Raw genomic sequence first — 51,650 nt, 5'->3', positions numbered from 1 at the left:
GACTTTTGCAAGAGGTCTAATGTATATCAAAGCTCGTTGCGAATACGATCACGTATTTCCATCAACAAAATCCCAAGTCGATTTTTTCCACTGCCATCACCACCATCACCCCAGTAGTTATCATTTTTGGTGTGTTCAATTAATGTAGCATTTCCTGTTTCTAAAAGTTTGGCTCTTAAATCAGGATGTTGCGTAAATTTAGCATAAAGAGCGTCGCTCATAATATCTTCTTTTACAGCATTCCAATCAGAACGCAAAGGATTATTACGATCGCGTCCAATTTTAGCCGCATCTCCTGGGGTTTCTGCTAAACGGACTTCTTCTTCTTTTGCGGTTCCTACAAATTTCTGAGCTTGAAAATAATGCTCTGATGTTGGCCAAATTTTGCCTTTTAGATAAATTGCATGGCGAGAAAAGTTAGAAAAAAAGCCATACGGTCGATCTGTATGATAAAACTTGATTGGTTCACCCATTATTATTTATCCTGATTACTTAATACTCTATTAGTTTGCCCAAAATCGCTAAAATATTATACAAGTAGTATGGATTATCGATATGACTTTAGCAGTTGTTCCTGAATTTCCACCTTTGAAAGTTAATGCTGATGGTGTGTTTATCATTGCTCAAACCCGTGTAACTTTAGATACTTTGGTAACTGTATTCAAACAAGGTTTAACAGCAGAAGAAATCGCTTACCGTTATCCATCTCTTAAATTAGCTGATATATACGCGACGATTGCTTACTATCTTAATCATCAACAAGAAGTTGAATTTTATCTTGAGCAAAGGCAACAACAAGCACAAGAAATTCGGAAGGTCAATGAAGCTAAATTTTCGGCTCAAGAATTACGGGATAGACTTAAGGCACGTCAAGCATTGAAATAGATATGCTTAAATTGTTAGCCGATGAAAATTTTGATAATACTATTGTTAGAGGGTTGCTACGTCGTCAACCTAATCTTGATATTGTTCGGGTTCAAGATATAGGCTTATCAGGTGAAGATGATCCAATAATATTAGAATGGGCAGCCCAAGAAAATAGAATTTTGCGGACTCATGATGTAGCAACAATTACACGTTATGCTTATGAGCGATTAGCAGATGATAAGTCTATGCCTGGAGTAATTGAAATAGGCTTAAATGAATCTATTGGACGTGTTCTGGAAGATATTTTGTTAGTGGTAGAATGCTGTTTAGAGTATGAGCTAGAAGGGCAAATTTTTTATCTTCCTCTTTAAAAATTAACTTTTGCCCTCTAATAAATCATTCAAACGCGCTCTAGCGACCTCAAAATCGGGTTGAATGTCTAAGGCTTTTTGATAGGAGGCTTTTGCATCTTCTTTACGTTCTAATATCTCTAAGACACAACCTCGGTTATACCAACCAGGGTAATAATTTGGGTCTAACTCTAAGGTTTTGTCCCAACATTTTAAGGCTTCTGACCAACGTTCTAAATTATAAAAGACACTTCCTCGTATATTCCAGATTTGAGGATCTTCTGGAGCTAAAGCGATCGCATAATCAAAACTGACTAAAGCTTCTTCTAAACGTCCTAACATTCCTAATGCACTACCACGATTATGCCATGTTTGGGCGGAATCGGGTTCTAAAGCCAACGATTGATCCCAACAGCCGATCGCACCTTCCCAGTCAGATACTTCTGCAAGTTTCATACCGCGCTCAAACCACTCATCTGCGGTTTGAGGAAGCGGATCATGATTATTGGGTTGAAGTTGGGATGATTCAAATTGATTAACCAAAGTTCTAATAATCGTATCAGGATCAGTCGTTTCAATCCCCAACTGCTCACCCATCATCCGCGCTAATTCGGGATCATCTTGTAAGCGGGCTAATAATTCGTCTAGGGTTAGGGTTTCTGGTACGACTTCACCTGATGTATCGATTTTTTCAGGGATGGGAAAGTCAGCAATTACCGTTTGCTCGGCTCCATCTGGCCCATCGTATTCCCATACGAGGTTTTCTGCGGTTTTAGCATAGAGTTCACGCCCGATTTTAGAAGAAATTACGCCAATTTGTTCAATTTCGGGGAAAGATTGGGCTAACTCGCCTAAACGCATCATACGGGCGGCTAAGATTTGATTCGGTGCTGAGGAAGATAGTACTTTTTTACCATAGCCTTCCAGCCATGTTACCCAATCTCTGGGGCGACTGCGATGATCGAGGGTATGAAAGAATTTTAAAACTCGTCCTTCGTGCCAACCATGAGCAATACCTTCGAGTAATTCCATGTACAAAAACTCGTAATCTGTGGAGCTTAAGGGGGGTAACTCTTGGGCTAGTTTTCTTTTGCTAGATGTTTTGTCTAGACCAAATAAGCGTTTTAGCCATTGCCATAACCGACTAAGTAGTCCCTGCATTCTATTGTTATCTCTTTTTTTCTCACTACAATAGTTTAGCGAATCAAGTGTCTTCTTGTTCGAGAAGCTTTTTGATGCCGTCTCTAGAAGCTGTCCTTTTTCTGTAATAATTTAAAACAGTAGTTGTAAACCTTTTTAACAACAACATGACTAAATCTCTCAGAAATGTCATCGGTACACTGCCTTGCGAAGGCATTGCCTGCGATGACCGCCTTCCGCGGTAATAATTCTGAAATTGATTTCTCAAGGTTTACAAAAGTTAACAATTATATCGATCAATTATGGCACAAGCTTCTGGTTCATCGGATGTACCTGATTTAGGTCGTCGTCAATTTATGAATTTGCTCACCTTCGGCACCATTTCAGGTGTTGCAGCTGGAGCATTATATCCTGTTGTTAAATACTTCATTCCTCCGTCTTCGGGTGGTACAGGTGGTGGACTAACCGCTAAAGACGCACTCGGCAACGATATTAAAGTCAGTGAATTTTTAGCGAATCACAATGCTGGCGATCGCACATTAGCCCAAGGTTTAAAAGGCGACCCGACTTATTTGGTTGTTGAAAACGATAAAACCATTGCTAATTATGGGATCAACGCCGTTTGTACTCACTTAGGTTGTGTTGTTCCTTGGAATGCCAGCGAAGATAAATTCATGTGTCCTTGTCATGGATCTCAATACAACGCACAAGGAAAAGTGGTACGCGGCCCCGCACCTTTGTCTCTAGCGTTAGTTCATGCTGACGTGACAGAAGATGATAAAGTTGTCTTTACTAATTGGACAGAAACCGATTTTCGCACCAACGAAGACCCCTGGTGGGCTTAATAATTGTTACATAACGTTGTGAAGTCAATTCATTAAACATTAGAGATGAGAACACCTATTCTGGGCGCAATTCGCAAAAGATTACTGCTGGTCATTGCCACAATTGCTTTTTTAGTTATCAGCGATTTTACCTTTCCTCAATCGGCCTCTGCTTATCCATTTTGGGCGCAACAAACAGCCCCACTAACCCCAAGAGAAGCAACTGGACGTATTGTCTGTGCTAACTGTCACCTCGCACAAAAACCTGCAGAGGTCGAAATTCCTCAAGCCGTTTTACCTGATACCGTATTTGAAGCGGTTGTTAAAATCCCCTATGACCTTAGTAGTCAACAGGTTTTAGGAGATGGTTCTAAAGGTGGATTAAATGTCGGTGCTGTTTTAATGCTACCCGAAGGCTTTAAAATCGCCCCTCCAGACCGTATTCCTGAAGAATTACAAGAAAAATTAGGCGGTCTTTATTTCCAACCCTATCGAGAAGATATGGAAAACGTTGTGATTGTTGGCCCCTTACCTGGTGAGCAATATCAAGAAATTGTTTTCCCCGTTTTATCTCCAGACCCCGCCCAAAATAAAAATATTCACTTTGGTAAATATTCAGTTCATTTAGGGGCAAACCGAGGACGTGGCCAAGTTTATCCGACTGGAGAACCGAGCAATAATACTGTTTATAAAGCTTCTGCTGCGGGTACTGTCTCTGAAATTACCAAGCAAGAAGACGGTAGCTATGAAGTTACTCTCAATACCAAAGATGGTCAAGTGGTTGATAAGATTCCCGTTGGGCCAGAATTAATTATTTCCGAAGGTCAAACCGTTGAAGCGGGCGACCCTCTCACCAGTAACCCGAACGTCGGTGGTTTTGGTCAAAAAGATACTGAAGTTGTCTTACAAAGCCCACAGCGTATCACTTGGTTAATGGTCTTCCTTGCGGGAATTATGCTATCTCAAATTTTCCTTGTCATTAAGAAAAAGCAAGTAGAAAGAGTTCAAGCAGCTGAAATGAATTTCTAAAATCAATTTCATATATCGTTCTTTTAGACAGGCCTACCGCCTGTCTTTATTTATAGATTTTTGTATATTAGAGAAGTACGGTAGGCAATGCTTACCCGATTCACTGATGACTGTTAACTGATAACTGTTAACTGAATATGACTTTACCGCCTCGCCCCACATCGCCCCGTTTTTTGCGGATGTTTAATCTAGTTTTTCGTCCTGTCCAATATTTAGACCAGTACGGTCAGCAGTTTGGTGACATTTTTGCTGTGGGCAGTGAAGAGTATCCCTTTATTTATGTCAATCATCCGAAAGGAATACAAGAGATTTTCACAGCCGATAAAGATTGTTTTGATTCTGGTACTGGAAACGGAGTTCTAAAATTTTTGCTAGGTGCTAATTCAATCACATTACTAGATGGTGAAGCCCATCAACGACACCGTAAATTACTCATTCCACCGTTTTATGCAGAACGTCTCCGCGCTTATCATCAAATCATTGATAATATTGCTCACCAAGTCACTGCTAAATGGCAGGAAGGACAAATTATTCGCGTCCGAACCGATATACAAGAAATGACATTACAAGTGATTTTACAAGTCGTTTTCGGCTTAGAGCAAGGTCAACGCTATGATCAACTTAAGAAATTACTGACTATATTACTGGAAACTTTAAGCACTCCTTTAACTTCAGCATTGTTGTTTTTTCCTCAATTACGCCAAGACTGGGGTAATTTTAGCCCTTGGGGTCGGTTTTTGCGCTATAAACAACAGGTAGATGAACTATTAAGACGAGAGATTCAAGAACGTCGTCAAGAAAATAATTTAGATAAAGAAGATATCCTGACGCTACTTCTAGCGACAAAAGATGAAGATGGCAAACCGATGACAGATGAAGAAATACACGATGAGTTGATGACGATGTTGGTTGCAGGTCATGAAACAACTGCATCGGCTCTAACTTGGGCGTTATACTGGGTTTATTCGTTGCCTACGGTTAAAGATAAATTACGTTTTGAATTATCGAGTTTAGGTGAAAATGCCTCGCTTTCAGATATTGCCAAACTTCCCTATTTAGGTGCAGTGTGTTCGGAAACCCTGCGAATTTATCCTGTTGCAATGATTGGTTTTCCTCGTATTCTGAAAAAACCGTTTGATTTGATGGGATATCATTTTAATGAAAGAACTGTTTTGAGTCCTTGTGTTTATTTGGTTCATCAACGAGAAGATTTATATCCAGAACCGAAGACCTTTAAACCTGAACGTTTCCTACAACGTCAATACTCACCCTATGAATACTTTCCCTTTGGTGGAGGAAGCCGTCGCTGTATTGGGATGAGTTTGGCAATGTTAGAGATGAAATTAATTTTAGCTGCGATCGTCTCTCGTTTTGAACTCACTTTAACCACGTCTCGTCCGCTTCAACCTGTACGTCGCGGTTTAACTCTAGCACCTCCAGCAAACTTTAAGCTAAAAGTAAAAACCAAATTTAAGGATTAAAATCACGGCACAAACTTCAAAAATCGTTCAAAATATAAAAGAATTTAGATTTTAAATTAACTAGACTTAACATGGATAGTTATGAGTTAGCTAAATATATCGAAGAAACCAATAGTATCTCTAAACCTTGGATGTTGGTTCAATTACGCATGAGAAAATTACAAGAACGTCGTTCTACCCTTTCGGATGCAGAATATATGGCAGCATTAGCCGAACTTCATCAAGACCTCATGAATTTGGGTGAATGGTGGAAAGGAATAGAAGACGAAGTTTTTTAATTAAGCTTTATTTTAATCATTCCTCACTAATGAAACTCTCTGATTTTTTGTTTCTCACAGTCTGCTTTTTTTGTCTTCTTTATTTCTTAGAATTTATCCGTTTTTTGCCTAAAAATAAGGGTTGGCTTTTAGTTAGCGGTTTTATTTTATTACTAACTTTAGGGCTAAGATTAGTTAATACTTTAGCAGCAGGAGTAATCGGATTAGTTTTAGTTATATTCTTTTTAATTATTCCTAAAATTGGCTTTTCTGTTTATCAGAAATTAATGGTTCAACAACAATACAGAACTGCTAAAATTTTGATGACTGGATTAAGTTTACTACATCCTTTTGATAGTTGGTTACAGCAGCCTAAATTAATTTATAGTTTAGCACTAGCTAAAGAAGGAAAGTTAGAGAAATCTTTGAATTTGCTGAAAAGTTTTCCTGACGATAATCATCATTCACAAATTTTATCTTTTTATATTCAAGGTGATTGGGAAAATGGTTTAAATTGGATTGAGCGTTATCTACCTTACAATATTTTATTTTCTGAGCCAGATTTATTATTATATTATTTACGAGCATTAGGCGAAACGGGAAAATTAAATAAACTCCTGAAGATTTATCAGAAAACTGAAGGCTTTTTAAAGCGAAATGGCAGCCCACTACAAGTCTATCAAGCTCGAATGTATGCGCTGGCATTTTGTGGACAAGTTTTACAAGTTAGACAATTATTACAAGTTCCTTTAAGAAAGTTGCCATTATCTGTACAACAATTTTGGCTAGGGACAGCACAAATGATCGCAGGGAAAAAAGCTTATAGTTATAGTAATTTAGCAGAACTTTTGACTCAAAAAGATTTTATTTTAAAGAAAGCGATCGACTGGCGATTGGATCATCCTTATATTGAATCAGAGAAAATTTTAAATAAAGAATCATATCAAATAATCAATCAAATTAAACTAGAAGTCGATCAAGAATTTTATCCAAGAATTTTTAATTTTAGTAAGACTCGAAAAGCTTATGCAACTTATCTACTTATTGGCGTTAACTTAGCCTTTTTTGGAATGCAAATTAAAACAGGAGGAAGTGAGAATTTAGAAAGACTCTATCAATTAGGTGCATTAGTTCCCGAAGCAGTATTAGCAGGACAATGGTGGCGCGTGATAACTGCTAATTTTCTCCATTTTGGCTTGCTACATCTATTAACGAATATGTCGGGTTTATATATTTTAGGTCGTTTAGTAGAATCTGCGCTCGGTTTTTACCGTTTTCTTTTGATTTATCTGTTTAGCGGGATTGGTTCGATGATTCTTTATACTATTTTATCGTTGAAAACTCAACAAAATGGTTATATTTTGATGGGTGCTTCTGCGGCTATTATGGGCTTATTAGGAGCTTTATTCATTATTTTTATTAAAGAATGGTTTTATACTAAATCGAAATTTACGGCTAAACGAATTCAATTAATTATAGTGACGATTGGACTACAGTTTACTTTTGATTATTTTGTGCCCCATATTAGTATGCTCAGTCATGCTACGGGTTTATTATTAGGTTTAGTGATTAGTTTGTTTTTAGTTGGTAAAGTAGTTAAATAAATTTTAGATTAAAGATTGCCAGAGAATAAATTCTTTGTCTCAAAGCACAAGTCGATTAAAACCGACTAATCATAAAAATTTTAGTTCATTAAAATGGACTTATGCTATGAGCCGTGAAATGAATTTCACGGTGGTGTAGGATAACTAAATTAACTTTTATTTTCCCTAATCACTGGCGATATTAATGCTCTTTATATTCTAATAAATCATGAATAATCCAGTACAAAATCAATACAATCAATTAGCTAAATTTTATGATTCACGTTGGAAAGACTATCTACACAATACGCTAACCTTTCTCAAAGATTGGTCAAACATATCACCAGAAGAAACTGTACTAGATATTGCTTGTGGTACTGGCGAATTTGAGAAATTAATTTTAAATGAGTCTCCAACACAACATATCGTCGGTATCGATTTTTCAGAGAAGATGCTAGAAATTGCTAAAGATAAATGTAAGAACTATTCACAAGTTTCGTTTCAGGTGAAGAGTGCAGACAACTTACCTTTTGCTGATTCTAGCTTTGATGTAATTATTTGTGCGAGTTCATTTCATTACTTTGACCATCCATCGGCTGTATTAGAAGAGATGAGACGTGTTCTTAAACCTAATGGAAAAGTAATTATTTTAGATTGGTGTAAAGATTTTTTATTTTGTCAAATATTAGATATTTTTCTCAAGATTTTTGACCCAGCACATCAACAATGTTATACACAGAAAGAATTCCATGACTTTCTGAAAAATGCTAATTTTGTGATTTCTCGCTCGTCTACAATGCGTTTCGGTCTATCTTGGGGATTAATGGTCGCTACCTGTAATAAAAACTAAAGCTTTTTCTCAATGATGAGGATGTTGTATATTTACAAACTATGAAGCCTTTTAGCCTCTAAGTCCCCGTTTTTGTAACAGTTCTTGACAAACTTAATAGAGAATGGCTACCTGAGTGATAGGATGCCCTAAAACACTTATTTCAATAATAAGAATCCTATGCCAGAAGAGCTTACCGGACAACTGCCGAAATTTGGTGGTAGCACAGGCGGCTTACTCACTAAAGCCGATGTTGAAGAAAAGTATGCTATCACTTGGACAAGCCCCAAAGAGCAAGTCTTTGAAATGCCTACAGGTGGCGCGGCTATTATGAATGAAGGCGACAACATTCTTTATTTAGCCCGCAAAGAATACTGTATTGCGATGGGAAGCCAATTACGGACGAGATTTAAACCCAAAATGGAAAATTACAAAATTTACCGTATTTTCCCTAATGGTGAAGTTGAATACATTCATCCTGCTGACGGCGTTTTCCCTGAAAAAGTTAATGAAGGTCGTCCTTACGTTGGTAAAAAAGATAGACCTATTGGTAAAAACCCTGAACCAGCAACCCTCAAGTTTTCTGGTAAGTACCCTCCAGATGTATAACTAAAAAAATCGAGGTGATTTCAGTTATCGGTGAACAGTCAACATTAGACATCAAAAGCTGATAATGTTTATTGATGGCTGATTGCTGATAACTGTTATTCTTCAGTGAATTTATGATGTTTCCATCCTTCGAGCAGTTTCAAGAACTGAGCTTACAAGGTAACTTTATTCCCGTTTATCAAGAATGGATCGCTGACTTAGAAACCCCTGTCTCTGCTTGGTACAAAGTTTGTGCAGGACAACCTTATAGCTTTTTACTAGAGTCAGTAGAAGGGGGAGAAAATATTGGACGCTACAGCTTTTTAGGATGTGACCCCGTTTGGGTATTACAAGCGAAAGGAAATCAGACGACGCGCACACATCGCGATGGAACAGTAGAAGTTTTTCAAGGAAATCCATTTGAGATTTTAACGCGCTGTTTAGAACCCATTCATCCAGTACAACTCCCGCAACTTCCTCCAGGTATCGGCGGTTTATTCGGTTTTTGGGGTTATGAGTTGATTCAGTGGATAGAACCCCGCGTCCCTGTTTACCAAGCGGATGAAAATGATTTACCTGATGGGGTGTGGATGCAGGTTGATAATTTAATTATTTTTGACCAAGTACAGCGCAAAATCTGGGCGATCGCTTATGCTGATTTGAGAGGAGATCAGACTAATTTAGAACAAGTGTATCAAGAAACTTGCGATCGGATTACTAAACTGGTTTTAAAATTATCCTTGCCACTTCCCAATACAGCCAAAGCCTTAGAATTCAATTCATCGCCTTCTAACCCATTACATTACGAAAGCAACACCCCTCATCAACAATTCTGTGACAATGTACTCAAAGCCAAAGACTACATTAAAGCGGGTGATATTTTTCAAGTTGTTCTGTCACAACGTTTAAGCGCGTCTTATGCAGGGAACCCGTTTGAACTCTATCGGTCGTTGCGCCTGATTAATCCTTCTCCCTACATGGCTTATTATAACTTTGGCGATTGGCAGATTATCGGGTCAAGTCCTGAAGTGATGGTGAAAGCAGAACGCGAAACGAATGCCATGAAAGCGACTTTAAGACCTATTGCGGGAACCCGTCGCCGAGGAAAAACACCCGCAGAAGATAACGCTTTAGCCGAAGATTTATTACAAGACCCCAAAGAAATCGCCGAACACGTCATGCTAGTAGACTTGGGACGCAATGACTTAGGACGGGTTTGTATTAAAGGAAGCGTGAAGGTTGATGAATTAATGGTCATTGAACGCTATTCTCACGTCATGCACATTGTGAGTAATGTAATCGGAGAATTAGACCCAAATCAAACCGCTTGGGACTTACTGAAGGCGTGTTTTCCTGCGGGGACTGTTAGTGGTGCGCCCAAAATTCGAGCAATGGAAATTATTAAAGAACTCGAACCCGCAAGAAGGGGGCCTTATTCGGGTGTATACGGCTATTATGACTTTGAAGGACAGTTAAATAGTGCAATTACCATTCGGACAATGATTGTTCGTCCTATGGGCAATAATCATCATCTGGTCTCTGTACAAGCGGGTGCAGGTTTAGTCGCCGACTCTGACCCCGAAAAAGAATATGAGGAAACTTTAAATAAAGCGCGGGGTCTATTAGAAGCAATCCGTCGTTTAAGTTAAAGTGCGATCGTGATACAGTAAAGACGCGTTCTTGATGCGTTTGTGTAATTTAATTTTTAGAAAGATTTACTATGAGCTTTTTAGATTCTAGAGGTAGATTGTTCGGTAGGTTGAATATTTTGGACTTAGCAGCCGCTTTAGTCATTCTAGGAGTAATTACAGGAATTTTTATTTTCCCTGGCACATCTGGAAAAGGTTCAATTGCTCAAGTTCCCTCAGAACCGATAGAAGTCGATGTTATTGTTAAAGGATTAAGTGTACTAAATCCTGATGGCTTAATTCAACAATTTAAAACTGATAAAAAAACTAATATTGTAATTCGGAATCAACCAGCAGGTGAATTAGAAGTGGTTAGAGTTAGAGAACTCCCTCGTAATATTCTTGTTCCTCAGCCTGATGGTAGCGTAAAAGTACAACCCGACCCACGTCCTGAGTCTGCTTATTCCCAAGATATGATTTTGACACTGGCTGCCAAAGCTGAAATTAGTGAGACAGGTGCGGTTGTCGGAGGTCAAAAAGTTAAAATCGGAACTTTATTTGAGTTAGAAGGCGATAATTATAATTTTAATTCCAGTGTCATTGATGTTAGAAGAATGGCGAAGAAGTAAGGTTATTTATTAAAAATGTAGAGATGTAGTGTATTGCCTCTCTACATTTTTATTAAATTCCCTAACAGCCTAAACATTTTTAAAGCCTACAATTAAAGCCAAAAGTCAAGGTAAGAGTAACTTAAGATAAAAGCATTAATAAAATTAAATCTGATTTAAGTTCATTGGTTAAAATTGAATTATCCAACGACTGAAAAATGGGTAGCTCATAATGCTTCTTCAATACGATCGCAACCGCAAATTACCCACAGCAAAAGACTTACCTCATACTAACGATACCCCTGTGGATAACGAATTACAGAATGATCTTCCTAATTTACTCAGAGCCATGCTTGCCTCAATTTGGGCTGATAGAAGGGATTGGTTTTTTGGGGTCGATATGGGAATCTATTATGATCCAGATAAACCTGCAATCATTCCCGATGGTTTTTTGAGTATCGGTGTGCCTCGGTGGATTGAATCAGACTTGCGCTTATCCTACGTTTTGTGGGAAGAACAAAAACTACCGATTTTAGTCCTAGAAGTGGTTTCTCAAACGAGACGAGGGGAATACACCACTAAAAAAGACTTTTATGAACAGATGGGGATACTTTACTATGTCATTCATAACCCTTTGCGAAAAAGAAAACAAAAATTAGAAGTCTATAAATTAAACAACGGAAAATATGAATTACTAGAAGGTGAGGCAGTTTGGTTTCCTGAAATTGGTATCGGAATTATGCGAGAAAAAGCAACCTATCTGGGAATAGAGTATGATTGGGTATATTGGATGGACGAACACGGAAAGCGTTATTTAACTCTCGAAGAACAAGTAAAAGAAGCTCAACAACAGGCTCAAGAGGCTCAACAACAAGCTCAAGAGGCTCAACGACGAGCCGAATTACTAGAAGAAAGATTACGAGAATTAGGCATTGAGCCAAATGAATTAAGGTAAACTTGAAACTGTTCACGTAACAGACGATCGCTAATTTCGGTCTCCCACTGTTGTAATTGTGTTTTAAATTCAGGCTGATGTAAATCACCTCGCCATAAAATTAAAGCATCTTCCCCCGTTTGCTGATAATAACCTTTACGTCGTCCTGCCACTTGAAAACCAAATTTTTGATAGAGGGAGATAGCAACATTATTCGAGACGCGAACTTCTAGGGTTGCTCGTTCTAACTGACGAACGACTGCATCTTTGAGTAAAGCATAGAGTAAGAATTGACCTAAACCCCGTCCTTGATAGTCGGGATGAATGGCAATTAGTGTAATATGTGCTTCCTCTAAAATCGCCCAAAAGCAGCCACAACCAATAATTTTGTCTAAATTGGGGTTAAGAGGAATAGACAAGGTTAGAAGACTACTATTAGGGCTTTCTAGCTCTCTTTTATAGCCGTCTAGCGTCCAAAGACCACCTAAGCAAACTTGATCAAGTTCAACAATTTGGGGTAGATGTTCAAGGGTGGCGACTTGAAGATGTAAGGGAAAAAGAGACATCGACGCAACATCCTATTAAATAAGAGTCCTCACCCACTCTAACAGCAGATGAGGATAGATGACTTGGCTTTTAGCAATGAAAAAGCTTGGTCTTAAATATTGCGAGGTTCTTCGCCAAAAATTTGCGCTCTTAACGCTTCAATCTCAGTTAGTAACTCCTGACGGTTAGAGGCTTTCCAGAGATAGCGATAAATAAACCAAGCTGAGTAAATTAACCCAATTAATTGCATCAGAGGTGAGATGAGCGGAAGATCATTGATCGCATCAAGAACCGCCAGAATGACCTTAACGGTAATAATACTACCGACAATCAAACCGAGAGTAGTGAGAAATTTTTTGTTACTAGGATGAGCAAACCATTCACCGATGTAGTCGGGAACTTTAGCTAGATAGTTTCGCACTGACTCCCAAACTGGGGCAATGTACTCTTGGATGATCTGGTCTGTAGTACTGGGTTTAGTCAGTGATCCAGGCGCATCGGGTCTTATTGAGGGTTTGGTTTCCGTGGGTTTAAATGATTCCATATTTATTTGACCGATCCTTAATGTTAGGTTTGACTCTTTTGTATAGAGCAGACAGTCGTCTAAAATGTCAGACTGTACCTATCTTTGCTCATATTATCAGACAGTTTTGATAGCTTACTCAATCTTTCTCAACAACTATTAAGAATTAACTGATATGACAACTCATGTTCAGTTATTGTTGCTGCAAGCTTATATTCTATGATATTCTTTATCCTTTCAGAGAATAGATCTAACTTACGAAGTAATCCTAAGTGGATTAAGTGTCTTTTTTAGGATATTACTAAGATACACTTTCTTTAAAATGACTAAAGTTTCTCCATTGGGGCGATGGTTGGATCGAGGATTTTTTGACCACCACCTGAAAACTTAACGGCGATGCTTGCCCGCTTACCACCTGCTAAAATGTGGGTCACTTCTCCTTCGCCGAAAATAGTATGGTAAATGCGATCGCCTACTTCCCAAGATACATTATTTGTTTGATAACTTCTCGGAGTGGTAGTTACTGGACGACTTTGAGGGGGTTTAGTCTTAACGTTACTGGTGACTAAATCTTGAGGGAATTCTTGTAAAAATTGTGAGGGAATTTTGCTTTCACGATTTCCCCAAACAAACCTTTCTTTGGTATGAGTTAAAAAAAGTTGTTCTTGAGCGCGTGTCACACCTACATAACATAAGCGGCGTTCTTCTTCGATGGATAGAGGATCGTCTAAACTTCTCATATGAGGTAGAGTTCCTTGTTCTAAACCCACTAAAAAAACAACAGGGAATTCTAACCCTTTAGCAGAATGGAGTGTCATTAAAGAAACTTTTTCTTGTCCTTCACTTAAGTCATCTAAGTCTGATGAGAGAGAAGCAGTCGCTAAATAATCTTGTAAGCTGTTATTTTCACTATCTTCACTAAACTTGACCACAGCATTGTACAACTCAAAAACGTTTTCTAAACGGTTATTCGCTTCTTCGGTTCCTTTTTCTTTTAAATCAGCAATGTAGCCAGATTGTTCCATGACTTGTAGTAAAATCTCTGCTACGGGAAGGCTTTCCACTTGGGCTTGAAAAGTTTGTAATAATTGAACCAATTGATTAATTGATTTAGCCGCCCGTCCAGCAATTGTGTTGACTGAAGTTTCATCACTTAAGATTTCCCACAAAGGTATCCCTAATTCTTGGGAAGCAGTGACTAAGCTTTCTATGGTGGTTTTTCCAATGCCACGACGCGGTGTATTAATAATTCTTAATAAACTTACAGTATCAGATGGATTAGCAATCACCTTTAAATAAGCTATAGCATCTTTGACTTCTAGACGATCATAAAATTTAAAACCACCAACGATCGTATAAGGTATATTCCTTTGTACTAACGCATCTTCAAACGGTCGGGAGTGAGCATTAATTCGATACAAGATGGCAAAACTACCCCAATTTAATTCAGGATTTTCTCTCTTTAGTTGTTTTATTTTATTAATAACAAATTCGGCTTCAATTTCTTCATTATCGGCTCGATAACAAAATATCGTATCACCTAAGCCTCTAGTTGCTTTCAGAATTTTCTCAATTCTTTGAGTATTATTTTCAATTAATTTATTAGCAATTTGTAGAATATTTTCTCTAGAGCGATAATTTTCTTCTAGTTTAATCATGGTACGGGTATCATCATCGGATAGTCCATCGCCAAAATCAGATTGAAAATTCAATAAAATTGTAAAGTCAGCCATTCTAAAACTATAAATGGATTGATCCGCATCTCCCACTACAAAAATAGAACGATCTTTCCACTTCCATTCTTTTTTATTGGTTTCGCCATTAGTAGAAAGCAGACGAATTAAATCATACTGAATCCGATTTGTATCTTGATATTCATCGACTAAGATATGTCTAAATTGATGATACCAGTAGCCTAAAATTGATTCATTTTGCTCAAACAAGCGAACAGGGACTAAAATCAAATCATCAAAATCTAAAGCATTATTAGCCGCTAATTGATTTTGATATTCTTGATAAACTTCTGTAATTACTTTACCTCGATAATCAGGATTTTCTAAAGCATATTGATCAGGTGAAAAACCTAAATTTTTTGCATTACTGATTTGATAGCGTACCGAACGAGCATCAAATTTTTTATCATCTAGTTTTAACTGTTTGGTTACAATATTTTTAATCAAACTTTGGACATCCGATTCATCCATGATCGAGAAATTTCGCTGCCATGTTCGTCCCTTTTCATCTCGGTATTTATTGATGTCATAACGTAAAATTCGAGAACACAGACTATGAAACGTTCCGATCCAAAGCTTTTTAGTGATGTTTTTATAAATTTGTGATGTTAACTGTTTTTGTTGATATTCGGTTAATAATTCTAAGCGTTGTCCGTATTTTTCTAAAGCCGACTCTTGAGCGAAAGTTTTTTCAATCCGTTCTTTCATTTCACGAGCCGCTTTATTTGTAAAAGTAACGGCTAAAATATTTTCTGGATCAACTTGATAATAGCGAATTAAATGAGCAATTCGATAGGTTAATGCTCTTGTTTTCCCTGAACCCGCACCAGCAACGACTAATAATGGCCCACAAAAATGTTCGACAGCCCGACGTTGAGAGGGGTTTAATTGATCTAAATAACTCGTATTAGTGGCCATAAGTCTTTCAATATGCTGCGTCTTTCTCTTTCTAATCTTAACGAGATCAAGGAAACAAAGAAGGGTTTGATGGCCAAACCCTTTATAGTCATCAGTTATAAGTCATCAGTGAATGAATTATCCTTTACTGTTTACTGTCTTAGTTATGGATAGAAACTGATTTGAGGTAATCCTAATGCTTCATCCCAACCCATCATTAGATTTAAACATTGTACCGCTTGTCCTGCCTGTCCCTTAACTAAGTTATCAATTGCAGACATAACAATAATGCGATCGGTTCTCGGATCAACTTCGATACCGATGTAACATAAATTCGTTCCAGCAGCCCATTTAGTTTGCGGATAAACCCCGTTTGGCAGAATTTTGACGAAACTAGAAGAACGATAAAACGCCCCGTAAATGGTGATTAAATCCTCTCTGACGAGTCCTGGGTCGCGTAGCGTCGCGTAGACTGTCGCTAAAATTCCCCTGACCATTGGAATCAAATGAGGGGTAAATTGGACTCTAACTTCGTGTCCCGCTAAATCACTACAAACTTGCTCAATTTCAGGTGTATGACGGTGTTTGGCGACTCCATAGGCTCCTAATGAGTTATCCGCTTCAGCTAGTAACATATTAACTTTCGCCTGACGACCTCCCCCCGATGTCCCTGACTTAGCATCAATAATCGCTGTTTCTGGAACAATTAAGCCTTGTTTGAGTAAAGGAGATAAAGCTAGTATACTCGCAGTCGGATAGCAACCGGGGCAACCAATTAAAGATGAGGCTTTAATTTCTTCACGATAAAGTTCGGGAAGACCATAAACTGCTTTTTTGGCGATTGTTTGGTCGGTTCGCTCTTTTTTATACCAAGTTGTATAGGTTTCTAAATCTTTAAAACGATAATCTGCTGATAAATCTAAAACTTTACACCCTTTTTCAACTAAAATCGGTGCTAGATCACAGGCGATGCCATTGGGTAAACCTAAAAAAACGACTTCACACCGCGAGGCGATGACATCTACATCAATTGGTTCAACATTTAAGCTAACTTTATGAATTAAATGGGGATAAAGATCAGTGTAGGGTTTTCCCGCGCTACTATCACCACCTAAATATACGATTTCGACTTCTGGATGTTCCATCAGTAGACGAATTAACTGGACTCCACCATATCCAGAAGCTCCGACAATGCCTATTGGTACTCGTTTTGGGTTGCCCATATCTCTTTTGTATTTCGTGTGATATGTGAGATTTTACTAAAAACTCTCACTTTGGCTGCATTCTATTACTAAATCTGAATTTTGGATCAAAATTTTTTACTAAGATTTGCTAGGGTTGTTGGGTAAACTGTCTTTGTTCATCATTAATCAACCTTGACTATTCTGCAACAAGCTTTATTAACTCAAGTCGCTAGTTTTTTTCCCGATGCGGTTTTTTATAAACAAACAACTCAACGGATAGTTGCTTTAACGATCGATGATATCCCAACACCGAATGAACCTAATGATCAATCGACTCATCTAATTTTAAATGCGATCGCTACTCATAATCAATCGATTAGCAATCCGACTCAAAAAGCCAAAGCTACTTTTTTTGTGATCAGTAATCATCTTTGTCATGAAACTCAGCTTTTACAAACAATCTTAGCCCAAGGTCATGAAATTGGTAATCATGGTTTAGAAGATCTTCTTGTTGCAGCACAATATCCCGAACAGTTTCAGCAACATCTCGAACAAGCACATGACTGTATTTCTCGCTTATGTGGTAAACCGCTACGTTGGTATCGTCCAGGGCGAGCTTTTTATAATCAAAAAATGCTAGAAATCTTAAAACAAACCCCAGACTATGAGCCTCGTTTTGCATTGGGTTCAATGATTCCCCTTGATACCAATTCTTGGTCAGAACATCCTCAGTTTACTGCATGGTATATGTCACAGTTTATTTTTCCAGGCTCAATTCTAGTATTACACGGTGGTACCGCGACTCGTTCTGAAAATACAGCGATCGCTCTTAAAAGTATTCTAAAAACCATCACTGAACAAAACTATCGAGTCGTAACGCTAAGTGAATTATGGGATAGTCCTTCTTAAGAACTCCCCTAAAAGCTACCTAAATGGTGTATTCTGTAGTTCAAAATTATCTTAAATTTGCAGTGAAAAAAATTTCTATTTTAGGTTCTACTGGGTCAATAGGCACCCAAACCCTTGATATTGTCTCCCAATACCCTGAGCAATTTCAGGTAATTGGGTTAGCTACAGGAAATAATGTAGATTTACTGGCAAAACAGATTCGGACTTTTCGCCCCCAAATTGTAGCAATTTGCAATGAGTCTCATCTACCTACTCTAAAATCACTCATTGCAGACCTTGATTATACTCCAATTCTTCTAACAGGAGATGAGGGTATGATCGAAGTGGCTAGATATGGTGATGCTCAAAGTGTGGTCACGGGAATTGTTGGCTGTGCGGGGTTACTGCCTACCATCGCAGCCATTGAAGCAGGTAAAGATATTGCTTTGGCCAATAAAGAAACCTTAATTGCAGGTGGGCCTGTTGTACTACCTTTAGTCGAAAAGCATCAGGTGAAATTATTGCCTGCAGACTCGGAACATTCAGCGATTTTTCAATGCTTACAAGGAGTTCCCAAAGGTGGTTTAAAACGCATTATTTTAACGGCTTCGGGGGGGTCATTTCGGGATCTACCCATCGAAAAATTAGCCTCTGTTACTGTTTCAGATGCCCTTAAACACCCCAATTGGTCAATGGGACGCAAAATTACCATCGATTCGGCAACCCTGATGAATAAGGGTTTAGAGGTCATTGAGGCTCATTATCTGTTTGGCATGGATTATGATGCGATCGATATTGTTATTCATCCCCAAAGTATTATTCACTCCTTAATTGAGCTACAAGATACATCCGTACTAGCTCAATTAGGCTGGCCTGATATGCGTTTACCCTTGTTGTATGCTTTGTCTTGGCCTGAACGAATTTATACCGATTGGGAGAGGTTAGATTTAGTTAAAGCAGGTAATTTGACGTTTAAAGAACCCGATCATCAAAAATATCCTTGTATGCAGTTAGCCTATGCAGCAGGAAGAGAAGGGGGTGCGATGCCTGCGGTCTTAAATGCTGCAAATGAACAAGCAGTTGCTCTGTTTTTAGAGGAACAATTAGCTTTTTAGATATTCCAAAGTTAATTGAGAAAGTGTGCGATCGTTTTATCTCACAAAATACGACAACACCAACACTAGAGGACATTTTAAATGCTGACGGGTGGGCTAGAAAAGAAGTTCTCAGAGCTAGTGAACAGTTAAATCAAGATCCTAAAATTGTGGCAATTCGATAAACTACAAAAAATAGACTAAGACCAGATCAGAGGAGTGAGTTTTGTTAGGAACAATTAAACATCAAGCTAGTCGAGTTCGGCGACGATTACCCATTAATGAGCATTGGTGGACTAAATATGATCTACTCAGAGTATTAGTCAGACGAGATTTAGATGCTCGTTACAAAGGCTCAATTATTGGAAATTTGTGGCCATTACTGAATCAATTATCCCAATTATTCCTTTATATTTATGTTTTTTCAGTTGTTCTTAGGGTTAAATCAAATGTGACTGGAATTGCTGCCAATAGTCATTTATCCTTCGGTTTGTGGTTATTTGCGGGATTCTTACCTTGGTTAGCATTTTCTGGGGGACTCAACCAAGCTACGACTTCAATTATTAATCAAACCAATTTGGTTAAAAAAGTAGTTTTTCCTCTCGCTTTATTACCCCTTGTTCCAATTTTATCAATCTTTATTGAAACCTCATTTGGTTTAGCGGCTTTAATTATTGCTGTTGCTTTTATTTTTCATCAATTACCTTTAACTTTAGCTCTTTTGCCTTTAATTTGGATACCTCAATTATTATTAACGGCAGGACTAGGTTATTTATTTGCTGGTTTGACCGTTTTTTTAAGAGATATTCCACAAACTTTAGCCGTGATTTTAAATTTTTGGTTTTATTTAACACCGATTATTTATCCAATTACTGCTATTCCAGAGAGCTTTCGCTGGTTTATTAATTGGTTTAATCCCATGACCCCCTTATCTGAAATTTATCGAGAATTAATTTTAGTTGGTTCAATCCAACATTGGCGAGAATGGGGAGTGCTTTGGCTAATTTCTATTATTATTTTTATCCTTGGACTTACCATCTATCGAAAATTACGTCCAGCTTTTGCTGATGTTCTATAAATTTAGGTGTAGTTAGGTGGGGTTGACCCACCTTAATCATTTAAGCTGATGGAGGATTTTTGAAAGCTTTTTCGATTGTTCCGATATATGATGTATTTTTCATCCCTACACTATCAATAAGAATGACTTCTAAAATATCAGTTGCTAAATTAACATTGTCATCTAGATGAATGCAACAATTCCAACCCGAATAAGAATAATCTGGATTATTGTAAAATTTAGCTACATCAGGACGATAAGCGAAAGGTAAACATCTTTGTTTAAGTTGACCATTGATCAAAAATTGAATATCTTGAATTGAGGCATGGTCATTATAAGTCGCCGCCCATCCTGCTAAATAAAGTGTATTCTCATTATGTAAATGGCAACGATCAATGTTACTAAATGGTCTTTTATAAAGATTTAATTCCATAGATTCTAAGCTATCATCACGAGTGACAAGATATAAATCTTGATGGTTATTAATACCTTTGCGCAAACAATAACATTTACCTTGCCCATCACTGGCTTCACTAACAGCTTGTTCAACAAAATCTTGAGTAACCCAAGTAGAACCGTATTCATCAGTATCAAGAGAACGGCTTTCACTCATTCCTAAAAAACAGATTCCCTTTTCTGATGGAGAAACGTTAGCAGGTACCAAACTCATATCGTGAGTAGTAAACATCAAAATTCCACGAGGAGTCAAAAGACTGTATAGTTTCCTAAGCCATCGTATAAAGGTGGTTTCAGGAAGATGGGTAAACAGAGAAATCACCAAAATACAATCGAACTGTTGGGAACAAACATAATCTTCAGGACGACTAACTGAGATAATACCTTGAACGCCAAATTGTTCTTCTTGGAACTTAACACCTTCGACATAAATATCAGAAACCCAGATTTTAGAGACGGGCATTTCTTGAAGTAGAAAACGTGTATATCTTCCGTAGCCGCAAGCAAAATCTAAAAAACTATTGATATTTTCAAAGCCATTAAATTTCCACTGAATAACTTGTTTAATGACATCCATAATAGTTGAGCCAATTCGGAAATAATCAAAAAGTGCTTTTTCTTGATTTCCTTGATTTAGCTCTAAACTATAAAGATACATTTCATCATCAGGGTGGATCGATAAATTAAACTGGTCTGGATTTTTTAGATAATCTTTTACTAATCTTTTAACCAAATCCTGCACTGATGTCATTTGGCTTGAGCTTAAGACCAAGGGGACGCTATTAGTAGGAACATTCATTTTTAATGAGTTAATGAATAGGAGCTAATTGACAATTAAACATATCACGACGTGTTGTTAATAGCAAGCGATTTTTTAGCCTTAGCAATCACTGAAAATAGTTTCCTAATCTAAAAGTACAATTGATAACTAGAAAATTAGAGTCTTTATTAGATGAAGTCAGTCAGATGGCTCATTCTGTGACTTGACTTTTGTCATCATTGCTTGTAACTTAGCTGAGTAAGAGAAGTATCTATTTTTTAAGTTAGCGTAGAGTAAAGTATAGTGAGGAGCGTCTAACCCCCTATGAGTCACGAGGACGTTATATGCCTAGAAGGGATATCGAAGTGTTATAAACAGTACGTTTATCCAATTGATCGACTAAAAGAACTTATTATCCCCGCGCATTCGAGAGCTAAAGAATTTTGGGCATTGAAAAATATTGATTTAAGTATCACTCAAGGAGAAACGTTAGGCATTGTCGGACGCAACGGCTCAGGAAAAAGTACATTATTACAGATTATTGTGGGAACTTTAACGCCCACATCAGGTCAAGTTAAAGTTAACGGGAGAATTTCGGCTCTTTTAGAATTAGGTAGTGGCTTTAACCTAGAATTTACGGGTCGTCAAAATGTATTTTTTAATGGTAGGCTATTAGGCTTAGAGCAAGAAGAAATCGAGAAAAGATTTGATGAAATTGTTGCTTTTGCTGATATTGGTCATTTTATTGATCAGCCAGTCAAAACTTATTCGAGTGGGATGTTTATTCGACTTGCTTTTGCTGTGGCAATTAATGTTAATCCAGATATTCTAATTGTAGATGAAGCTTTAGCGGTGGGTGACGAAGCCTTTCAAAGAAAATGTTTTTCTAGAATTCGAGCTTTTAGAGATCAGGGAAAAACGATTTTATTTGTTTCTCATACAGCATCTTCAGTGATTGAATTATGCAATCGTTCTATTTTAATTGATCATGGAGAAATTATTCTTTCTGGTTCTCCTAAACTAATTATTTCAAAATACCATAAACTGCTTTATTGTCCTAACGATCAAGTTGAAGCATATAGAAAAGAAATAAAAGAATTAAATCGTCAAAATAATCATAATAACTCTCAAACTAATTTAGTTTTAGGTGATGATTCTGATAGTCCATCTTTGCAGTTATTAAATCATCATAAAAACAATACACTTGTTAAAAAATTGCAGCCTTTTTATGATCCTTATTTAAAGCCTGAAAGTACGGTTACTTACATTTCTAGAGGGGCTGAAATTCGAGATCCTTATTTAACAACTTTAGAAGGAGAAAAAGTCAATAATTTAGTTCGTGGTGAGGAATATATCTATCACTACACTGTTGATTTCTCCGAAGATGCTTATCAAGTCAGATTTGGTATGTTAATCAAAACGGTTAGTGGTTTTTTCTTAGGAGGTGCAGCCTCGCATCCTATCAATAAAATGATCGAATTTATTTCAGCAAATACAACGGCTAAAATAGAATTTAAGTTTTCTTGTCTGCTACTTCCAGGTGTTTACTTCCTCAATAATGGAGTTTTAGGTCAGATTGATTCCGAAGAATGCTATTTACATCGATGTGTAGATATTTTAATGTTTCGAGTTCAGCCAGAAGAGGAACTTACAGCGACTCAAACGGTCGATTTTCTAATTGAACCGAATGTCTCTTTATATTTAGAGCAATGTAAGATCATCGCCTAGGAAAGATAGTGACATCTTTTAAAAATTAGATATTGATTTTTGTTGACTTAAAAAAGTGAATAAATGGAGTAGTTTTCCTTTTTTAAGTTATGATATTATTTGTTGTAATTTGGTTGGAAAATTTTATGGATGATCAACAGCTTCAAAAATTTATAGCTTCTCTTGCACTAGAAGGACTTGTCACTCAAATTTCAGATGCTGATCAAATGCTAGCTCGTGACCATGCCGAAAATATTCCTAGCGAACAGAACTACTTTCACTATTTTAGAGTAACCAAATCTGCCTTAGAAAATATTGAAAGGGCTAAAGATTTATTAGCTCAAGATATTAAATATATTTTGGATATGCCCTCGGGTCATGGAAGAGTTTTACGGGGATTGCGATGGTTATTTCCAACTCAAACCATCTATGCTTGTGATACTAATATAGATGGTGTTGATTTTTGTGCTGAAAACTTTAATGCAGTCAAGGTTTATTCATCGAGTGATCTAGACCAAGTGAAATTTCCTAAACAATTTGATTTAATTTGGTGTGGTTCTTTGATTACTCATTTTAATCAAAAAATGGCTTATGACTTATTGAAGTTATTTATTAATAATCTGGCAACTCAAGGAATTCTTGTTATTTCATCTCACGGTGATACTGTAATTAGGCGGATGATCAATGGTGAAACCTACGGACTAAAGCAAAATCATTTATATGATCTGATAAATGATTATTATCGTCAAGGATATGGCTATTGTGATTATGCTGATAACTCTGGTTATGGGTTGTCTTTAATTGATAAAAGTTGGTTTGAAAAAATGAGTCAGCAAATGAATTTCCAAGTCTTGGAATATCGGGATGCAGCTTGGGATAATCACCAAGACATAATATTGATTAAAAAAGTTTAGTTAAAATAAGAGAACATTTATAGGCACAAAAGTCATTCAAATTGACAGCTTAAATGAGTCGAATCAATCTATTGGAGAAGCTTGTATGTTCAATTCATCTTCAAACCCTCCCACTTTAATTATTACAGGGATGCACCGTTCGGGAACCTCTTTAACAGCTTCTTTATTACAAAGTGCGGGACTCAATATCGGTAAGGATTTAATGAGTGCTTCTCCAGGCAATGCTAAGGGTTATTTTGAGAACATTAATTTTGTTGATTTTCACGAACGGGTTTTAGTCTCCCAAGGTTTTGCTAAAGAAGGATGGACTTTAAATAAAGATATTGCTGTTCCAGAAAATTATTTAGAAGAAGTTAAACAACTGATTCAAAATAATCAAGCTGACTCGGCTTGGGGATGGAAAGATCCGCGTACTACTCTTTTTCTATCTTTTTGGTCAAAATTGCTGCCTGATGCTAAATATATTTTCATCTTTCGCTCTCCTTGGGAAGTTGTTGACTCCTTATTCCGACGTGGAAATTCTGGTGATGAAGTTTTTACTCATAATCCAAATTTAGCTCTTGAACTCTGGCAAAGTTATAATCAAATCGTTTTAGATTTTTATCAAAATTCTCCAGAGAAATGTATTTTACTTCACTTGAGTACAATTACTGATGATCCTAATAAACTAATTCAATTAATTAAGCAAAAATTTAATATTTCATTAGGTTATTGTGCTTATCTTTTTGAACAACAATATTTAAATCGCTCAGTAGAATTTAATCGATTATCATTATTAAAACGTTATTTTCCAGAAGCAATTAAGCTTTACTCTACTTTAAATAAAACTGCTGATTTATTCTATCAAGATGAACAGTTGAATGATCTCCTTTCATCCGAGATTGATAGTTATTTTACTCAAAAAGCCTGGGTTCTTCAAGATTGGTTAAATATTCGTAAGTCAGAAAAGAATGTTAGACAGTTAAAAACACAACTTCAACAGACTCAGACTGAGTTAGAACAGGCGCGGACACAACTCCAACAGACACAAATTGATTTAAATCAATCTCATATTCAACTCCAACAAACACAAATTGATTTAAATCAATCTCATATTCAACTTCAACAAACACAATCTGAGTTAAATAATTGCTATGTACAACTACAAGAAACTCAATCTGAGTTAAATCAATCTCATATTGACCTACAGCATAATCAGCAAGAGTTAAACAATTCTTATATTAAATTACAAGAAACTCAATTTGATTTAAATCAATCTCATATTGATCTACAGCGTAATCAGCAAGAGTTAAACAATTCTTATATTAAATTACAAGAAACTCAATCTGAATTAAATGAATTTCACCTTAAACTAGAACAAGCACAACTAGAAGTTAAAGAGTCTCAGGCACAATTGTACATGACTCAAATCGAATTACAACAAATTTCTGCACAATATAAATTAACTAAGGATGAATTAGACCGATCGCAAATTCATCTTAAACTGACAGAGGATGAATTAAACAAAGCGCAAAAACAACTTAAATTTACAGAAGATGAATTAGATCGATCGCAAAGACAACTCGATCAGACCCAAATAAAACTCAAAAAATCTCAAGTACAAATTCAGCAAATGCAAGCTGATCTACAAAAATCACAAACGCAGTTTGAGCGAACACAACAACAGTTTCAGCAGATTTCTGGAAAAGCTCAACTTCAACAGTCAGAATTATACCAATCTCACACTCAACTGCAAGATATGCAGACTTCATATCAGCAAATTTGTAGTCAATTAGAACAAGCTAAAATTCTCATTTCAGCAATGGAAAGCAGTAAGTTCTGGAAACTACGAAAGTTGTGGTTAAAGCTTAAAAGTAAATTCGGTCAATTAGAAGAACAATTGAGCGATAAATCAATAGATGACTTACCAGAACAATGCTTCTTACTGCCATCTGAAGCAGTTTCAGTGAATGATAAAAAAAATCGATTAGAGCAACTCTTTAATTTTAAAGAAATTATTCCGACAGACGACTTAGTAGGACACTTAGATTTACCTACACATAAGGAAAAAAGCCAAACGGGTTTGTTATTGGTGTCAGGTTGGGTTTTTAGCAAAAATGACAGGATTCAAACACTTTTGATCGAAAAAGAAGATTTCAGCAAAGAACAAATCACCTATGGCTTATTACGTCCAGATGTAGCAAGTCAATATCCAGAAATAGCTGAGGCGGGAATGTCTGGATTCCAGTGGCAGATTGCTTTAGGCGACGATTTGGCAAGAGTGCGTGAAATTCGGATTTGGGCTATTCTCGAAAAAAATCAACAACAAATTTGTTGTTTTGTTAGACAAGTTACCATTGAGACTAATGACGAGCAGCCCCCCCCCAACGCGAAAAACGACGAAGACCTGTGTTTTTTAGGTAATCCTCATACAGTTCATGCTTGGCAAAAGCAAGATTTGTATCAAAGATGGCGAAGCAATAACTTTTTAACGCCAAAACTCTTGTTAGTAATGAAAAACGAGGCGACACAGCTTCAACTCAACGCTGGATTCAAAATTAGCCTGATTGTTCCCGTCTATAACACTCCCCTGCAATTTCTAGAAGAAATGTTGCACTCAGTTTTAGCGCAAACCTACCCTAATTGGGAATTGTGTATTGCTGATGATGCCTCTAAAGATAGCCATGTTAAAAAGATTCTTGAAGAATATATAGCCATCGATTCTCGGATTAAAGTATGTTTTAGAGAAGAAAATGGACATATTGTCAAAGCCACTAACTCAGCCTTAGCCTTAGCGACGGGTGATTATATTGCCTTACTCGATCATGATGATACTCTCTCTCTGGATGCTCTACAGCAAGTAGCCGAGTGCATTGCTCAAAATCCTGAGCTTGATTGGATCTATACCGATGAAGACAAAATTGATGAAAAAGGCAATCATTATGACCCACAGATGAAAGGTCAGTGGAGTCCAGAAATGGCTATCACTCATAACTATACTCATCATCTGGCAGTTTTTCGCCGCACTTTAATTGAGCAAGTGGGAGGTCTACGGGAAGGATACGAGGGGGCGCAGGATCTAGACTTGTTTTTACGCATTAGTGAACACACAACTGCCGAACGAATCGCTCATATTCCTAAAGTTTGCTATCATTGGCGTTCTCATCAAAACAGCACCGCTTCAGGAGGTCAGCAAAAGCAATATGTATTTGACAGTGCCTATCGCTGCATTAGTGAAGCACTTGAGCGCAGAGGACTAAAAGCAAAACCGTTTTTACCTGCGATCGCCAAACAATACGATATGTGTCTCTATCAATTATGTTGGGATGCTTCACTGCTGACAGAGCGTTTAGTAACGATCATTATTCCGACAAAAGATCGAGCCGATCTCTTAAAACAATGTATTACCAGTTTAGAAAAAACCATTAATCCATTGTCGGTCAAGCTTTTAATTATCGATGATGGCTCTACGGAAGCAGCAACAAAAGACTATTTTCAGCAGCTACAACAACAGCAATTTTGGTCTTGTCAAATCGTTTCTTCTAATCGACAAAACGATGCGTTTAACTATGCTCGCTTGATGAACTTAGCGATTAAATATGTCGATACACCTTACATTCTGCACTTGAATAATGATGTCGAAGCAATTCATTCTGGCTGGCTAGAAGATATGGTCGGTTGGATGAGTGTTGCCGGGGTTGGAGTGGTTGGTGCAAAACTACTTTATCCAGATCAAACGATACAACACGGAGGAGTCGTTATCGGCTCTCATGATGGTTTAGCCGATCATCTTTTCCATCTGTTACCGCAAGAAGCAGTCGGGTATTTAGCTTTACCTCATGCGACGCGCAATGTATCCGCAGTGACTGGAGCGTGCTTACTCACAACCACTGAGCTTTATCAAGAATTACAGGGATTTGATGAAGAACGGTTTGGGGTACAATACAACGATGTTGATTATTGTTTAAAAGCGATTCAATCTGGACAACGAGTCGTTTTTACTCCTCAAGCTACTTTGATTCATCAAACAAGTGCTTCTCGCGGACAAGACTACAATTTTGAGGAACATCTAAGTTTTCTAAAACTGTATCCCGATTATCGTGATCCATATTTTAGCCCGAATTTAGAGATTGACTCGATGCAAATGGAAATTAATCCAGATCAATTTTGTTATGCAGAAAGAGCCAAAAATCTCAAAATTCTTTTGATTAGTCATAATCTTAATTTAGAAGGTGCACCTTTAATGCTTAATGAGATTGCACAATATTGCGTGTCTCAAGAAGGCTATCAGATTCATGTTTTGTCACCAAAAGATGGCGTATTGCGACAAAGATTAGAAAATTTAGGAGTTAAAGTTATCATTCATCCCATTGATATTTATTGTCCAGGAAAAACGATTTATACTCTCAAGCAAGAACTAGAACAATTAGGAAATGAGCTTCAGCTAAAAGATTATGATTTAGTGGTTAGTAATACATTAGGTGTTTTTTGGGGCGTTGAGTTAGCTAACTTATTTAAAGTACCTAGTATTTGGTACATTCATGAAAGTACATCTATTCATTTGTTCTGTCAGTGTTTTGAAAAATCAATTCAATCTTTGATCTTAAGCTGTTTCACAATGGCTGCTCAGATTGTATTTGTGGCCGAAGCGACACGCAGACTCTATCATAGTTTAGATATCAAAGGAAATTTTCGAGTCATTCATGGTGGCATTGATTTACAAAAGATAGAGAAATTTCGTAAAACTTATCAAAAATCAGAGTTACGAAGTAAGTATAATATTGCCAATGATGATATCGTGATTTCAATCATTGGGACAACCTGCGAACGCAAAGGACAACATATTTTTATTGATGCAATTAAAGAATTAAACAGTATTAATTCCGAAGATTTTTCTAACATTACAGCTTTAATTGTTGGTGGGCGAAAAGGAAAATACTTAGAACTCTTGAACAGAAGAATAGAAAAAATGAATTTAAAAAATGTCATCATTTTTGAAGAAACATCAGAAATATATGATTTCTTCCATCTTAGTGATATTTTTGTTTGTGCTAGTCTTGAAGAATCATTTCCAAGAGTCATTTTAGAAGCAATGGCATTTGAACTGAAGATTATTAGTACTGATGTATTTGGTATTCCAGAAATGATTAACAATGGTGTGGAAGGATATTTGATCAAAGCGGGCAATTATCAAGCTTTAGCTCAAGCAATCAATGATTGTCTTGAAAATCCAGAACATTCCGCTAAAATGGCTAGAAATGGCTATCTGACTATGCAGCGTAAATTCGATGCTCAACGTCTTTTGAAAAAGCATTTGGAAACAATTAAAAAAGTTTCTTTAGGTTAAATCTTTATTAGAAAGTTATGTCTAATTCAGCCGAAAATTCCCCTTTAGTCAGTATTTTAATTCCTACTTTTCAAGGTGAAGAATTTCTTGAAGAAACGCTTTTAACTGCGTTCGCTCAAACTTATCCTAACCTAGAAATTATCTTATCAGATGATCACTCAACTGATGCAACCGTAAAAATAGCTCAATCCTTTGAAAAAAAGTCACCTCACCAATTTAAGATTGTTTTTAATCCTCATCCTGGAATGGTACAAAATTGGAATTATTGTATTGAGCAAGCTAAAGGAAAATATATTAAGTTTCTTTTTCAAGATGATTTACTTAACCCTTATTGTGTTGAAAAATTAGTTAATCTAGCTGAACAAGATAATGCTATCGGTTTAGTCTTTTCACCTCGAAATGTTTTAGTAACTTCAAATAACAGTCATCAAAAATTAGACTCAAATTATGAAGAAGCTCAAAATCTTCATCGTTTTTGGTCAGTTTTAAAACCAATTCAATGGGGACAAGATTTAATAGAAGATTCGCAGTTTTTAGAAGCACCAATTAACAAAATAGGTGAGCCTAGTACTGTTTTAATCAGAAAAGAAGTCTTTGATAAAGTTGGTTATTTTGATTTAGAGTTAGCTCAACTCGTTGATTTAGAAATGTGGATTAGAATCATGATTCACTACAAAATTGGCTTTGTAGATGAAACATTATCGACTTTTAGAATTCACCCTAAACAACAAACACTAAAAAATGTTCAGACTGGTAAATCTGCGATCGATCATCAGAAGTTTACTCAAAAATTGTTAACTGGCGATTTTTCTAACTTTTTATCAAAAAATTTAAAAAATCAGATTTACTCTCGCCGAGTTACCTTAGTTGAGGATGATTTACGATGGCAGTTAAACAGAGCAAAAGGTAGAATACAGCAGTTAGAAGAATATGAACAAGAATTAGAAACTAGATGGTCAACTACTCAACAAGAATTTGATAAATTAGCAACAAAATTAGTGCAATCCCAAGCTTTGATTCAAGCAATGGAAAGTAGTAAATTTTGGAAAATAAGAGAAGCATGGCTACGAGTAAAAAAGGTATTTTTTTCCGATGAACAAGCTGAAAAAAATGATTTATCTTTAATCTTTTTTAAAACACAAAAATTAACTAAAACTTTTTGGTTTAGCCTAACAGAAGAAGGTTTAAAGGTTGCTACTAAACGAACCTATCGAAAAATCCTCAAAATTATGACTGGAAAGGTTGTTATACCGCTTGAAGAAGATGTGCAAAAAATAGCGCAATTATCTAACCCCAAGCCACTGCAACTTCAAACGTCTTTAAATCCTGTAATTTCGATTATTATTCCAGTCTATAATAAATATTTATATACATTTAATTGTCTAAATTCAATTGCTAAAAATATCTCGCCTAACTTAGATATTGAAGTTTTACTAATTGATGATTGTTCAACAGATGAAACTCAAGAAAGCTTAAAAGAAATTACAGGAATTCGTCTCATTAAGAATTCAGAAAATTTAGGTTTTATTCGCTCTTGTAACGCTGGTGCGGCTCAAGCTAAGGGAAAATACTTGTTTTTTTTAAATAATGATACTCAAGTTTTACCAAATTGTTTAGAAAGCTTAATCAGTGTTCTTGAAAAAAATGTATCAGTGGGTGCTGTTGGTTCAAAACTGCTTTATCCAAATGGGAAATTACAAGAAGCTGGCGGTATTATTTGGCAAGATGCTACGGGTTGGAATTATGGACGTTTAGATAATGCTGATCAACCTGAATATAATTATCTTAGAACAGTAGATTATTGTTCTGGTGCAAGTTTATTAGTTAGATCTGAAATATTTAAACAACTTAATGGTTTTTCTGAGCAGTTTTTACCCGCTTACTATGAAGACACAGATTTGTGTTTTGCCATTCGACAATTAGGATATAAAGTTCTTTACCAACCGCAATCACAACTAATTCATTATGAGGGGATTACTTCTGGTACAGATCTTAATAGTGGTGTGAAGCAGTATCAAGAAGTTAACCGTAGTAAATTTTTAAAAAAGTGGGAAGTAGAACTTAAACAACATTATATATCTGATGCTAAATTAGTCCCTCAAGCCGCTAGAAGACTTCAAGGCGAAAAGACAATTTTAATTATTGATTCTTATGTCCCACTGTACGATAAAGAATCAGGCTGTGTCCGATTATTTGAGATTTTAAAAATTTTCTTAAACTTAAAATATCGAATCATCTTTTTCCCAGATAATGGAAATCCAGAAGAACCTTATACATCAACCCTACAACAAATGGGGATAGAAGTTCTTTATGTGACTCCTAAACAAACTGATTTAAAAGAGTTACTGATTAAGCGCTTACCTTTAATTGATTTAATCTGGCTCTGTCGTCCCGAATTATGTGAAAAGTATTTAGATTTAATTCGCTATTATTCTAAAGTTCCAGTAATTTATGATACGATTGATCTACATTTCCTCCGTATCAAAAGACAACAAGAATATTTATCTAAAGATTATCAAAATACTAACTGGTCTTGGGAAACCTATCAAAAACAAGAAGTTAAATTTGCTCAAGCTTCAAATGCCACACTCGTCGTTACAGAAGCCGAAAAAGCCATACTCAATCAGTTAGCTGTTGATAATGTTTGGGTCATTCCTAATGTACATTATCCCCATCAATACGGTTTAAAATCATTCGAGCAACGTTTTGGCTTATTATTTATTGGCAGTTATAATCATCCGCCTAATATTGATGCTGTAATTTGGCTGTGTCAGAAAATTATGCCGATCATTTGGCAAACTCATCCAGAGATTAAACTAACTTTATTGGGAAGTAATCTAAAAGACGAAGTAAAAGCTTTAGCATCAGAACGTGTTTTAGTAAAAGGTTATGTCGAAGATGTCGAACCTTATTTTTTAGAAAGTCGTGTTTTTGTTGCTCCTTTAAGATTTGGTGCAGGCATGAAAGGGAAAATTGGTCAAAGTATGTCCTATGGAATGCCTACCGTAACGACGACCATTGGCGTAGAAGGAATGGGGTTAAAAGAAGGTTATGATGTATTAATTGCTGATCAATCCGAAATTTTTGCTCAAAAAGTGATCTCAGTCTATGAAAATGCTGAACTGTGGCACACGATCGCTCAAAACTGTCTAGAAACCATTCGACAGTATAGTCCAGATGCAGTTCAGAAAAAATTACAAGACCTATTTGCTAGTTTATCAAACTCAAACTTAAGGAACAAATGAATCTTAAAATTTCTCAAAGTTTGATAGGATATTAGGGAATTCACTGTATCCAAAAGTTAGTACGAACGTTCATTAGAAATATGATTAGGAACATCAAATTTATTATTTCATCTGCCTTTTTAATTATGCTAACCGCTTGTGGTAGCACAACAACACAAACCACTACTACGCCCACTAGCAGTCCAGAGACGACTGCTTCACCAACAGAAACACCTCAAACCACTACACCTTCACCGACAGACACCACACAAACTTCATCAACGACGGAAGGAATTATTTTTAAAGAACCTGTAAAAAATCAACTCAATGGCTATATGGATGCACTGAATAACTCATCAAAAACCACTCAAACCATTGAAGCAGGTAAACCCATTCAATTATCAGGATGGGCGATCGCACCTGATTTAAGTCAACCTGCAGAGTCAGTAATCATTACTTATGGTGACACCAACACAGTAATAACGACCATACCAGTGAGTCTTAATCGTCCTGATGTCGCTAAAACTTTTAAAAAACCAGCACTCGAAAAATCGGGATGGGTTGCTAAACTTGATCCTGCTTCTCTTAATTTAACAGGTAACACGGCTAAAATTAAAGCTTGGTCTTACAATAGCCAAACTAAAGAAGCTTACCCTCTGAACAATTCTTTTGAAATCGTTCTGAAATAACAGTTTTAGAGGTGGGTTAGACCCACCTTTTTAATTAATTATGAAAATAGACAGAGCGTAGGGGGACAAAACCTGCTTCTTGTATTAATCTTTGTCCTTCATCAGTCAACAATAAATGGCTGTAAGCTTCTCCTGCTTGTTCTTCAATTCCGCCGTCTTGCCGAAGTACAACAAATAATTTTCGTGTTAAAGGATACTCACTATTTTGAAAAGCATTATAGTTTAAAGTATTTTTAGTTTCAGTGGAACACTGTTCTGGAGGAATATAAGAATCCCGATAAGGAGTAATAAAAGCACTTCCTAGACGATAACTAATTGGAATCGGTTTAATACTACATTGTCCGACAACCTCAGCAGCCGAAGCATAATAAATTGCTCCTTTATTCTGACTAACGGCTCTTAAAGCTTCTGTTGTTGTTTTAACTTCAACTACTTTATTAGTAAAAGCTTGTTGATTAATAATATTTTCTTTAAAAAACTCTGTTGTACCGCTATTAAGAGGACGAGAATAGGGAATAATAGCTAAATTTTCGCTACCGAGTTGTTGCCAATTAGTGATTTTTCCTGTGTAGATTTCTCGAAGTTCTTCTAAGGTTAAACCCCTAATTTTCAAAGCTGGATTAACGGCGATCGCAATTCCATCAATTGCAACAGGTACTTGTCTAAGCGTAATTTTTTGTCGTGCGGCGGACTCAAATTCTGACTCTGAAATCGGTCGAGAAGACTGAGCAAAAGACAATTGACCTTTGAGCAGCATTTGAATTCCTGTACCTGAGCCTTCAGGTAACATCGGATGTTGAGTATAAATCAACTGATAATCTAAAAATTTTTCTTTAATTTTGCGATCTACTAAACCCCGAATTGGAGCCCAAGTCGTACTTCCTCCATATCGCCAATTGCCTGAGACGGGACTAATTGAACTAAAACCCGTCATTTGAGGAACCGTTGAAGATTGAGAGCTTAATAATAATTGTGAGCCGAGCGATAAGCTACCGATTCCGACCAAAAAACCAACTAAAACACTTGCTATAGAAGTCATTCCTAAAGATTTAGAAAAAAACGTTTTTGGTGTGAATTGAGTTGGTTTAACATCATTTTTAGGTAATGAATCAATCATTTTTTCTAAAGGTGATGCCCAAAGAAAAGGAACAATTGATGATTTTAAACACAGCGTTGGTAGCCAATTAGCTCCAGGATATTTAGAGTTAAAATGTTCTAATCTTTTTCTAGCTTTTAAAACCGAGACAAATAATGATTTATGTTTCGTTAACTCCTTAAAAAAATGTTTAAGAAATTCAATAGCCACTTCATCGGGTACAGGTTCTCGCATGACAATACTTTGGGGTAAATTTAACTTAATTAATTGATAGGCTAATCCCAAACCATCACAAGAATTAAAAATCGCTAGTTGTAGTCCCTTACTAATTGCTTCTTTTAAAGCATTTTTAAATTCTTCAATACTAATACTTTCGTGATTATTAATTTCAATCCAGCCAATTTGACCATCGGACGTACTACCACTGTGTCCCGTAAAAACAAAAATATGATACCCCTTCTCATCCCATAATGCTTCACACAATTCCTTACGGCTTGGCTGAATTAAACTAATTACCTCTGCGTTGTACTCTTTTAATTGTTCAATAATTGCGAGATCAGATTGTGTATTAATCTGGTCACTACGTCCAACAACTAATAAAATTCGCGGACAAGAACTAGCGGGCTGTGGTTGAATTCGACTAGATTCACTTAAGTTACTTTTTGGAATACATAAAGCAATTTCAGCCGCAGGATAATATTGTTCTAATAAATCCCATTCTTGCCAAGGCAAACGCAATAAGCTAATGTCATTTGCGTCAATAATAATTTGCGGTTCCTCGTCACCTGTTTGAGATAATTGATGAGCAATTGAGATTAAACTATCTCGAATCGGTTGCCATTCTCGATCACCACAATTAAGCCATTCATTGAGATGGGTTTTCACCTCAGTAACTAAAACAATCGGTGAAGAAATGGTAAGGGTTTTAGGTGATAAACGTAACCCTGGTTGTGGAGCAATATATTGACGAATTTCATCGAGTTGACGATAGTTGATTTGCCATTGGGTAAAAGACGCTTCTAAAGCACTCGGAAGTCCTGAAAGATAGCCTTCTGTCTCTTTCGTAGGACAATGAGATGCAGTAAGACTGACCCTTAACTGATTGTTGGGTGCAAGTCTAAATTTTAATTTAACAGTTGTCATAAAAATTTTTATTTAGACAATAAACTGTTCAGATAACGAGATATTTCCTAATTTTAAATCAAGCCTAAAACTTTCTTGAGGCAAACAACTAAATTCAAGTTGTACCCCATCATCAGTGTAACCTGTTTGAGCTTCCATACAAAGTTTATCGGTTTCATCATAAATACTAACTCGTAATCCAGATGGTAAATAGTCTTGATTAGGTTCAGGATAAATTTGTAAACGTAAATCAATTTCATCGTTTTCTGATTCGGTCATTCTAACGACTAAAATAACGGATTGGGGTTGTTCTCCTTGCTGCAAGGTCAATATTTTGCCGCGACTGATAATCCGTTTTTGATCCTGTGCTGTATCGGTTTGACTTAACGGAGAAATTGATCGTAAAGCGATTTCCCTTGCCCCTAATAAAGTCGTTACAGGCTGCCATTGCTCATCAAAAAGCCCCTTAAACCATTGCTGTAGATGATAAGAACGTTGTCGCAATTCTATGACATCGAGCAGGGTATCAAGTGACTGAAGTTGAGTTAGAGGAACAGAAGTAGAGGAATAATTAACTGCTTTAGCACTCAAAAAACCTCTTAAGTACACTTGTTTTAATTGCTCATCAAAGTGAACAGCAACATAGCCAAGTCGATCTTCAAGTGTTTCTAAAGGTACCGTAATTTGCTCTTGCCCTGGAAGAATGGGACGACACTCCAATTTACCAATATTGGGTAAAACTAAATCAGCCACATTAAACATTGCTCTTAAACCCGAATTCCAGCAATCTCCGAAATCTAATCTGGTATAGATTGAAAGCCATTGCAGATAAGATTGAACGGCACAAACCGCCAAAGTATTGAGATAAACTTGCTTTCCTTTGAAAGAATTCGTTTGTTGAGCCGCAAACTGAGCAGCATAACGATGAGCTTGTTGATCTAAAGCGACTGGAATTGAATCGGGAAAAGATGTTTTCATGGCTGTGATCCAAAACGACGAGCAATTTCTTGAAGCAGTGGTAAACACTTTTGCTTCCAATGAGAATAAAGAGTTTGATTATTAATCCCAAAGCTACGAGCAATTTCTGCAATAGACTCTGGTGGTTCTGTCAGTAGTAGTCTCATGGCGAGTATCTGACAATGACACTGAGGATATTGACGCGGATGACATTGAGTGAGTTGACCGTCTGGATCTTGTTCAATATAAGATCGGATGGTGTTCCCTTGATGCCGTTGTTCCGCTTCTTGTAACTGAGCAATCTTAAGATCGAGTAAAGTCAGGGAAAATTTTGGATCTGGAAAGTTTTCTAAAGGATCGATGCTACTAGAATCCGCATCGGGGCTGTTTAGATGCACCCTCAGGGCGTTATATTTATCTTCAGGAGCATATAAATCTCGCACTCGCCATTTTAGATAACCATTAATCCAAGCCACAAAACTTTGCTCGGTAGAAGACGACTGCCTTTGATATCGATCGATATTTTTACAGAGCCATTCTAAGGTACGATTGTAAGCCTCTGGATAATCTTGGTGAGACGAACGATAAAGACCGTTTAGTTGAGGAATGACCCTTAATAATCGATTTAAGGCTTTTCGTCTTTCGGTAGAACCTTTTTCATAACGACAAGCTTCATTGATCAAGGACTCAAGTAATTCATCAGTCACAACGATCGCTATTTTTAAAGAGATAAAATTTAGCCTCCTAGATTGTGAGTGTACCTGAGTTAGATGATCTTGTCGCGTTGATTGTTCAACTTGAGCGAAAAGCATAACGGCTCCAATAGTTGTTAATGCCCTATTGTTCTATCAGGAGCTATTTACGGTTTTATGAAATAAATATTAAAAAATTCTAAAAAAATCGCTGTTCTTAACATTTATTGAATTATGAATCAATCCTGGGAATGGTTAGCCCTGATCATTGGAAATTCTCGTTTACATTGGGGATGGTTTGAGCAAAATCATCTCAAAAAGATTTGGCATACTCCCCATCTAACAAACCTGTTGTTAGAAATAGAACAACGCTCAGACATACCACTCTATCTAGCGTCGGTGGTTCCTGCTCAAACGACTTTTTGTCAAAACTATCCTGATACAACTGTTATTACATTAGAACAAATTCCACTTAAACAACTTTATCCGACTTTGGGCATCGATCGGGCTTTATCAGCATTGGGCGCAGGGGAAAGATATGGTTATCCTTGTTTAGTGATTGATGGGGGAACTGCTTTAACTTTCACGGGAATTGATGCGGAGCAAAACTTGTTAGGTGGGGCGATTTTACCTGGTTTGCGTCTACAATTTCAATCTTTATCTAACCAAACTGCTGCTTTACCGGAGGTGGTATTACCGCAACAATTACCGCCTCTGTGGGCTAATACAACTCCTGCGGCGATTCAGAGTGGCAGCATTTATACTACTTTAGCTGGCATTCAATTTTTTATTAACGATTGGCTCAAACAATTTCCCGATGCTGCCATTGTCATCACTGGTGGCGATGGTTTAATATTATTGAATTATTTACAGATGCTCTTTCCTGATTTGTCTCAACAAATTCATCTCGATGTAAACTTAGTTTTTTGGGGAATGCGTGCAGCTACGCTGTGCCTTTAGGCATCGCTAGTTTTCACTTCATAAACCTAATTTCTCTTTATTTCTAGCTTTAGCTGAAGAAAATAGCCATATTGATCCCGAAATCAAAGAAGGCGCAATGACAAAAACCGTAGCAATAATCACAGGATGTTCTCTAGCCCAAGCCGAATATAACATAATCCCTAAAATTAGAGCGCAATAGAGCAAACCCAAGAAAGGAACCCCTAAGACTAATGCCGCAAATTTGGTATCTTTATCCATATTTAATCCTCAAGATGTTCTAAAATAATTTTTCTAACTTTAGTCTAGTAGGATTGATTATTCAATGCCAGAACTCTATCCACCGATTGACCCATATGATCAAGGATATTTGCAAGTTTCCGATTTACATACTATTTATTATGAAGAAGCAGGAAACCCACTGGGACTACCCGTGATCTTTCTGCATGGTGGCCCTGGTGGTGGCATTGATGCAATTTATCGTCAATATTTTGACGCGCAAAAGTGGAGAATTGTGATTTTTGATCAGCGTGGTTGTGGCAAAAGTACACCTTATGCTGAATTACTAGAAAACACAACTTGGGATCTTGTCAATGATCTTGAAAAAATTCGTAACCATTTAGGGATAGAAAAATGGGTGGTTTTCGGCGGCAGTTGGGGCAGTACATTGGCTCTAGCTTATAGTCAGACCTATCCCAATTCTTGTTTAGGTTTAATCTTAAGAGGAATATTTTTATTACGACGTAAAGAGTTACTTTGGTTTTATCAAGAGGGTTGTAGTTATATTTTTCCCGATGCTTGGGCAGAATATGTTAAACCCATTCCCCCCGAAGAAAGACATGATTTTTTGTCGGCTTATTATCGAAGATTAACCAGTACAGACCCATTAATTCGTTTAGAAGCGGCGAAAGCTTGGTCAATTTGGGAAGGAAGCACCAGTAAATTATTGCCATCTGAACAATCGATTAAACGTTTTGGGGAATCTCGTTTTGCAGAAGCCTTTGCTAGAATTGAATGTCATTATTTTGTGAATAAAGGTTTTTTGAAAACAGATAACCAATTAATTGAAAATATTGATAAAATTCGCCATCTGCCAGGGGTAATTGTCCAAGGTCGTTATGATGTAGTTTGCCCAATGGTTAGCGCGTGGGAACTCCATCAAGCTTGGCCCGAATCTCAATTGATTATTGTTCCCGATGCAGGACATTCGATGACTGAACCAGGTATACGGAGTGCGCTTGTTGAGGTGACTGATTCCTTTTAATCAAATACATTCTTGTTTGAAATAGGGCTAGATAACTTTAAAAGAAACTGCCGTAATTCAGCTAACACTGGTAAAGGAATTTCATGACCCATATTAAACTCGTGGTAGTCTACTGTTACGCCCAAAGCAGTTAAGACATCCCTCGCTTGTTGGGCGGCGGCGATCGGAACGACTTGATCTTGTCTACCATGTGCTATAAATACGGGTGGAATGGGCGTAGCTGTAACTTCGGGAGTAACGTGTAAATAGCCAGAGAGCGAACATAAACCAGCTAAGGGTAAACTTAATCCAACATCTAAAGTCATCGCTCCACCTTGAGAAAAACCAAACAACACAGTCTTATCTAAAGAAACCCCTGTTTGTGCTTCTAGCGACAATAACCAACTGACAAGCATTTCTTTGCTTTCATTTAATCCTTGATAGCTGCTGTTTTCTAGAGCATACCACGCTCGACCACTGGGGACTTGAGGATGAGGGAATGGAGCGTTAGGAAACAGAAATTGATAGTTTGGTAAATCGAGTATAGACGCTAATGGGGCTAAATCATTAGCATCTGCACCCCAACCGTGAAGAAAAATCATTAAATGGCTTGGAGATTGGCCACTGCTTGGAGAAAGAGAAAAAATATCCAAAGACAAATGTTGACTCCTGTTTTTTTCTTAGGTTCATTATTATTAATTTTAGAGTGATTAAGCTTCAAGACTGTTCTACAAAAGCGATTTAATTGGAGCTAATACTCAATAAGATCACTCTTGTTTACTGGAAGCTGACTTAAAATATTTAAAATTAATAGCTTGCTTTCTTCGGATTCCTCAAAGGCTAACAATCTTTAAATCACTAGAAGATAAAGTCTGATCCTATTTTAATTAAATATCAAAAAAAATCAAGAGTTTAGCTAAAAGTGCTTGTCTTAGATTAATGACAACTCTTTTAAACCAAGAACTTGCTAAAGCTGACCTCATCTGACTGTGCTTTTGTCAAAATGTAAGTTATGATTGCGGATGTTAATAACACTTTAATGCTCAAAGAATAGGAGTAAACAAACGTGAGAAAATGGCAAATCATTCCGACACTGCTTGGAATGACGGTAGCAGGTTTAGCCGCTCAAAGTGCTAACGCTTTAACACTAAGCTTAGTTCACTCGGGTGTAGCATCTGATCCGCATCCAGAAGGTTTCGGTGCAGAATTAAAACTCTTTGAATCTGAATGGAGAGCAGGAGTACAAGGGCCAGGTGATTATGAGGCAGCATTAGGCCCTGAGGGTGCTAATTATCCTTTAGCTGGAACATTTGATATTGATTGGGGCAACAATCAAGAAGTGGTCTGGGATTTGAGTTATCAAGACATAGATGGCATTGCAACACTAACCCTTTTTGATGGAACTAATGCTCAAACGGTTACTTATGATCGTGGAGAAGGTGGTCTTTTTAAAAATTTTGCCTTCGTTGCTAAGGTTCGTGATCGACAAGATGGTTTAGTTGCGTCTGGAACCAGCATCTCTATTCAAGTCACTGATATTAATGGTTGTGGCTCTAGTTGTGATTTTAGCAATACCTTAACTTCTGCTGTATTTGACACAGAAGACGTATCTCACGCTCAATTCTTTTCTAGTGATACGTCGATTACTTCAATGGTTGGTAAAGTTGTTATGAGATGGACTTCTCAAGATCCTCAACCCGTAGGAGGAGGAGCGAGAAGCAGTGTAGCCGTTCAACTTAAAGCTTACGATCCTGGAAACGTTGACCCCGTTTCAGTTCCCGAACCGAGTGTCATACTAGGTCTATTGGCTATTGGAGCTTATAGCACATTGTCCCGTCGCCTAAAATCAAATTAATTATCTTTTTAACTTAATTTCTTCTCGCTTCTCATTTTCTTGATTCAATCGCTTGAGCAATCCAATTGTTCAAAGTTTCAACGACTTCTGTCACTGATATTTCTTGAGCTTTTTGTGTTGCTCTTTCAACAACTTCGACTTTTCCCTCTTTAAGCGATCGCCCTGTAACAATTCGATAGGGTATCCCAATCAAATCGCTATCTTTAAATTTAACCCCTGGTCTTTCGTCACGGTCATCGAGCAGGGTTTCGATTCCTGCTTGATTCAATTCTTGGTACATTTGTTCGGCTACTTTGACTTGTTCAGCATCTTTAAGATTGGGAATGACGATGATTACTTGATAGGGTGCGATCGCCACTGGCCAGATAATGCCATTTTGATCATAAGATTGCTCAACTGCCGACTGTGCTAAACGAGATACGCCAATTCCGTAACATCCCATGACAATTGGCATTTCTTCCCCTTGTTCATTGGTGTATGTAGCACCCATCGCTTTAGAATACTTCGTGCCGAGTTGGAAAATGTGACCGACTTCAATTCCTCTAGCACTGTTAAGAGTTTGACTAGAATCATGAATTGCGCGATCGCCAATCTTTGCTTTTCGCAGATCCACTTTTAGCTCACTTAACTGAAAATCTTTACCCCAATTAGCACCGACGACATGATAACCCTTTTCATTCGCTCCCGTGACAAAATCTTTTAGCTCAAGCACCGTTTGATCAACTAATCTTAAGAATTTTGGCGCATAGTCTGGACTGGTTTTAATATAATCATCAGCTAAATCGGGTGAAATATATCCTAAAGGTAAAGGTTTAGTCGTCCATTTTTTCTGTGCCGACTCATCGGGAACTTGTAAAGCTAAAATGGTTTTGGCTTGATAACGAGAGGCTAAACGGGTTAACTCATTTTGTAGCTTCACCTCATTAACATCTTGATCACCGCGAATCTGGACTAAAACCAGTACTGTGATTCCATTATCGTAGACCACTTCATAAAGAACATTTTTCACCACCACCGTCGGCGAACACTTCAAAAATTGACAAAGCTGATCAATGGTATCTGTATTGGGTGTTTCTCGCTTTTCATAGGTCGTGAAGGGTGATTGTTCTACTTCAGAGGGTAATGAAACTGCTTTTTCTACGTTAGCGGCGTACTTTTCATCATTGGTGTAAAGAACTTCATCTTCACCTGCTTCTGCTAAAACCATAAATTCTTGTGAAGCTGATCCACCAATTGCACCCGAATCTGCTTCTACAGCACGAAAAGCTAACCCACAGCGACGAAAAATATTACGATAAGCTTGATCCATCGCTTGATAGGATTTTTTTAAACAATTTTCATCAAGATTAAAAGAATAAGCATCTTTCATAATAAATTCACGACCTCGCATTAAACCAAAACGGGGACGGATTTCATCTCTAAATTTTGTTTGAATTTGATATAAATTAATGGGAAGTTGACGATAGGAACGAATTAAATCACGAATAATGGTTGTAACGACTTCTTCATGAGTTGGCCCTAATCCCAATTCTCTGTCTTGACGATCCGTTAGCGCAAACATGATTCCTTCTGCTTTAGTATAAGTATCCCATCGTCCAGACTCTTTCCATAACTCCGACGGTTGAAGTTGAGGGAGAAGGGTTTCTTGCGCTCCAGATGCGTTCATTTCTTCGCGGACAATTTGAGAGACTTTTTGTAAAACACGCCACATCAAAGGGAGATAAGCATAAATCCCGCTTCCGATACGACGGATATAACCTGCACGGACTAAGAGTTTATGACTGGGAATTTCTGCTTCTGCGGGATCATCTCGCAGAGTGACGAAGAGCATTTGAGAGAGTCGCATTGTTCGCTATTTCATGTAGATAGGTTTAATATTATCTCATGTTGGATTGGTATTCGGGTAGCAATAGAGAGAGACTTTTTGAAATGAGAAATCATGTAACGGGGTTATCTATTTTCTTGATTTCGCTTTTAATGATGCAATTCGGGCAGGTAAACGCTCAAACACAGCGTCCTAATTATCAAAGTGCTTTAACAGCGTTAGAAGGTTTACAAGCGTTGTTGATTGAACATCGTTTATTAGATGAAGAACAGATTACTTGGGAAGATTTGACTCATGTCATTAAAAAAGCCTTGAAAAAAATGGTTAAACCTCAAAAAATAGCTTTATCTGAGCTAACGAGATTATTAGAATATTATGGGGGTTCGATTGAACACCGATTAACTTAGAATAATGTAGTAGATTGAGTGCAATTTGCTTTTGAAAGATTTCAATATAGGTTAATGGCCTCTTTAGATCTCAATCAAGAACATCATGAATAGATAGATGGTACAAATTCTTTTTTTATTAAACCGACTCCGCAAGAAAAACCCCTACCTAATATCTAATAGAAGGGGTTTTTCTTGGTTTCTGGGACTAGAAATTTACAACTTCACTTCAATGTCTACCCCAGCAGGTAAATCCAATTTCATCAAAGCATCAATTGTTTTAGAGGATGGTTGATAGATATCGATAATGCGTCGATGGGTACGGGTTTCAAAGTGTTCACGAGAGTCTTTATCAACGTGTGGCGATCGCAATACACAATAAATCTTACGCTTAGTGGGTAAAGGAATGGGGCCAATTGCAGTGGCATTAGTCCGATTAGCGGTATCGACAATTTTCTCACAAGAGGTGTCGAGTAAACGGCGGTCAAATGCTTTTAAGCGAATTCGGATTTTTTGTTGTTGAAGTGTAGCCATAGTTTTAGTCTTTAGTTTTCAAGGTACTAATGATTAATTAACGATAAGAATGGAGCAGATTTAGCTTGACAAAATGCCAATGATCTGCTCCATTATTTTTTAGGTCATCCTACTTGATAATTTTAGTAACAACCCCTGAACCAATGGTACGACCGCCTTCACGAATCGCAAAACGCATTTGTTCTTCAATAGCGATCGGGTTGATCAATTCTACGGTCATTTTAATGCGATCGCCTGGCATAACCATTTCTACTGCATCTCCATCGTCGGAGGTATAGTCTTTGATGGTTCCTGTTACGTCGGTTGTCCGTACATAGAATTGAGGGCGATAGTTTTTGAAGAATGGGGTATGACGACCACCTTCTTCTTTGGTTAATACATAGACTTCACCTTCAAACTGAGTGTGAGGAGTGATCGAACCAGGTTTAGCGATTACCATACCGCGTTCGATATCTTCTTTTTGTACACCCCGTAGTAGTAAACCCACGTTGTCCCCAGCTAACCCTTCTTCTAGAGATTTCTGGAACATTTCTACACCTGTAACGGTGGTACTGCGGGTGGCCTTAATGCCGACGAGTTCGACGTTTTCGCCGACTTTGACTTTACCACGTTCGATCCGTCCAGTTGCTACTGTACCCCGTCCAGTGATGGAGAATACGTCTTCTACTGCCATCAAGAAGGGTTTATCAATTTCACGTTCGGGGGTAGGAATGTAGTCATCTACTGCGGCCATCAGGTCATAGATTTTATCAACCCATTCATTTTCACCTTTTTTAGTTTTGGGGTTAGCTACCATTGCTTCTAAAGCTTTGACAGCAGATCCCGCAACGATTGGGGTGTCATCTCCAGGAAAACCATAGTCGCTCAAGAGTTCACGGACTTCTAGTTCGACTAACTCAATTAATTCCTCATCGTCTACCAAATCTTTTTTGTTTAAGAAAATGACAAGACGAGGTACCCCTACCTGTTTCGCTAAGAGAATATGTTCACGAGTTTGAGGCATCGGGCCATCTGCTGCGGAGACAACCAAAATACCGCCGTCCATCTGTGCAGCACCCGTGATCATGTTTTTCACATAGTCAGCGTGTCCAGGACAGTCAACGTGAGCGTAGTGACGATCTTCGGTTTCGTATTCTACGTGTGCGGTATTGATGGTGATACCCCGTGCTTTTTCTTCTGGAGCCGCATCAATGTCATCGTATTTTCTAGCCTTTGCTTGACCTAAAGCTGCTAATGTCATGGTGATCGCAGCCGTTAGGGTTGTTTTACCGTGATCGACGTGACCGATGGTACCGATGTTAACGTGGGGTTTGTTCCGTTCAAATTTTGCGCGTGCCATTGTATGTTTATTTCCTTTTTATCTCACTAAGATTTGTCAGATTCGTTATTCAGTTAACAGCCAGAAATTAGGCTAACTGTTAACTGGTAACGATTTACTGAGGTTTATGCGTTCCCTTTGCTTTTAGCGATAATCGCTTCAGCGACGTTACGAGGGACTTCGTCGTAGTTACTGAACTCCATCGTAAAGATCCCTCGTCCTTGCGTTTTTGACCGAATATCGGTCGCGTAGCCAAACATCTCGGCTAAAGGTACCTTAGAAGATACTTTAGCGAGGCCAGCTTCGGAGTTCATACCTTCAATCGCACCGCGACGCGAGTTGAGGTCACCCATGACATCCCCAAGGAAGTCTTCAGGTACTTCTACTTCTACTTTCATCGTCGGTTCTAAGATCACGGGTGATGCTTTGCTTACAGCACTTTTCACAGCCATTGATCCTGCGATCTTAAATGCCATTTCGTTAGAGTCTACCTCATGATAAGACCCGTCTGTCAAAGTCACTTTTAGGTCAATTACAGGATATCCTGCAACGATTCCTGTTTCGCAAGTCTCTTTGATTCCTTGTTCGATGGCTGGAATATATTCTTTAGGAACAGAACCACCAACAATTTTAGAAACAAATTGGAAACCTGTGCCAGGCTCTCCTGGTTCTAGATCAACAACGACGTGACCGTATTGACCTTTACCACCACTTTGACGGATGTATTTTCCCTCAACCTTTTGAACTGGTTTACGAACGGTTTCACGATAAGCAACTTGAGGTTTACCGACATTCGCTTCGACTTTGTATTCCCGTAACATCCGATCTACGAGAATTTCTAGGTGTAATTCACCCATACCCGCAATAATCGTTTGATTGGTTTCTGGATCGGTGTTAACGCGGAATGTTGGGTCTTCATCGGACAAAGCTTGTAAGGCTTTGCTCAATTTTTCCATGTCCTGTTTGGTTTTAGGTTCAACTGCAACTGAAATCACAGGCTCTGGAATAAACAGAGACTCTAGAATGATCGACTGATTTTCATCACATAGAGTATCTCCAGTGATGGTGTTTTTTAAGCCAATCGCTGCACCTAAGTCACCTGCTCTAAGTTCATCAACTTCAATCCGTTCGTTGGATTTCAGAATGATTAAACGTGAGATCCGTTCTTTGGTGTTTTTGGTTGAGTTGTAGGCATAGCTACCTTTTTGGAGGACACCAGAATAAACGCGTAAGAAGGTTAAACGGCCAAATGGATCAGCCATGATTTTGAAGGCTAACGCCGAGAAAGGCTCGTTATCATCAGCTTTTCTAACTGCTTCGGTTCCATCGGGAAGGACTCCCTTAATTGCAACAACTTCAGTAGGTGAGGGTAAGTAATCAACGACTGCATCGAGTAGCGGTTGTACCCCTTTGTTTTTGAAAGCAGAACCACAAAGCATCGGCATAATTGAGCCGTCGATGGTTCCTTTTCTCAAACCCTGTCTGATTTCTGCTTCGGTGAGTTCTTCGCCTTCTAAATATTTTTCAAGAAGTTCTTCAGAAGTTTCCGCAACGGCTTCGACTAAAAGGGTGCGATATTCTTGCGCTAGTTCTTGTAATTCTTCTGGAATTTCGGTATCTATAACTTCTTTACCGAGATCATCTTTGTAGACTTTCGCTTTCATGGTTACTAAGTCTACTAAGCCAGAAAATTCTGTTTCACTGCCAATCGGAATTTGAATCGGAACTGCATTCGCTCTTAGACGATCTTTAACTTGTGCAAAGACTTTGTAAAAGTTCGCTCCAGTACGATCCATTTTGTTTACAAATGCGATCCGAGGAACTTTGTAGCGATCAGCCTGTCTCCATACCGTTTCTGACTGGGGTTGAACACCGCCGACTGAACAAAATACAGCCACTACACCATCTAGAACCCGCATTGAGCGTTCTACTTCGATGGTAAAGTCTACGTGACCTGGAGTATCAATAATATTAATCCGATGATCTCGCCAACTTGTACTAATCGCAGCCGCCGTGATCGTAATCCCTCTTTCCCTCTCTTGCTCCATCCAGTCGGTTACTGCTGTCCCGTCATGGACTTCACCGATTTTATGAGCAACACCTGTATAGAATAGGATTCGTTCAGTCGTTGTTGTTTTGCCCGCATCTATATGCGCTGCGATACCGATATTCCGTACTCTTTCCAGTGGGATGGTACGAGCCACAGCAACCTCCTTTGTTTAGTTTTGCTAAGCGTGAATTTTATGTCTAGAGATTTATTTACACTATTTACAATTCTATACTTTTCTTTGCGAAAATTTAAAAGCGGCAGTGGAGGTAATTCTACCGCCAGACTTCTTTTTCGGTACGGATTTCCACATCTTACTGTTCTTTAGTACCGATAGTGGGCAAACGCTTTGTTTGCTTCCGCCATCCGATGTGTTTCTTCGCGTTTTTTGATGGTAGCTCCCGTCTCATTGGCTGCATCTAAAATCTCATTAGCTAGTTTACCAGCCATAGTTTTACCGCCTCTAGCTCTTGCGTAGTGAATTAACCAGCGTAACGCTAGGGCAACTCCCCGAGATGAACGAACTTCCATCGGAACTTGATAGGTTGCACCACCCACCCGACGTGCTTTAACTTCTACTAACGGTGTTACGTTTTTAATCGCTTTTTCAAAAACTTCTAATGGATCAGCACCTGTGCGCTCTCCAACGGTTTTGAGGGCATCATATACAATATTCGATGCTACTGATTTTTTACCGCTACTCATCACCCGACGAATGGTCATGTTAATTAGCACACTATTATACATAGCGTCAGGCGGAACAGCACGTCTTTTAATATTTTTACGACGAGACATGGTTTTGTTTTTTTCTCCCGGTCACCCGATAAGTTAAGGTTTCTCTAAAATTATGCTTTATTTTGCAGCAGGTTTCGGCCGTTTTGCACCGTATTTTGAACGACCTTGCTGACGGTTTTTCACGCCTTGTGCGTCTAAGGTTCCACGTACAATGTGATATCTCACACCGGGTAAATCTTTGACCCGTCCACCCCGAATTAATACGACAGAGTGTTCTTGTAAGTTATGACCAATTCCTGGAATGTAAGCAGTTACTTCAAATCCTGATGTTAAACGAACCCTAGCCACTTTGCGTAGGGCTGAGTTGGGTTTTTTCGGAGTTGTGGTGTAAACTCTTGTACAAACACCTCTACGCTGAGGACACTGTTTCAGCGCAGGTGATTTCGTTTTTCTCTGTATTTTGGATCGCTCGGTGCGAATCAGTTGTTGAATGGTTGGCATGAGTTATTTTAAGGTCGATGTAACTTCCTTGTTAAGTCGCTCTAGAATCGTTGACAAAAGGGTATTTTAGCAATTTTCGTGACACTCTGTCAAGAAATTAAGTTTCAAATGATAAGCCACAGCCACAAGAAGACAACGCTTTATCATTATGAAAGCGAAATCCGCCACCCATTAGATCTTCGGCATAATCTATTATTAAGTTTTGTAAATAATAGCGACTCATTTCGTCAACTAATATATTGATGCCTTGACTTGAGTAGGAATGATCATTATTTTTCGGTTCTTGAGACAATTCTAAATCGTAGTAGAGTCCCGAACAGCCACCCGTTTTAATGCTAAGACGAAAATAAGTTTCTAACTGTTGACGGCTTTTTTGTAAACGTTTAATTTCTTGTGCGGCGGCTGGGGTTAATTCGATCATTGTCTTATTTGAAATTAATTAACGGGACTGGCCAGAATCGAACTGGCGACCTAGCGCTTCAGATTAGTGTGAGTTTCCCCACTCTCTGGACTATTCCTTCACCATAGGTAGCGTGACCCGTAGGTGGTGGCCGTAATGTTGTAGTTTTTTTAAGCTCCTTTTCTCTACAACCAGTCTCTGCACCTTCTCTAACGGAGCGATAGAGCTTGGCTCAAGATTACCTTATCATTTAATTAGACTTAGGTTTCCTTGAATTTGACCACATTCATTCATGAAGTTTCCCCCATGATGCCCGATTGTTCAGGAGGCGCTCGCTCTATCCAACTGAGCTACAACCCCAATTTTTAGATCTAATATACCTTGAAACCTAACCGAACTTATCAGAAACGCAACTTAAGTTAACCAAGCGCGTTTAATTCTAGACCAAATATAAAAGAAAGATTGTTTAAGATCATCTTGTAACTGCCAACGTTGAAAGGCTTGATCATAAGCTTCTCCTTGGACTTGAAAGGTTTTCCAGGCAGACAACGAAAGCGGTAAACCCATGAAAAATAAGGGATACATTGCCCAAGACAAAGTTCCCGCAGTGATTAAATTAAAAGTCACCAAAAAGCCATTAATAATTAAATATCTAGCCGCTTTATTCTTAAACTTTGCTTGTTGATATAAATTAAATTTTTGTCGTTTTTGATCGATTAAATGCTGTTGGTACCATTCTTGCTCGGCAATTTCTAGATCTGATGTCTGAATGTCCATCTCAGCAGCAATTTCTAAAAGTTGCTCTCTAGTAATTTCTCCCTGTGTCACTTGACGCGTGATCGCTCTTTGAAGAATTTGTTGAACTTCTTCTGAGCTATATAGCTGACGGGGGGTAAATTGAACATCCGACATAGTAACTTAAAAACTAGGCTTACAGAATAACAATAATTCTATTATGCGAAGTTTTTGGGAAAACGGCTAATCTTTGGCATTGGCTAACTGAATTGCGATCGCACTAAAAAACAAATTAATCCATTCAGGTAATTGAATTAACTGTTTAGCTAAATCCATTCTCTCATCACTAGACAAAGCGTTCATCAGTTCTAAAACGATTGAAATTTTCTCCTGAGAAGCCAGAGTATCTTTATCTGGATCATACGTTGATTTTAAAAATGATTGTCCATCGTGAGGAATTTCTAGTAAAGTCTCTTGATCTGTAAGCGGTGAAGTGGTTATAATTGTGGGTTCATCAGATAAAAAAAGATCTACAAAAGCGTCGGATGTCTCTACTTGAACCATAAAACCCGATGGGGTTATTAATTCATCTTCCCAAGGTAATTTTTCATCTAATAAATCAAGAAAGGGGTTATCAAGTTGCGCTTTTTGTAAAGCCATCATTGGGGGTAATCCTCGTAAATACCATCGATAAATATCTGCTAGAGTTTGATTATTGCCATCCCACTGAAGAGCAATGCTATCTCGAATCGCTTCAGGGACTAACAATCTTAGATCCGTGAGAGACATCAAGGCAAAATCATCATTGGTTAACACCAGTTTTTGATAATCTTGAGGGGTTGCTGTTTCGGCTAACTGAAGAAACTGAGTAACTTTGGGATTAACTGGAGGTAATGACGTTTGTGATTTGCGGCCTAATGCTTCACTGATACAACGATTAACAGCATTAATAGCAGGGCGATTTCCTTCTTCTGAAATACATTCTAAACTGGTATTCGTAAAGTTTCTGAGGAGTTTATGGACTTGTTGATGCAAAGATAACAGCCTATCTTCTGTGATTAGTTTTTGTTGTTTAATCTGATGAAAAATTAATTCACTATCGCCTTTAACATCTAATGTTTTTAAACCAAGTTGTTTGGCTTTTTGGAGTCCAATAATTAAACCCGTGTATTCTGCTTCTAGAACCGTTGCATTAGACAAAAATTGACTAACCGTATATCGCCTGCCATTATTCATTAATAATACCGCTGCCGCCGCCGCTACACCAGGATTGCTGACTGATTTTCCATCAAAGAACATGATCGGGTTATTATTTTCTGAATTAGATAAATTCATGGCAGTAGACATAATCAAAGTTAAAATTTAGATTTGAGTTAAAGCACGCGATTAATCAGTGGATAATCAATGCAGCGTATCTTAGAACCTGAAGTTATGGATAGTCTCGAAGAAGCTATCGAGTATGATGCCATGAACTTTACAGAAGTTAACACTAATTTTGCTCAAAGGGCGACCTCACTTGCGCCTGAAGTCGCTCAAGTTTTAGATGTTGGTACTGGAACAGCAAGAATACCCATTCTAATCGCTCAACAGCGTCAAAAGTGGCAGATCACTGGAATTGATTTAGCACGATCAATGTTGGACATCGGGAAAAAAAACATCAAAGAAGCGAATTTAGAGCAACAAATTGATCTAGAAGTCGTTGATGCTAAACAGATGCCTTACACTGATGCTCAATTTGATCTAGTGTTATCTAATAGTTTGCTTCATCATCTCCCAAACCCTCTACCTTTTTTAAGAGAACTTAACCGAGTCTTGAAACCCAATGGAGGAATGTTACTACGAGATTTACTCAGACCTGCATCAGCAGAAATTATTAATCATATAATAGAAGAAATCGGCGAGGATTATTCTTTGCACCAAAAACAACTTTTTAGAGATTCACTTTTTGCTGCTTTTACACTTGAAGAAGTCAAAGAATTACTTCAAGCAGCAGGCATAAAAGGGGTTAAACTTTATCAATCATCGGAACGACACTGGACAGCCGAAAGAGTGTATCAACAAATAAATTATTAAGATTTTTTGACAATGACTAAAGTGGGATTTTTAGGTTCAGGTTTAATGGGAAAGCCAATAGACTTCTTGCAAAAGT

Annotated in this window: 45 protein-coding genes and 1 pseudogene; 25 read left to right on the top strand and 21 right to left on the bottom strand. The window is 37.7% G+C overall.

Features of this window, described 5'->3' with window-relative positions:
* Positions 1–26: 26 nt before the first annotated feature.
* Entirely contained in the window at positions 27–473 is a 447-nt protein-coding gene (locus tag CFPU101_RS19980; protein ID WP_206817084.1) for an NADAR family protein, read from the bottom strand.
* Between the two features lie 82 nt (positions 474–555).
* Here CFPU101_RS19980 and CFPU101_RS19975 point away from each other — a divergent pair, with 82 nt between their 5' ends.
* Positions 556–885: a DUF433 domain-containing protein gene (locus CFPU101_RS19975; protein WP_206817083.1), complete on the top strand. Its 330-nt coding sequence runs from the start codon at positions 556–558 to the stop codon at positions 883–885.
* A 2-nt stretch (positions 886–887) separates the two neighbouring features.
* Complete coding sequence (locus tag CFPU101_RS19970; protein WP_206817082.1) at positions 888–1,238, top strand: DUF5615 family PIN-like protein; 351 nt, start codon at positions 888–890, stop codon at positions 1,236–1,238.
* Between the two features lie 3 nt (positions 1,239–1,241).
* Here CFPU101_RS19970 and CFPU101_RS19965 read toward each other — a convergent pair whose 3' ends face one another.
* On the bottom strand, positions 1,242–2,378 hold the full coding sequence (locus tag CFPU101_RS19965) for a tetratricopeptide repeat protein (RefSeq protein ID WP_206817081.1): 1,137 nt from the start codon (positions 2,376–2,378) through the stop codon (positions 1,242–1,244).
* A 281-nt stretch (positions 2,379–2,659) separates the two neighbouring features.
* Here CFPU101_RS19965 and petC point away from each other — a divergent pair, with 281 nt between their 5' ends.
* The 10 genes from petC (at position 2,660) to CFPU101_RS19915 (ending at position 12,139) form a co-directional block, all read left to right on the top strand.
* Entirely contained in the window at positions 2,660–3,202 is a 543-nt protein-coding gene (gene petC / locus CFPU101_RS19960) for a cytochrome b6-f complex iron-sulfur subunit (RefSeq protein ID WP_206817080.1), read from the top strand.
* Between the two features lie 45 nt (positions 3,203–3,247).
* Positions 3,248–4,210: a cytochrome f gene (gene petA / locus CFPU101_RS19955; RefSeq protein WP_206817079.1), complete on the top strand. Its 963-nt coding sequence runs from the start codon at positions 3,248–3,250 to the stop codon at positions 4,208–4,210.
* Positions 4,211–4,347: 137 nt separating this feature from the next.
* Complete coding sequence (locus tag CFPU101_RS19950) at positions 4,348–5,691, top strand: cytochrome P450 (RefSeq protein ID WP_206817078.1); 1,344 nt, start codon at positions 4,348–4,350, stop codon at positions 5,689–5,691.
* 71 nt (positions 5,692–5,762) lie between these two features.
* Positions 5,763–5,969, top strand: a complete 207-nt coding sequence (locus CFPU101_RS19945) for a hypothetical protein (RefSeq protein ID WP_206817077.1) — start codon at positions 5,763–5,765, stop codon at positions 5,967–5,969.
* A 104-nt stretch (positions 5,970–6,073) separates the two neighbouring features.
* On the top strand, positions 6,074–7,552 hold the full coding sequence (locus CFPU101_RS19940; protein WP_206817076.1) for a rhomboid family intramembrane serine protease: 1,479 nt from the start codon (positions 6,074–6,076) through the stop codon (positions 7,550–7,552).
* A gap of 208 nt (positions 7,553–7,760) precedes the next feature.
* Positions 7,761–8,381 carry a class I SAM-dependent methyltransferase gene (locus CFPU101_RS19935; RefSeq protein ID WP_206817075.1) on the top strand — a complete coding sequence of 207 codons (621 nt, stop codon included), beginning with the start codon at positions 7,761–7,763 and terminating at the stop codon, positions 8,379–8,381.
* 159 nt (positions 8,382–8,540) lie between these two features.
* Entirely contained in the window at positions 8,541–8,969 is a 429-nt protein-coding gene (locus tag CFPU101_RS19930) for a photosystem I reaction center subunit II PsaD (protein WP_206817074.1), read from the top strand.
* 113 nt (positions 8,970–9,082) lie between these two features.
* On the top strand, positions 9,083–10,597 hold the full coding sequence (gene trpE, locus CFPU101_RS19925; RefSeq protein ID WP_206817073.1) for an anthranilate synthase component I: 1,515 nt from the start codon (positions 9,083–9,085) through the stop codon (positions 10,595–10,597).
* 71 nt (positions 10,598–10,668) lie between these two features.
* Positions 10,669–11,205, top strand: coding sequence for a DUF4330 domain-containing protein (locus tag CFPU101_RS19920; protein WP_206817072.1), 537 nt, complete (start codon positions 10,669–10,671; stop codon positions 11,203–11,205).
* A gap of 211 nt (positions 11,206–11,416) precedes the next feature.
* Positions 11,417–12,139: a Uma2 family endonuclease gene (locus tag CFPU101_RS19915; protein ID WP_206817071.1), complete on the top strand. Its 723-nt coding sequence runs from the start codon at positions 11,417–11,419 to the stop codon at positions 12,137–12,139.
* Here CFPU101_RS19915 and rimI read toward each other — a convergent pair.
* The 4 genes from rimI to argC form a co-directional block, all read right to left on the bottom strand.
* Entirely contained in the window at positions 12,070–12,684 is a 615-nt protein-coding gene (rimI, locus tag CFPU101_RS19910) for a ribosomal protein S18-alanine N-acetyltransferase (protein WP_206817070.1), read from the bottom strand. The genes CFPU101_RS19915 and rimI overlap by 70 nt on opposite strands.
* A 92-nt stretch (positions 12,685–12,776) precedes the next feature.
* On the bottom strand, positions 12,777–13,208 hold the full coding sequence (locus CFPU101_RS19905) for a CAAD domain-containing protein (protein WP_206817069.1): 432 nt from the start codon (positions 13,206–13,208) through the stop codon (positions 12,777–12,779).
* A gap of 305 nt (positions 13,209–13,513) precedes the next feature.
* The gene (gene pcrA / locus CFPU101_RS19900; RefSeq protein WP_206817068.1) at positions 13,514–15,838 is read right to left on the bottom strand and encodes a DNA helicase PcrA; all 2,325 of its coding nucleotides are present in this window, start codon (positions 15,836–15,838) and stop codon (positions 13,514–13,516) included.
* A gap of 143 nt (positions 15,839–15,981) precedes the next feature.
* Positions 15,982–17,040 carry an N-acetyl-gamma-glutamyl-phosphate reductase gene (gene argC, locus CFPU101_RS19895; protein WP_206817067.1) on the bottom strand — a complete coding sequence of 353 codons (1,059 nt, stop codon included), beginning with the start codon at positions 17,038–17,040 and terminating at the stop codon, positions 15,982–15,984.
* A gap of 153 nt (positions 17,041–17,193) precedes the next feature.
* Here argC and CFPU101_RS19890 point away from each other — a divergent pair, with 153 nt between their 5' ends.
* From CFPU101_RS19890 to CFPU101_RS19880, 3 genes and pseudogenes are all read left to right on the top strand, one after another.
* Positions 17,194–17,910, top strand: a complete 717-nt coding sequence (locus tag CFPU101_RS19890) for a polysaccharide deacetylase family protein (RefSeq protein ID WP_242578122.1) — start codon at positions 17,194–17,196, stop codon at positions 17,908–17,910.
* A 62-nt stretch (positions 17,911–17,972) separates the two neighbouring features.
* A pseudogene (gene dxr, locus CFPU101_RS19885) lies at positions 17,973–19,168 on the top strand (1-deoxy-D-xylulose-5-phosphate reductoisomerase).
* 41 nt (positions 19,169–19,209) lie between these two features.
* The gene (locus tag CFPU101_RS19880) at positions 19,210–20,061 is read left to right on the top strand and encodes an ABC transporter permease (protein WP_206817066.1); all 852 of its coding nucleotides are present in this window, start codon (positions 19,210–19,212) and stop codon (positions 20,059–20,061) included.
* 40 nt (positions 20,062–20,101) lie between these two features.
* Here CFPU101_RS19880 and CFPU101_RS19875 read toward each other — a convergent pair whose 3' ends face one another.
* Positions 20,102–21,295 carry a class I SAM-dependent methyltransferase gene (locus tag CFPU101_RS19875; RefSeq protein ID WP_206817065.1) on the bottom strand — a complete coding sequence of 398 codons (1,194 nt, stop codon included), beginning with the start codon at positions 21,293–21,295 and terminating at the stop codon, positions 20,102–20,104.
* Between the two features lie 285 nt (positions 21,296–21,580).
* Here CFPU101_RS19875 and CFPU101_RS19870 point away from each other — a divergent pair, with 285 nt between their 5' ends.
* The 5 genes from CFPU101_RS19870 to CFPU101_RS19850 all read left to right on the top strand — a co-directional run bounded on the left by CFPU101_RS19870 (position 21,581) and on the right by CFPU101_RS19850 (position 33,116).
* Positions 21,581–22,984 (top strand): ABC transporter ATP-binding protein, encoded by a 1,404-nt coding sequence (locus CFPU101_RS19870; protein ID WP_206817064.1) that lies wholly within the window; start codon positions 21,581–21,583, stop codon positions 22,982–22,984.
* Positions 22,985–23,109: 125 nt separating this feature from the next.
* Complete coding sequence (locus CFPU101_RS19865) at positions 23,110–23,877, top strand: class I SAM-dependent methyltransferase (protein WP_206817063.1); 768 nt, start codon at positions 23,110–23,112, stop codon at positions 23,875–23,877.
* Between the two features lie 85 nt (positions 23,878–23,962).
* Positions 23,963–29,203 carry a glycosyltransferase gene (locus CFPU101_RS19860; RefSeq protein ID WP_206817062.1) on the top strand — a complete coding sequence of 1,747 codons (5,241 nt, stop codon included), beginning with the start codon at positions 23,963–23,965 and terminating at the stop codon, positions 29,201–29,203.
* A 17-nt stretch (positions 29,204–29,220) separates the two neighbouring features.
* Entirely contained in the window at positions 29,221–32,448 is a 3,228-nt protein-coding gene (locus CFPU101_RS19855; RefSeq protein WP_242578121.1) for a glycosyltransferase, read from the top strand.
* A gap of 125 nt (positions 32,449–32,573) precedes the next feature.
* Entirely contained in the window at positions 32,574–33,116 is a 543-nt protein-coding gene (locus CFPU101_RS19850) for a hypothetical protein (protein WP_206817061.1), read from the top strand.
* A gap of 34 nt (positions 33,117–33,150) precedes the next feature.
* On the opposite strand, the gene CFPU101_RS19845 is transcribed toward CFPU101_RS19850, so the two are convergent.
* Genes CFPU101_RS19845 through CFPU101_RS19835 form a run of 3 tightly spaced genes read right to left on the bottom strand, consistent with a single transcriptional unit; the run spans position 33,151 to position 37,103 of the window.
* Positions 33,151–35,355 carry a substrate-binding domain-containing protein gene (locus CFPU101_RS19845; protein WP_206817060.1) on the bottom strand — a complete coding sequence of 735 codons (2,205 nt, stop codon included), beginning with the start codon at positions 35,353–35,355 and terminating at the stop codon, positions 33,151–33,153.
* A 12-nt stretch (positions 35,356–35,367) separates the two neighbouring features.
* Positions 35,368–36,312 carry a DUF1822 family protein gene (locus CFPU101_RS19840; protein WP_206817059.1) on the bottom strand — a complete coding sequence of 315 codons (945 nt, stop codon included), beginning with the start codon at positions 36,310–36,312 and terminating at the stop codon, positions 35,368–35,370.
* On the bottom strand, positions 36,309–37,103 hold the full coding sequence (locus CFPU101_RS19835; protein ID WP_242578120.1) for a hypothetical protein: 795 nt from the start codon (positions 37,101–37,103) through the stop codon (positions 36,309–36,311). Before CFPU101_RS19835 ends, CFPU101_RS19840 begins: the two co-directional genes overlap by 4 nt.
* Positions 37,104–37,217: 114 nt before the next feature.
* Here CFPU101_RS19835 and CFPU101_RS19830 point away from each other — a divergent pair, with 114 nt between their 5' ends.
* The gene (locus CFPU101_RS19830; RefSeq protein WP_206817058.1) at positions 37,218–37,943 is read left to right on the top strand and encodes a pantothenate kinase; all 726 of its coding nucleotides are present in this window, start codon (positions 37,218–37,220) and stop codon (positions 37,941–37,943) included.
* 18 nt (positions 37,944–37,961) lie between these two features.
* On the opposite strand, the gene CFPU101_RS19825 is transcribed toward CFPU101_RS19830, so the two are convergent.
* Positions 37,962–38,183 carry a hypothetical protein gene (locus tag CFPU101_RS19825; RefSeq protein ID WP_206817057.1) on the bottom strand — a complete coding sequence of 74 codons (222 nt, stop codon included), beginning with the start codon at positions 38,181–38,183 and terminating at the stop codon, positions 37,962–37,964.
* A gap of 64 nt (positions 38,184–38,247) precedes the next feature.
* Between CFPU101_RS19825 and pip the strand changes: the two genes are divergently transcribed.
* Positions 38,248–39,186 carry a prolyl aminopeptidase gene (gene pip, locus CFPU101_RS19820; RefSeq protein WP_206817056.1) on the top strand — a complete coding sequence of 313 codons (939 nt, stop codon included), beginning with the start codon at positions 38,248–38,250 and terminating at the stop codon, positions 39,184–39,186.
* On the opposite strand, the gene CFPU101_RS19815 is transcribed toward pip, so the two are convergent.
* Positions 39,183–39,818 (bottom strand): alpha/beta hydrolase, encoded by a 636-nt coding sequence (locus tag CFPU101_RS19815; RefSeq protein WP_277988780.1) that lies wholly within the window; start codon positions 39,816–39,818, stop codon positions 39,183–39,185. The two genes, pip and CFPU101_RS19815, sit on opposite strands and share 4 nt — an antisense overlap.
* A 413-nt stretch (positions 39,819–40,231) precedes the next feature.
* Between CFPU101_RS19815 and CFPU101_RS19810 the strand changes: the two genes are divergently transcribed.
* Positions 40,232–41,020, top strand: a complete 789-nt coding sequence (locus CFPU101_RS19810) for a PEP-CTERM sorting domain-containing protein (protein WP_206817054.1) — start codon at positions 40,232–40,234, stop codon at positions 41,018–41,020.
* Between the two features lie 31 nt (positions 41,021–41,051).
* Here CFPU101_RS19810 and proS read toward each other — a convergent pair whose 3' ends face one another.
* Positions 41,052–42,866 carry a proline--tRNA ligase gene (gene proS, locus CFPU101_RS19805; RefSeq protein ID WP_206817053.1) on the bottom strand — a complete coding sequence of 605 codons (1,815 nt, stop codon included), beginning with the start codon at positions 42,864–42,866 and terminating at the stop codon, positions 41,052–41,054.
* An 83-nt stretch (positions 42,867–42,949) separates the two neighbouring features.
* Between proS and CFPU101_RS19800 the strand changes: the two genes are divergently transcribed.
* Entirely contained in the window at positions 42,950–43,252 is a 303-nt protein-coding gene (locus CFPU101_RS19800) for a hypothetical protein (protein ID WP_206817052.1), read from the top strand.
* A 195-nt stretch (positions 43,253–43,447) separates the two neighbouring features.
* On the opposite strand, the gene rpsJ is transcribed toward CFPU101_RS19800, so the two are convergent.
* The 8 genes from rpsJ to CFPU101_RS19760 all read right to left on the bottom strand — a co-directional run bounded on the left by rpsJ (position 43,448) and on the right by CFPU101_RS19760 (position 50,848).
* Positions 43,448–43,765 (bottom strand): 30S ribosomal protein S10, encoded by a 318-nt coding sequence (gene rpsJ, locus CFPU101_RS19795; RefSeq protein WP_002800099.1) that lies wholly within the window; start codon positions 43,763–43,765, stop codon positions 43,448–43,450.
* 109 nt (positions 43,766–43,874) lie between these two features.
* Positions 43,875–45,104, bottom strand: coding sequence for an elongation factor Tu (gene tuf / locus CFPU101_RS19790; protein WP_206817051.1), 1,230 nt, complete (start codon positions 45,102–45,104; stop codon positions 43,875–43,877).
* A gap of 104 nt (positions 45,105–45,208) precedes the next feature.
* Positions 45,209–47,287, bottom strand: a complete 2,079-nt coding sequence (gene fusA, locus CFPU101_RS19785) for an elongation factor G (protein ID WP_206817050.1) — start codon at positions 47,285–47,287, stop codon at positions 45,209–45,211.
* A 167-nt stretch (positions 47,288–47,454) separates the two neighbouring features.
* The gene (gene rpsG, locus CFPU101_RS19780; protein WP_206817049.1) at positions 47,455–47,925 is read right to left on the bottom strand and encodes a 30S ribosomal protein S7; all 471 of its coding nucleotides are present in this window, start codon (positions 47,923–47,925) and stop codon (positions 47,455–47,457) included.
* A 57-nt stretch (positions 47,926–47,982) separates the two neighbouring features.
* Positions 47,983–48,366 (bottom strand): 30S ribosomal protein S12, encoded by a 384-nt coding sequence (gene rpsL, locus CFPU101_RS19775; RefSeq protein ID WP_206817048.1) that lies wholly within the window; start codon positions 48,364–48,366, stop codon positions 47,983–47,985.
* A gap of 97 nt (positions 48,367–48,463) precedes the next feature.
* Positions 48,464–48,787, bottom strand: coding sequence for an iron-sulfur cluster assembly accessory protein (locus CFPU101_RS19770; protein ID WP_206817047.1), 324 nt, complete (start codon positions 48,785–48,787; stop codon positions 48,464–48,466).
* 393 nt (positions 48,788–49,180) lie between these two features.
* Positions 49,181–49,678: a 2TM domain-containing protein gene (locus CFPU101_RS19765; RefSeq protein WP_206817046.1), complete on the bottom strand. Its 498-nt coding sequence runs from the start codon at positions 49,676–49,678 to the stop codon at positions 49,181–49,183.
* A 66-nt stretch (positions 49,679–49,744) separates the two neighbouring features.
* Positions 49,745–50,848: a reverse transcriptase-like protein gene (locus CFPU101_RS19760; RefSeq protein ID WP_206817045.1), complete on the bottom strand. Its 1,104-nt coding sequence runs from the start codon at positions 50,846–50,848 to the stop codon at positions 49,745–49,747.
* 57 nt (positions 50,849–50,905) lie between these two features.
* On the opposite strand from CFPU101_RS19760, the gene CFPU101_RS19755 reads away from it, so the two are divergent.
* Positions 50,906–51,574: a class I SAM-dependent methyltransferase gene (locus CFPU101_RS19755; protein ID WP_206817044.1), complete on the top strand. Its 669-nt coding sequence runs from the start codon at positions 50,906–50,908 to the stop codon at positions 51,572–51,574.
* The last annotated feature ends 76 nt before the right edge of the window (positions 51,575–51,650 follow it).

Origin of the sequence: Chroococcus sp. FPU101 (assembly GCF_017312365.1) — a bacterium.
Classification (GTDB): Bacteria; Cyanobacteriota; Cyanobacteriia; order Cyanobacteriales; family Microcystaceae; genus Chroococcus.
Note: the sequence above shows the minus strand (reverse complement) of the source record. Positions and strands in the feature narration are given on the sequence as shown.

Excerpts from the sequence above, each read along its gene's own strand:
- CFPU101_RS19980 (WP_206817084.1), bottom strand. The coding sequence starts at position 473 with ATGGGTGAACCAATCAAGTTTTATCATACAGATCGACCGTATGGCTTT.
- CFPU101_RS19975 (WP_206817083.1), top strand. The coding sequence starts at position 556 with ATGACTTTAGCAGTTGTTCCTGAATTTCCACCTTTGAAAGTTAATGCT.
- CFPU101_RS19970 (WP_206817082.1), top strand. The coding sequence starts at position 888 with ATGCTTAAATTGTTAGCCGATGAAAATTTTGATAATACTATTGTTAGA.
- CFPU101_RS19965 (WP_206817081.1), bottom strand. The coding sequence starts at position 2,378 with ATGCAGGGACTACTTAGTCGGTTATGGCAATGGCTAAAACGCTTATTT.
- petC (WP_206817080.1), top strand. The coding sequence starts at position 2,660 with ATGGCACAAGCTTCTGGTTCATCGGATGTACCTGATTTAGGTCGTCGT.
- petA (WP_206817079.1), top strand. The coding sequence starts at position 3,248 with ATGAGAACACCTATTCTGGGCGCAATTCGCAAAAGATTACTGCTGGTC.
- CFPU101_RS19950 (WP_206817078.1), top strand. The coding sequence starts at position 4,348 with ATGACTTTACCGCCTCGCCCCACATCGCCCCGTTTTTTGCGGATGTTT.
- CFPU101_RS19945 (WP_206817077.1), top strand. The coding sequence starts at position 5,763 with ATGGATAGTTATGAGTTAGCTAAATATATCGAAGAAACCAATAGTATC.
- CFPU101_RS19935 (WP_206817075.1), top strand. The coding sequence starts at position 7,761 with ATGAATAATCCAGTACAAAATCAATACAATCAATTAGCTAAATTTTAT.
- CFPU101_RS19930 (WP_206817074.1), top strand. The coding sequence starts at position 8,541 with ATGCCAGAAGAGCTTACCGGACAACTGCCGAAATTTGGTGGTAGCACA.
- trpE (WP_206817073.1), top strand. The coding sequence starts at position 9,083 with ATGATGTTTCCATCCTTCGAGCAGTTTCAAGAACTGAGCTTACAAGGT.
- CFPU101_RS19920 (WP_206817072.1), top strand. The coding sequence starts at position 10,669 with ATGAGCTTTTTAGATTCTAGAGGTAGATTGTTCGGTAGGTTGAATATT.
- CFPU101_RS19915 (WP_206817071.1), top strand. The coding sequence starts at position 11,417 with ATGCTTCTTCAATACGATCGCAACCGCAAATTACCCACAGCAAAAGAC.
- rimI (WP_206817070.1), bottom strand. The coding sequence starts at position 12,684 with ATGTCTCTTTTTCCCTTACATCTTCAAGTCGCCACCCTTGAACATCTA.
- CFPU101_RS19905 (WP_206817069.1), bottom strand. The coding sequence starts at position 13,208 with ATGGAATCATTTAAACCCACGGAAACCAAACCCTCAATAAGACCCGAT.
- pcrA (WP_206817068.1), bottom strand. The coding sequence starts at position 15,838 with ATGGCCACTAATACGAGTTATTTAGATCAATTAAACCCCTCTCAACGT.
- argC (WP_206817067.1), bottom strand. The coding sequence starts at position 17,040 with ATGGGCAACCCAAAACGAGTACCAATAGGCATTGTCGGAGCTTCTGGA.
- CFPU101_RS19875 (WP_206817065.1), bottom strand. The coding sequence starts at position 21,295 with ATGAATGTTCCTACTAATAGCGTCCCCTTGGTCTTAAGCTCAAGCCAA.
- CFPU101_RS19870 (WP_206817064.1), top strand. The coding sequence starts at position 21,581 with ATGAGTCACGAGGACGTTATATGCCTAGAAGGGATATCGAAGTGTTAT.
- CFPU101_RS19865 (WP_206817063.1), top strand. The coding sequence starts at position 23,110 with ATGGATGATCAACAGCTTCAAAAATTTATAGCTTCTCTTGCACTAGAA.
- CFPU101_RS19860 (WP_206817062.1), top strand. The coding sequence starts at position 23,963 with ATGTTCAATTCATCTTCAAACCCTCCCACTTTAATTATTACAGGGATG.
- CFPU101_RS19855 (WP_242578121.1), top strand. The coding sequence starts at position 29,221 with ATGTCTAATTCAGCCGAAAATTCCCCTTTAGTCAGTATTTTAATTCCT.
- CFPU101_RS19850 (WP_206817061.1), top strand. The coding sequence starts at position 32,574 with ATGCTAACCGCTTGTGGTAGCACAACAACACAAACCACTACTACGCCC.
- CFPU101_RS19845 (WP_206817060.1), bottom strand. The coding sequence starts at position 35,355 with ATGACAACTGTTAAATTAAAATTTAGACTTGCACCCAACAATCAGTTA.
- CFPU101_RS19840 (WP_206817059.1), bottom strand. The coding sequence starts at position 36,312 with ATGAAAACATCTTTTCCCGATTCAATTCCAGTCGCTTTAGATCAACAA.
- CFPU101_RS19835 (WP_242578120.1), bottom strand. The coding sequence starts at position 37,103 with ATGCTTTTCGCTCAAGTTGAACAATCAACGCGACAAGATCATCTAACT.
- CFPU101_RS19830 (WP_206817058.1), top strand. The coding sequence starts at position 37,218 with ATGAATCAATCCTGGGAATGGTTAGCCCTGATCATTGGAAATTCTCGT.
- CFPU101_RS19825 (WP_206817057.1), bottom strand. The coding sequence starts at position 38,183 with ATGGATAAAGATACCAAATTTGCGGCATTAGTCTTAGGGGTTCCTTTC.
- pip (WP_206817056.1), top strand. The coding sequence starts at position 38,248 with ATGCCAGAACTCTATCCACCGATTGACCCATATGATCAAGGATATTTG.
- proS (WP_206817053.1), bottom strand. The coding sequence starts at position 42,866 with ATGCGACTCTCTCAAATGCTCTTCGTCACTCTGCGAGATGATCCCGCA.
- CFPU101_RS19800 (WP_206817052.1), top strand. The coding sequence starts at position 42,950 with ATGAGAAATCATGTAACGGGGTTATCTATTTTCTTGATTTCGCTTTTA.
- rpsJ (WP_002800099.1), bottom strand. The coding sequence starts at position 43,765 with ATGGCTACACTTCAACAACAAAAAATCCGAATTCGCTTAAAAGCATTT.
- tuf (WP_206817051.1), bottom strand. The coding sequence starts at position 45,104 with ATGGCACGCGCAAAATTTGAACGGAACAAACCCCACGTTAACATCGGT.
- rpsG (WP_206817049.1), bottom strand. The coding sequence starts at position 47,925 with ATGTCTCGTCGTAAAAATATTAAAAGACGTGCTGTTCCGCCTGACGCT.
- rpsL (WP_206817048.1), bottom strand. The coding sequence starts at position 48,366 with ATGCCAACCATTCAACAACTGATTCGCACCGAGCGATCCAAAATACAG.
- CFPU101_RS19770 (WP_206817047.1), bottom strand. The coding sequence starts at position 48,787 with ATGATCGAATTAACCCCAGCCGCCGCACAAGAAATTAAACGTTTACAA.
- CFPU101_RS19765 (WP_206817046.1), bottom strand. The coding sequence starts at position 49,678 with ATGTCGGATGTTCAATTTACCCCCCGTCAGCTATATAGCTCAGAAGAA.
- CFPU101_RS19760 (WP_206817045.1), bottom strand. The coding sequence starts at position 50,848 with ATGTCTACTGCCATGAATTTATCTAATTCAGAAAATAATAACCCGATC.
- CFPU101_RS19755 (WP_206817044.1), top strand. The coding sequence starts at position 50,906 with ATGCAGCGTATCTTAGAACCTGAAGTTATGGATAGTCTCGAAGAAGCT.